The sequence below is a fragment of the Streptomyces sp. W16 genome (assembly GCF_033194735.1).
GTDB lineage: Bacteria > Actinomycetota > Actinomycetes > Streptomycetales > Streptomycetaceae > Streptomyces.
The window spans coordinates 1-45,095 of the sequence record NZ_JAWOAI010000013.1; the positions used below are offsets into that span (position 1 = coordinate 1).

Below are 45,095 nucleotides of genomic sequence, written 5' to 3' on the forward strand. Positions count from 1 at the left end.
CCGCCAGGCCGGCGCCGAGGTCGTGCTGCGCCCCGCCGCCATCGCCGGTGACACGGCGACCTCCGAGGCCGCCGTCCTGCACGCCATGGACGCCCACGAGGCGCTGCACGGCGCGGCCGTCGACGTGGTCCTGCTCGTGCAGTGCACCAGCCCCTTCATCGTCCGCGAGGACGTCGACGGCATCGTCAACGCGATCGTCGTGAACGGCGCCGACACCGCGCACACCGTCGCCCCCTTCCACGGCTTCGTGTGGCGCGACGCGGACGACGAGGCGACGACGGTCGTCGAGCCGACCCGCACGGGTGAGGTCGGGGGCGCCACGAAGGTCACCAACCCGCCCGTCACCAGCGGCGGTTACGGCGTCAACCACGACAAGTCCTTCCGCCCGCGCCGCCAGGACCGCCCCCAGGACTTCCTGGAGACCGGCGCCGTCTACGGCATGGACGCGGCCGGTTTCCGCAAGGTCGGCCACCGCTTCTTCGGCCGCACGGAACTCGTACGGACCGACCCGGCGCGGGTGTTGGAGATCGACGACCCGCACGAGCTGGCCAGGGCAAGGGCGTTGGCGCCGCTCTTCGACGCGGACCGCCCCGGCTCACTCCCGACCGCCGACGACATCGACGCGGTCGTACTCGACTTCGACGGCACCCAGACCGACGACAGGGTGCTGATCGATTCCGACGGACGCGAGTTCGTCTCCGTGCACCGCGGAGACGGCCTCGGCATCGCGGCCCTGCGCAAGACCGGCCTGAAGATGCTGATCCTGTCCTCGGAGCAGAACCCGGTCGTCGCCGCCCGGGCCCGGAAGCTCCAACTCCCGGTCCTGCACGGCATCGACCGGAAGGACCTCGCACTCAAGCAGTGGTGCGAGGAGCAGGGCATCGCGCCGGAGCGCGTGCTCTACGTCGGCAACGACGTCAACGACCTCCCGTGCTTCGCCCTCGTGGGCTGGCCCGTGGCGGTCGCGAGCGCCCACGACGTCGTACGCGGCGCCGCACGCGCGGTCACCACCGTGCCCGGTGGCGACGGCGCTGTCCGAGAGATCGCCAGCTGGATCCTCGGCCCCTCTCTCGATTCCCTCACCAAGTAAGGAAACCCGCTGTCATGAGCAACAACTCCCGTCTGCGCCAGTTCGGTTCGAAGACCGCAGGCCCCGGCCACCCCGTCTACGTCGTCGGCGAGATCGGCATCAACCACAACGGTGAGCTGGAGAACGCCTTCAAGCTGATCGACGCCGCCGCCGAGGCCGGCTGCGACGCCGTCAAGTTCCAGAAGCGCACCCCGGAGATCTGCACCCCGCGCGACCAGTGGGACATCGAGCGCGACACCCCCTGGGGCCGCATGACCTACATCGACTACCGCCACCGTGTGGAGTTCGGCGAGGACGAGTACCGCCAGATCGACGACTACGCCAAGTCGAAGAACATCGACTGGTTCGCCTCTCCGTGGGACACCGAGGCCGTCGCCTTCCTGGAGAAGTTCGACGTGCCGGCCCACAAGGTCGCCTCCGCCTCCCTCACGGACGACGAACTCCTGCGCTCCCTCCGCTCCACGGGCCGCACGGTCATCCTCTCCACCGGCATGTCGACCCCGAAGCAGATCCGCCACGCGGTCGAGGTCCTCGGCTCGGACAACATCCTGATGTGCCACGCCACTTCGACCTACCCGGCGCAGGCCGAGGAGCTCAACCTCCGCGTCATCAACACCCTCCAGGCCGAGTACCCCAACGTCCCGATCGGCTACTCCGGTCACGAGACGGGCCTGCAGACCACCCTCGCCGCGGTCGCGCTCGGCGCCACCTTCGTCGAGCGTCACATCACCCTCGACCGCGCCATGTGGGGCTCGGACCAGGCCGCCTCCGTCGAGCCGCAGGGCCTGACCCGCCTCGTCCGCGACATCCGCACCATCGAGGCCTCCCTCGGCGACGGCGTCAAGAAGGTCTACGAGTCGGAGCTCGGCCCGATGAAGAAGCTGCGCCGCGTCAACGGCGTCGTCGCCGAGGCCGAGATCGCCGCGGCCGCAGGCGAGCCGGTCTCGGTCTGAGTCTGAACCATTAAGCGCCAGCGTCACTTACGGTCACGGGACGGTCGTACGACAATGAGCCCCCACGCCGGCACCGCCGGCCTCACCCCCCACACTCTCGCGTTCGTGGAGAGTCCGGTACAGCTTCTGAACGTGCTGGAGTGGGCGCACCTCCGTGCGCTCCGGGCCGAGGAGGCACCTGGCGGGGGGCTCACCCTCGTGGTCCTGTCGCCGACCGACCCGATGACCCGCGGCCAGTTGCGCCGCATGGCCGACCTCGCCCGCGACGAAGGCCACACCGTGCGCTGGGAGGAGGCGCGGGGCGGACCCGCGGCCCCCTTCCAGACCATCGGCGGCCTCACACGGCTCCTCCGCAAGGCGGACCGGATCGTCATGGGCGACCCGTTCTCGCGGTATGTGCAGCTGCTGCTGACGATCACCAGGGCACGCGACCTGGTGGTGGTCGACGACGGCACGGCCACGATGGAGTTCGTAGCCCAACTGGCCAGCGGCGAACGCCTGGTCCGCTGGCACCGCAAGGGTGGCCGCCCGGGCCCTCGCGACCTGATCTTCGCCCCGGTCTCGTCCTCGGCCCGCCGCCGCCTCACCCCCAGCCCCCGCCGCAAGGTGGAGATCTTCTCCTCGATGCCGATCGAGGAGACCCCGGAGGGCGTCACGATCACGGCGAACGAGTTCGCCTGGACCCGCGCCACCTTCGGCCCGCCCCGCATCACCAAGGGCGCGGACATGGTCGGCACGTCCCTCGTCGAGACGGGCGTGGTGGACGCCGACCGCTATGTGGAGGCGGTCACCGCCCTCGCCAAGACGCACGGCGCGACGCGCTACTTCGCCCACCGCCGCGAAAGCACGGAGAAACTCCACCGGTTGGCGGTCGAGACGGGCCTGGAGATCGTCCGCCCGGACCTCCCCCTGGAACTGATCGCCCGCCGCGGCCCCATCGGCCGTACGATCCTGAGCTTCCCGTCAACCGTGGTCCACACCCTCCCCCTCGCCCTGGTGGGCACGGAGGTCCGGGTCGCGGTCTGCGACATCGACCCCGCCTGGCTGACGGAGAACGCCTCGCCCCGGGCGCAGGGGTTCTTGTCGGGGGTGACGGGGACGGCGAAGGACGTGCACCGGTTGTCGGCGGTGACGGCGGCGTAGGGCGAGGGGCGGGGGTGGCCTGTCAGGCTTGAGCGGTGCAACCAGGAATCGCGCCCACGACCACTCCCACCGCCGGCACCATGTTCGCCGCCCTCTACGGCGAACTGACCCCGCACGCCTGGCACGACCCCGACTCCGAGCACGACGCGTACCAGCTCTTCCACCGACGGTCGCTCGCCATGGGCTGGCTGGAGGACCGGGCGGTCCTGACATCGGGGACGACCGGCGGGAAACGCCCGGTCGGCGGCCCGGGACTCTGGGCCATGAACGACGCCGGCTGGAGCCATCCGGGCGCCGCGCCCGACGCGGGACTCGTCTCCTGGTTCCAGGTCGAGGCCGGTGCGGTGCCGAGTGAACGCCCGCTGCCCGTACAGCCGTTCCTCCGCTGCGCCCAGGACACGACAGCACGGATCGGCACGGTACGGCTCTCCGCGGTCCAGGTGCTGCTGCCGGTACAGGGGATCGGGCCCGCGTCCCGGCCGCCCTACGCCGTCGTGCCGTCGATGCGGACGACCGAGTGGTTCGGCGAGCGCGATCCTGCGGCGAAGACCCCGGTGGACGTCGCCGTCAACAGCGGTCGCGCCCCCACGATCCCGGCCGTGGCACACCAACTCGCCAACGCGTTGGCCGAGTTGGCCCAGGACGTCTTCACATACGGGGCCCACGACGTCACCGAGCGGGCCGACACCCTCCCACCCCTCTTCCACGACACCTTCTGGAACGGCCCGCCCCTGCACGGCATGACGCTCCGCGGGGAACTCGCCGAGTGGTCCTGCGAGGCGGTGGGCTGGCTGACGGAGACCATCGCGGACTGCGCGGCGCGGCTCGGGGTGGGGTCGCCGCTGCTGGTCACGGTCGCGCGAAGCCTGCCGAGGACGTGACCCAGCAGGCGAACGGCACGCTCATCACGTCAACGCCCGTGGTGTTCGTCGCTCAGTCCGCCTCGGGCCCGGTCCCCGGAGTCTCCGGGTCCTCGGCGAACAGGTCCTCCGCCCGCTCGACCGTGCGGGAACGCTCCAACCAGGCGTCCATACGGTCGAGATCGGTGCAGGTGGTGATGCGCTCGCGCACGCTGTCCGGTACGGGGATGCCGCGCGCCTCCAGCACGAACAGAATCCCCTTGGCCTCACCTTCGGCCCTGCCCTCAAGGTAGGCCGTCTCACGGACCGTCCCCCGGCCGGGGAAGTAGCTGACGAACGACATGATTTCCTTCCACTGCATTCCGGCGGGGGTGTTACCCAGGTTGATTTCCAGGAACTCGGCGAAGTACCCGACCGTCTCGGGGAGTTCTTGGAGGACGGGATGCGTTCACCCTTTCGAGTTGTGCGGGGACCACGACGTCACCGAGCGGGGAGAACCCTCCCGCCGATCTTCCTCGACAGCTTCTGGAACGGTCCGCCCCTGCACGGCGTGACGCTGCGCGGGGAACTCGCGGGGTGGTCGCCGCTGCTTGTCACTGTCGCGCGAGACCATTCGAGGGCCTGATGGGTCGGCCTTGTCCGCCGCTGTTGGCGAGAAAGAGGGCCAATGGGCCCGCCGGCAGGAGGAATCGGCCCTGTGACGCTGCGCTGAGCGCATCTGCCATGGACCACCACAACAGCTTGAAGTCCTGTTCTGTGGGCGTGAGTTGCTGGGGACCGCAGGTGATCGACGTGGCTTCGAACAGGTGCACACGGGCCGCCGATCCCAGAGTCATCGCGTACGAGCCGAGCGCGTTCCAGACGTCGGCGCTGACGCCGGCCTCTTCCCGGAGTTCCCGGCGAGCGCACTGTTCGGGCGTCTCGCCGTCCTCTCTGCGCCCGCCTGGAAGGAAGAGGTACTCACCACCGTGCTTGGGGAAGTCCGCGCTCAGAACGGCCACGAGGCCATCCCTGTCGCGGGCCACGATCACGGAAGCATCGCGAGCACGGTTGTGGTTGTGATGGTCGCTCATGGCACGCGAGCGTAGCGAGCGTCACCCCACCCAGCAGGCGAACGGCACGTTCATCACAGTGGGATGCGCGATTCCTCTGCCGTGGAACCCGTCGTCGCCGTACGCGTCTCCGTGGTCGGCGCAGAGGATGATCAGCCAACGCCCTTTCGCTGTAAGGGTGTTGATCAGTCGACTGAGATGGCGATCCACATAGGCGAGAGCTGCCTTCTGGGATGTGACTGTGTCGATGCTCTTGCCGATGTAGTGGCCGTGGGGCACATGTGTGGCCGAGACGTTGACGAACAGGAACAGCGGTTGCCCGTTGTGATGTTCGGCGAGTTCGACGGCGTGGTCGACCTGATGGCGTGTGGAGTCGATCTCGGGCGAGCAGAACTCCGGTCGCCAGTGGTCCTCGTCGAAGAGGTCGGGCAGCACCGACCCCAACGGCGTCTCTCGGGAAAAGTACGTCACACCTCCTACGCACACGGAGTGGTAGCCGTGCCGGCTCAACCCTTCGAGGAGATTGGGCGCGTCGAAGATGAAGGTTCCCTCGGTCACGGCCTTGAAGGCGGGGGGACGGCACTCCCACAGCCGTGGAGGTTGCTCCGGCTGCGGGAGCTTGGGCAGGAAACCGCTGAAGAACGACATGTGTGCCGGGAGGGTGAAGCTTCCGGAGGTGTGGCGTCGTTCCCACTTTCCCTCTGGGATGAGCTGCTCCAGGCAGGGAGTGAGTCCCTCGCCCATGGCGTCACGGGCTACGTCGTAGCGGAGCGAGTCGAGTGTGACGAACAGAATCCCTGTCCCGGACTGGATGATCTCCGCTGCGTTGATCACATTCGGCCCCCGTCTGTGAGGTCGTATCGGCAGGGCACGATCTGTCCCTTGGCCTGATCGTTGACCGGCCTGGGGACTCGATCCTCGGCGATCAGCCTCCGGATCTCCGCCAGGCCGGTGCTCTCGCCGAGCGACGAGCCGTCGTAGCCGAACAACTCGATACGTACGGTCGTGACACCGGCGTCGTCCTCAGCGGACACCCACGCTCCCGGTACGCCACCGAAGCGTTCCAGCATCGCGCGCAGGCGATCTCGTGTCTGGCACCCGAGGGTTCGCACCGTGCATGCGTAGTGTTGGGCGTTGATGGCACCGCGGCACAACCGACTGGCGAACTCGCCGATGACGGGGTGCTCGTTGTGGGCGACCGCGATGAGCTCCGCCTTGTGCGTGACCACCAGGCAGGCGCCTAGCCACCAAGCCACCCCTTCGTGGATCTCGCCGGGAAACGTGCCGACGGCACCTCCGTCCCGGATAACGGTGGTGGTGTCGATGGAATTAAGCATGAGCCTTCTCCACGCGGTCGGCGATCCAGCCGCAGAGGTCCTCGGCGGTCTTGCCGTCGGTGTCGACCCAAACGGCCGTCGGATCGCGATCGGCCACTGCGGTGAAGTTGTCCAGCAGTCGTTCCAGGCGTTCCGGAACGTTGATCAGGTCGATGTCGTCGAGGGTCCGTTCCGGCTTGCCCGCCAGCCGTTCCTTCAATGTCTCCTCGGAACAGCGCAGATAGAACGTGCTGGTGGGACATAACAGGTAGGGAAGGAAGGGTTCCAGGAGTTGGCTGACGTGGTGGACGCCGACTCGGTGTACTGCCGCGTGACAGGCGATCACCGACGACACGTATCGGTCGGCTACGACGGGGCCCATCTGACGGGTCTGCCGGATCGAGTCGGAGGTGTGCAGGACGCCGGAAAGGTAGAACGCGAGCTGGGGCAGCGGACGCAGCCGGGCGTTCGCCGTTTTGGACCAGTCCGTGTGCGGCTTGGGCAGGGTGTGGATACCAGTGGCGCCCAGACGCTTGACGAGGAGCTTCGTCAGCGTGGACTTGCCGATGCCGGAGACTCCTTCCAGAACGATGAACGGACTCACCGCGCCTTCGTAGGAGAAGGGCTGATACGGCAGAGCCAGGTCTGGTACGTGGCTCACAGGGTTCCCTCCGTGAAGGCGGTGACGTGTCCAGCGACGTTGTTCACGATCCGGTCCGGCGCGGGCAGGAGCGGGACGAGGTCCAGACGTAGGTCGTCGCGGAGCAGACAGGGCTGAAGGCCACCGTTGTGGTCCAGGCGTAGGGCCCAGAAGCCCTCGACGCAGTGGGCACGGCGGGGGCAGGTGCCGCACTGGCCGACGTGATGACGCCCCAGGTTGCGGTGAATGACGTCGATCTCGACGCCGTCGACACGGAAGACGCGTCGACCCTGGCCGACCCCCGCGATCTCCGTATGCTCGTCGCCGGTCAGGGTCCGCAGGTAGGAGACCACCGAGTCGGCCGGTACAGCCGAGGCAGCGCGTCCCTCGTTGAAGTCGGTGCTGACCAACTCGATGAACTGGACCGGCATCCGTCGCTCCAGGGCGAAGTCGAGGATGCGCGGGATGTCGTCCTGGTTCTCGCGCAGAAGCAGGGTGTTCAGTTCCACGCGTTCACAGACTTCCCGAGCCGCCTCGATGCCGTCGAATACCAGGTCGATGCCGAAGTGGGTGCCGGCGATGACACGCAGGGTCTCGTCGGAGAAGTAGTGAAGGCTCACCTTGATCTTGTCCAGGCAGGAGCCGGCCAGCCACTTCTGTGCCGTGCGAACCCGTGTGCCGTTGGTGATCAGGGTGTAGCCGGCGTCAGGCCCGCTTGCGGGCAACTGCTCCAGAACGGGGCGGGCGAGCGGGGAGACCAGCGGTTCGCCACCGGTGAAGTACACGCGTTTGAGGCCCGCCTTCATGAGGGCGCCGATGATCCTGACGTAGTCGTCGGGACCGAGCACGCGCGGCCTTGGTTGCAGGGAGCGGTCGACTCGCGTGAGCGGAGGCGGTACATCCCCTTCGTTGTGGCAGAAGAAGCACGCGATGTTGCAGCGGGGGGTGAAGGAGACGCGCAGTTGCCCCCGTAAGGCGGCGAAGTTCTCCAGGGCCGTGTAGTCGACGGCGTCCGGTGCGGTGGGACCGAGCAGTTCGTGCATGCTGGGCTCCAAACGATCATGGGAGTCGGACCCTGTCCGTCCGGGCGGCACAGGGGTGGGTTCCGTGACGGTGTTCGCGGTCGGCATGCTCACGAAGGCCAGCGACGCATCGATCCAGGTGGCGAGGCGCAGGCTGATCCGTCGGCGCGTAGCGGCACCTCGCACCAGGCAACAGTGCCGTCGTCCTCGAAGCCCCAAGCGCCGCCCAGGTCGTCCGCGACGAACGCGTCGACCAGGAACAGGCCGCGGCCACCTTCGTCCATCGGCTCGGCGCGCTGGGGTAACGGAACCGCCGAAGGGGACCAGTCCCGCACTTCCAGCCGGACACTTCCGTCGGAGCGCATCCGACCGCAGAGCCCGAACACCTCGGATCGCCCGTGCTGGATCGCGTTGGCGCACAACTCGGAGACCACGAGCAGAAGGAGAGCGGATCGGTCGTCCGTCATGCCACATCGCTGCTTCAGCCACGCGTTGGTGCTATGGCGTGCTTGCTCAACACGGCATGGCTCTGAGGGTAGGACGACATCGAAGCTCGGGAGACCATCCGCTGACGCATCTCGGGGTGGTCCTGATGGCGCCTTCTTGAGGCTCGCCGATCCGGTAACTCTGGAGGGCATGGGGAAACTCCCTGATCCACGATTGTGCTCGTACGCGTACTCTCAGTGACGGCTGCTATGAGCGTGGCAATCGATTGCGGACGGCTCTACCCCCAAATCGCCCTCGGGTTCTGGCCGCCTGTCGCTGCTTTCCCTCGGATTTCCCTCGGAGCTGCTAAGTACCGTCTGTGCAGGGCAACTTGACTGGGGAACGTTCTACCGTCGTGACAATGACGTGCTAGGCGGATGGAGCAGGAGGCGCTGTGTTGTTCTTCCGGTACGCCCTCGAAGTACGCGGCATTCGTAGTCCGGAGGACGCTCTCCCGCTGTACCGGCAGACAGCCGCGCAGCTCGGCCTGGAAAACGTGGAGCCGGCGCTGAAGACCGTCGAAGGATGGATCTACGAGGGGCGGAAACCTCAGCGGGCTTTCCGGCCGGTGGTGGTCGCGATGCTGGGCTACAGCATCGACGACCTGTGGACCGAGGTACCCGAGGGCACGACGCCGAATTTCGTTCCGCTGACCGGTGCGTCGTCGACTGGCCGCCAAGCCGATGCCGGCCTGGACCTGAGCGAGATGAAAAGGAGCGGCGTGATGGCCGTACAGCGTGCGAAGCAGTTCCTCATGGGCAAAGACCGAGAGGCGGTCGGCGAAGACACGCTCGGCCTGCTGGACGACGAGGTACAGCGCTTGGTCGCTGCATACCCGCGTGAATCCCTGTCGACGATCTGGGACGACCTGCTGGAGACCCAGGACCAGGTCTTCCGGCTCCTGGAGGGAGGCAGGGTCCGGCCGACACAGTTGCGCGACCTGAACGTGAAGGGGGCCGTGTTGTCGTTCCTCGTGGCCAAAGGATTCAACGACATGCAGGTGCCGCACGAGGCGATGACCATGACCCGGGTCGCCGCTTCATGCGCCAGGGACGCCGAACACTCCGGCCTCATCGCCCTCACTGAGGGCCTCAAGTCTTTGATCGCCTACTGGGCGGACAGGCCCGAAGACGCCTACCACTACGCCAGCCAGGGAGTTGAGATCGCTGCGGACCTCCGCGGCACTGTCGGGCTATGGCTCCTCGGACTCCAGGCCCGCGCCGCCGCCGTTCTCGGGGACTCGGAATCCGTACGGGCCGCCAATCAGCGTGCGACCGACCGCCGTGAGCAGGTCGTGCCTGACGAACTCGACCAGTTGGGCGGCTTGTTCACCTACGCCCCTGAGAAACAGCTCTACTACGAGGTGGAGTCGGCGGCACTCCTTCGCCATGGTGACGCTCGGCTCGCCGCGCAAGCCGAGCAGGCGGTGCGGGGCTTCAGTGATCCCACCTCACCGAACTGGGCGTTCGGGGACCTTGCGGGATCGCAGTGCGATCTCGCCATGATCCGCCTCTTCAACGGAGACGTGGACGGCAGCGCCGAAGCCATCCGCCCGGTCCTCGATCTTCCGGCCTCCCACCGGAACAACGGCATCGTCGTTTCCGCACTGAGGGTCCGGCAGGCGTTGATGAGCAGCTCGGCACAGACCGCCGTCGTCGCCCGGGACCTCCGCGCAGAGATCGAGGCGTTCCCGGCGAGTCGACCGGCGCTGCCCCGTGGGTAGAGTCCAGGCCATGTCCCTGGTCGAACACTTGGGCCCGCGTCTGGCCCTCCGTGAACTGTCCGTCGAGGATGTGGACGCGGTGCACGCCATTTACGGGAGCCCAGAGGCGACGCGGCACTTGTCGTTCGAACCGCGAACCCGAGAGCAGGTCGGGCACATCGTGGACCGGTCTGTCGCGTCCGCCCGCGAGACACCGCGCACCGAATACGCACTCGGGATCATCGAGCGCGCCGACAACGCACTGATCGGGTTCGGACGCATCGCCATCGATCCACACCAGCAGCGCGCGGCCACGATGGGTTTCGCGCTGCGCCCGGACGTCTGGGGGGTCGGATACGGCGTCGAGACCGTTCAACTCCTGCTGGGGTTCGGGTTCGAGGACCTCGGACTGCATCGCATCTGGGGAGCACGCTCACCACTGAATGAGGCATCCGCGAAAACCATGGCCGCCGTGGGCATGGTCGAGGAGGGAATCATCCGTGAGCACGTCCTGAAGGCCGGGCGGTGGCGTGATTCCGTGGTGCACGCGATGCTCGATCGAGAGTGGGAAGCGACGCAGGCACATTGATTCCGCCCGGCAGGCCCAACTGCCCCTCTCCGCCGCTTGGTTGCAGTCCTACGTCGAATTCCCGTCAGGCGGACCCCGAAGGCCGGTGAGCGAACACGAACGCCCGCCCCAGCTTCTGCGTCCCCCGTGGCTCCACCCGCACCTGCGCGTCCAGGCTCAGGCCCGCCCCCGTGAGGAACGCGGCGACCTCGGCCGGGGCGCGGAAGTAGTAGTTGAGCGAGATGTCCAGGCCGTAGCGCTCCGTCATGTGGATGTGTTCGCCCTCCGAGGCCTGGAACGCGAGGAGTACGTGGCCGCCGTGCCGTAGGGCGCGGTGGAACTCCGCGAAGACGCCGGGCAGTTCGGTGTCCGGGATGTGGATCGTCGAGTAGAGGGCGATGATGCCGCCCAGTGTCGCGTCCGGTACGTCCAGGGACGTCATCGAGCCGACCTCGAACCGGAGTTGGGGATGTGCCTCGCGGGCCAGGGCCACCATGTGCGGGGAGATGTCGATGCCGAAGGCCGGGAGGCCGAGGGCGTTCAGGCGCGCCGTCACATAGCCGGGGCCGCTGCCCACGTCGGCCACCGGTGCCTCGCCCGCCGCCGCCCGGACGAGACCGGCGAAGGCGGTCAGCAGGCCGTGTTCGATGGGGCCGTCGCCGAGTCCGTCGGGATGTTCCGCGCTGTACGCGGGGGCGATCGCGTCGTAGGAGGAACGGGTGGCCTCTATGAAGTCCGCGGATGCGTCCGCGTGCGAGTCGTCGGTCACGTCGGCGGACCCTAGCAAGGTCGGCGGCCTGGAGATCCACTTCCCGCCAGACCCAGGCGCGGACACGCTGTGTAGCCGTAGCGTCGCGTGGTGGTGAGGATTCCGGGATACGGACGGGGCAGGCTGGAGCCTGATGTGACGTGGTATCCCAGAAGAAGCGGGAAGCATACCCATCCCCGCGAGCGGCTATGCGGCCGGCGGTCAGATTTTCTTCGTCTAACGGGTTGAACTTTTGTTGATCGAGGGTCAGTTGACCACCCGGGCGCCCTACCCTTCAGAGGGTGAAGCAATTGATGTCACCAGAGTCCGAGGAATCCGAGGCGGAGTCCGAGGCCGAATCTGCCGGGAATGTGCTTCCGGGCACCCTGCCGGAGGACCTGCGGGCCGAACTCGTCGCGTTCCGCCGGGACTTGCACATGCATCCCGAGCTGGGCAATCAGGAGTTCCGGACCACCGCCGCGATCAAGGCCCGGCTGGAAGCCGCCGGGCTCGAACCGCGCGTCCTCGCCATCGGCACCGGCCTCGTCTGTGACATCGGGCCGTGCGACAGCGCCGTACCCATGCTCGCGCTGCGCGCCGACATCGACGCCCTGCCGATCCCGGACACGAAGAGTGACTGCGCGTACCGCTCCACCGTGCCCGACCGCGCCCACGCCTGCGGCCACGACGTACACACCACCGTGGTGCTGGGCGCCGGCCTCGTGCTGGCCCGGCTGCACGAGCAGGGCCTGCTGCCCCGGCCGGTGCGGCTGCTCTTCCAGCCCGCCGAGGAGATCCTGCCGGGCGGTGCCGCCGACGCCATCGAGTGCGGGGTGCTGGAGGGGGTCGGGCGGATCATCGCCGTGCACTGCGATCCCAAGGTCGACAGCGGAAGGATCGGGCTGCGGGTGGGGCCCATCACCTCCGCCTGCGACCGGCTTGAAGTCTCCCTCGACGGGCCCGGCGGGCACACCGCCCGGCCGCACCTCACCACCGACCTGGTCACCGCCGCCGCCCGGGTCGCCATCGACGTGCCTGCTGTCGTCGCCCGCCGTATGGACGCGCGGAGCGGGGTCTCCGTGACCTGGGGGCGGATCGAGTCCGGCCACGCCCCCAACGTCATTCCGCAGCACGCCGAGCTGTCGGGCACCGTACGGTGTCTCGATCTCGACGCGTGGCGGCGGGCGCCCGACATCGTGCACGCGGCGATCGACGAGGTCGCCGGGCTGCACCGGGCCAAGACCGTGATCGACTACGTGCGCGGGGTGCCGCCCGTCGTCAACGACGCGCTCGTCACCGAGCTGCTGCGGGACGCCATGGTCGCGCGCCGCGGGCCGCTCTCCGTCGAGGACACCGAGCAGAGCCTGGGCGGCGAGGACTTCTCCTGGTACCTGGAGCACGTGCCGGGTGCCATGGCCCGGCTGGGCGTGCGCACCCCGGGGGAGCGGACCGTACGGGATCTCCACCAGGGCGACTTCGACGCCGACGAGTCCGCGATCACGGTCGGAGTGGAGCTTTTCACCGCCGCGGCGCTGATCGACGCGGCTCTCTGAGCGGGACGGGGTGCGTAGGGGTGCCCGTTCGGTACCCCTACGTCCCCTTGTGTCACCCGGGTGTAACCACCGGCGCGTGAACGTAACGCGGCGGCGGCACGATCCGGTAACGGCAAGGAGAAACCCCGTTCCCCTCCTCGTCTACGCGCGTTACTGTGCGCGGAAATCGCCACCAGAGGCGGCGCGTTGGGGAAGCGGTCCGGTGACGGTGCCGTGAGGACGAAGGAGTGCTTGCTGTGCGTCATACATCTCGGAGGACGAAGTTCTCCCAAGCCGCGGTGGCCGTCACGGTCATCGCCCTCGCGGCTACCGCCTGCGGTAGCTCCAGCAAGGATGCCAACAAGGCCACCGGCAGCTCGTCGTCCTCGACCGGCAAGTACACCGGCAAGGGCATCGGCCTCGCCTACGACGTCGGCGGCAAGGGCGACCAGTCCTTCAACGACGCGGCCTACGCCGGCTTCCAGAAGGCCGAGAAGGAGTTCAAGCTCTCCGGCCGCGACATCGAGCCGCAGGACGGCGAGTCCGACGCGGACAAGGTGCAGCGCCTGGAGCAGCTCGCCCAGGCCGGCTACAACCCGGTGATCGGCGTCGGCTTCGCCTACGCGCCCGCCGTCAAGGAAGCCGCCGCGAAGTACCCGAACATCACGTTCGGCATCATCGACGACGAGCAGGACAAGGCCGCCAACGTGGCCGACCTCGTCTTCCACGAGGAGCAGTCCTCGTACCTGGCGGGCGTTGCCGCGGCCAAGGCGACCAAGAAGAACCACATCGGCTTCATCGGTGGCGTCGACGTCCCGCTGATCCACAAGTTCGAGGCCGGGTTCGACCAGGGCGCCAAGTCCGTCAACCCCAGCATCAAGATCGAGTCGCAGTACCTCACGCAGACCGCGGCCGAGGGCGGCTTCTCCAGCCCCGACAAGGGCAAGGACGCGGCCAGCGGCCAGATCGAGGCGGGCGCGGACGTCATCTACGCCGCCGCCGGTCTCTCCGGCCAGGGCGTCATCTCCGAGGCCTCCGCCAAGGGCGTGTGGGCCATCGGAGTGGACTCCGACCAGTACGAGCAGGCCGCGCTGGCCAAGTACAAGGACTCCATCCTCGGCTCGGCGCTGAAGAACGTCGGCGGCGCCGTCTACGACCTGGTGAAGTCCGTGTACGAGGGCAAGCCCAAGACCGGCGTGATCCGCTACGGCCTCGACAACGACGGTGTCGGCTTCTCCGACACCAACCCGAAGTACAAGGCCATGACCGCCGCCGTGGCCGCGGTGGACAAGGCCAAGCAGGACATCATCGACGGCACGGTCAAGGTCGCCACCACGACCAAGTGAGGACGGCAGCGCCCTCCTGACGCCGAAGCGGGGAGCCCCGGGACCGAAACGGTCCCGGGGCTCCCCGTGTTCTCGGTGTCCGCCATCCGGGTGCTTGGCGTTTGGCAAAGGTTCAAAACGGTCGGATAACGCTCTGGCAAGTTGGGGTTCTCCCTCATGTCTACGCGCGTTACTCTGCGACGGAACCAGCGCCTGGTTGGGGCGCTTGCACGAAGGAGTCTCGTTCCATGCGCCGGGTGTCCCGTATCGCCGTTGCAGGCGTTGCAACCGCAGCTCTTGCCGTCACCGTCTCCGCCTGTGGCAGCTCGTCCAGCTCGTCCGCCAGCAGCAGTAGCAGCAGCGGCTCCTCCAAGGGTATTGGCCTCGCCTACGACGTCGGTGGCAAGGGCGATCAGTCCTTCAACGACGCCGCGTACGCCGGCTTCACCAAGGCCGAGAAGGACTTCGGCGTCAGCGGTCGCGACGTGGAGCCGCAGGACGGCGAGTCCGACGCCGACAAGACGCAGCGTCTGGAGACGCTGGCCCGGGCCGGCTACAACCCGGTCATCGGCGTCGGCTTCGCCTACGCGCCGGCCGTCAAGGAGGCCGCGGCGAAGTTCCCGAACATCAGCTTCGGCATCATCGACGACGAACAGGACAAGGCCGCCAACGTCGCCGACATGGTCTTCCACGAGGAGCAGTCCTCCTACCTGGCCGGCGTCACCGCCGCGCTCACCACGAAGACCAACACCGTCGGCTTCGTCGGCGGCGTGGACGTCCCGCTGATCCACAAGTTTGCGGCGGGCTTCGCCCAAGGTGTCGCCGACACCAAGAAGGGCGTGAAGGTCAAGTCGCAGTACCTGACCCAGACCGCCGAGGAGGGCGGCTTCTCCAGCCCCGACAAGGGCGAGGCCGCCGCCGAGGGCCAGATCGAGGCCGGCGCGGACGTCGTCTACGCCGCCGCGGGCCTCTCCGGCCAGGGCGTCATCAAGGCCGCCGCCGCGCACAAGGTGTGGGCGATCGGTGTCGACTCCGACCAGTACAACCAGAAGGCGCTCGCCGCCTACAAGCCGTACATCCTCACCTCGGCGCTGAAGAACGTCGACGGCGCGGTGTACGACCTCGCCAAGTCCGTCATCAAGGACAAGAAGCCGCTCACCGGTGAGATCCGCGGCTCGCTGAGCAACGGCGGCGTCGGCCTGGCCGACTCCAACCCGACCTTCAAGAACAACGCCACCCTGCAGGCCGCCCTCAAGAAGGCCGAGGCGGGCATCAAGGACGGCTCGATCACGGTCAAGACCTCCTGAACGGACGGTCGTAGGCCAGTCACGACCATGGCCAAAAGAGCGCTGTAATGACAGCGTTACGGCCACGGAACGGGGTGTGGGGAGGATGTCTCCCCGCGCCCCGTTCTCGCGGCAGAATGCTCGGAACGGATCGGATGTCAAACAAAGCCGGTCAGGTCCGGGCACTATTTAAAGCAGGGGCGCTACGCGCGTAGAGAGGCCCCTTTCCACGAGGAGAGTTCGCCATCGACGCGTCCAGCAGCCCTCCGCTCACCGCACAGTCGACCGCGGTCGAGTTGGCCGGGATCACCAAGCGCTTCCCCGGTGTCGTCGCCAACAGCGACATCCGCTTCAGTGTCCGAAAAGGCACCGTGCACGCCCTCGTCGGCGAGAACGGCGCCGGCAAGTCGACCCTGATGAAGATCCTCTACGGCATGCAGAAGCCGGACGAGGGCACCATCGCCGTCGACGGCGAGCAGGTCACCTTCTCGTCGCCCGCCGACGCCATCGCCCGCGGCATCGGCATGGTCCACCAGCACTTCATGCTGGCCGACAACCTCACCGTCCTGGAGAACGTCGTCCTGGGCAGCGAGAAGCTCTACGGCATCGGCGGCGGCGCCCGCAAGAAGATCAAGGAGCTCTCCGACCGCTACGGCCTGAACGTCCGCCCCGACGTCCTCGTCGAGAGCCTCGGTGTCGCCGAGCGCCAGCGCATCGAGATCCTCAAGGTCCTCTACCGCGGCGCCCGCACCCTGATCCTCGACGAGCCCACCGCCGTCCTGGTCCCGCAGGAGGTCGACGCCCTCTTCAACAACCTGCGCGAGCTGAAGTCCGAGGGCCTCGCCGTCATCTTCATCTCGCACAAGCTGGGCGAGGTCCTGTCCGTCGCCGACGAGATCACCGTCATCCGGCGCGGCACCACGGTCGGCACGGCCGTCCCCGCCGAGACGACCTCCCGGCAGCTCGCCGAGATGATGGTCGGCAGCGAACTCCCCACCCCCGAGACGGCCGAGTCGACGGTCACCGACCAGCCCGTCATCGAGGTCGACAACCTCACCGTCTACGCCGCCGGCGGACTGCTCGGCGACGCGGCCGTCGCGGGCGGTGCCGCCAAGCGGGTCCTCGACGACGTCACCTTCACCATCCACGCCGGTGAGGTCATGGGCATCGCCGGCGTCGAGGGCAACGGCCAGACCGAGCTCATCGACGCGCTGATCGGCCTGAAGAACGCCGACTCCGGCACGATCACCTTCCTCGGCGACGACATCACCCCCTGGGCCACCCGCAAGCGCCGCGAACACGGCATCGGCTACATCCCCGAGGACCGCCACCGCCACGGCCTCCTCCTGGAAGCCCCGCTCTGGGAGAACCGCATCCTCGGCCACGTCACCGAGAAGCCCAACGCGAAGGGCGTCTGGCTCGACATCAAGGGCGCCCAGGAGGACACGCGCCGGATCGTCGAGGAGTACGACGTCCGCACCCCCGGCATCGACGTCACCGCCGCCTCCCTGTCCGGCGGCAACCAGCAGAAGCTGATCGTCGGCCGCGAGATGAGCCACAAACCGAAGTTCCTGATCGCCGCCCACCCCACCCGCGGTGTGGACGTCGGCGCGCAGGCCGCGATCTGGGACCAGATCCGCGCCGCCCGCCGCGAGGGCCTCGCCGTACTGCTGATCTCCGCCGACCTGGACGAACTGATCGGCCTGTCGGACACCCTGCGCGTGATCTACGACGGCAGGCTGGTCGCCGACGCCGACCCGGCCACCGTCACACCGGAGGAGCTCGGCTCGGCCATGACCGGCGCCGCGTCCGGTCACCTCGAACACGTCGAAGAGTCCGCAGAAGACGGCGCCGACGACACCGCCCCGGAGGACGAGGCCCGATGAAGAAGTTCGACAAGGAGCGGCTGCTCCTCGCCGTGGCCGGCCCGGTCATGGCGCTTGTCGCGGCGATCCTGCTGACCTCGGTCGTGCTGCTCGCCTCGGGCAAGAACCCGATCGAGCCGTACAACCTGATGCTCCAGCAGATCGGGTACTCGGACGTCCAGGTGCTGATCATCAACCAGGCGTCGATGTACTACATCGCCGCCCTGGCGGTCGCCCTCGGCTTCCGGATGAACCTGTTCAACATCGGTGTCGACGGCCAGTACCGCCTCGGCGCCGTGATGACCGCGGTCGTCGGCGCCCACGTGGGCCTGCCGGCTGTCCTCCAGGTGCCGCTGCTGCTCCTGGTCGCCGTTCTCACCGGCGCCTTCTGGGCCGGGATCGCGGGCGTCCTGAAGGTCACCCGCGGGGTCAGCGAGGTCGTCGCGACGATCATGCTGAACGCGATCGCCACCAGCCTGATCCTCTACCTCACGCAGACCAACACGTGGGGCGTCCAGGTCGGCAACAACATGACGACCGGCATCATGAAGAAGTCCGGCTGGATCCCCGGCATCGACATGGGCGCGGACACCGGCGAGATCTACGGCCTGGTCTTCCTCGCCGTGATCATGGGCGTCCTGTACTGGCTCGTCCTCAACCGCACCCGCTTCGGCTTCGACCTGCGCGCCACCGGCGAGTCCGAGACCGCCGCAGCCGCCTCCGGTGTCGACGCCAAGCGCATGACGCTCACCGCGATGCTGATCTCCGGCGGTGTCGCCGGCCTCGCCGGGCTGCCGCTGCTGCTCGGCGACAGCCACACCTACAGCCTCACCTTCCCCGAGGGCCTCGGCTTCACCGCCATCGGCATCGCCCTGCTGGGCCGCAACAACCCCGGCGGCATCGCGCTGGCCGCCCTCCTGTGGGCCTTCCTCGACAAGGCGTCGCCCGCCCTCGACTACGCGACCCCGGTGGCGTACGAGAAGGAGATCGCGACGATCATGCAGGGCCTGATCGTGTTCGCGGTCGTCATCTCCTACGAGGTCGTCCGCACCTGGGGCCTGCGCCGCCAGCAGAGCCGCGTCGGCGCCGAACTCGCCGCCGCCGCCCGGAACAACTCCGAGAAGAAGGAGGTGGCGGCCCGATGAGTACCGCGACCATCGCCAAGCCGCAGGCGAAGCAGCCCGGCAAGGGCGGACGCCGATTCTCCCTCCCCGTGCTCCTGCTGATCATCGCGGGCGCGCTGATCCTCACCTCGATCGTCCGCCTCATCACCGGCGCCGACGGCATCACCTCCACCGGCCAGATGTCCACGGCCCTGCGCGCCGCCGTACCGATCGGTCTCGCCGGTCTCGGCGGTCTGTGGGCCGAGCGCGCGGGCGTCGTCAACATCGGCCTCGAAGGCATGATGATCCTCGGCACCTGGTTCGGTGCCTGGGCCGGCTACCAGTGGGGTCCCTGGACCGGTGTCGTGTTCGGCATCCTCGGCGGCTGCCTCGGCGCCGTCCTGCACGCCGTCGCCACCGTGACGTTCAACGTCAACCACATCGTCTCCGGTGTCGCCATCAACATCCTGGCGCTCGGCGTCACCCGCTATCTGTCGAAGTTCACCTTCGCCAACACCTCCGAGGGCTCCGCCAAGCAGTCCCCACCGATCGACTCGCTCGGCAACTTCGACATCCCAGGCCTCTCCAGCTGGCTGACCACACTGAACGGGAAGCACTGGTTCCTGATCTCGGACATCGCCGGTCTCGTCGGCGGTCTGGTGACCAACCTGTCGCCGCTCACCGTCATCGCGGTGGCCCTCGTACCGGCCACCTGGTGGGTCCTGTGGCGCACCGCCTTCGGCCTGCGCCTCCGCTCCTGCGGTGAGAACCCGGTGGCCGCTGAGTCCCTCGGCGTCAACGTCTACAAGTACAAGTACCTCGCCGTGATCATCTCCGGCGGCTTCGCCGGCCTCGGCGGCGCCTTCCTGTCGATCGTCGCCTCGAACGTCTACCTCGACGGCCAGACCGGCGGGCGCGGCTACATCGGCCTCGCCTCGATGATCTTCGGCAACTGGATGCCGGGCGGACTCGCCCTCGGCGCGGGCCTGTTCGGCTACACCGACAGCCTCAACCTGCGCGGCGGCGCCACCAACGTCCACGCGCTGATCCTGCTGCTCGGCTTCCTGCTGGTCGCGGGCGTCGGCTACCTGGTCTGGAAGAAGCGGTACGTCCCCGCCGGCATCACCGGCGCGATCGCGGCCCTGATGTTCGTCTGGTACGCCACCACCGACCAGGTCCCGACCCAACTGGTCGGCGCCAGCCCGTACATCGTCACCCTGCTGGTCCTCTCGCTGTCCGCACAGCATCTGCGGATGCCGAAGGCGGACGGCCTGCCGTACCGGAAGGGACAGGGCAAGTGACCTCGCCCGCCACCGAGTTGGCCGTGGACTGGGACGAGCTGCGCGCCGAGGCGCGGGAGGCGATGTCCCACGCCTACGCGCCGTACTCGGGCTACCCGGTAGGGGTCGCCGCCCGGGTCGACGACGGGCGCACGGTCTCCGGCTGCAACGTGGAGAACGCGTCGTACGGCCTCGGCCTGTGCGCCGAGTGCGGGCTCGTGTCCGACCTCCAGCGCACCGGCGGCGGCCGGCTGACGCACTTCACCTGCGTCGACGGCAAGGGCGACATCCTCGTCCCGTGCGGCCGGTGCCGTCAGCTGCTGTACGAGTTCGGCGGTCCCGGTCTGCTGGTGGAGACACCGGCGGGCGTCCTGCCGCTCTCGGAGATGCTCCCGCAGGCCTTCGGGCCGGACCATCTCACCAGGTAACTCCCGTGCGGCCCCGCCGAGTTGGTTCATCCCGCTCGGCGGGGCCGTACATTTTCTGAACGCTCGGAAGGAAAGCCACACCATGGCCATGGACGCCATCTCCGTCATCCGTACCAAGCGGGACCGCGGTGAGCTCAGCGACGAGCAGATCGACTGGGTCATCGACGCGTACACCCGCGGAGAGGTGGCCGACTACCAGATGGCCGCCCTCAACATGGCGATCCTCCTCAACGGCATGAACCGCCGGGAGATCGCCACCTGGACCGCCGCGATGATCGCCTCCGGCGAGCGCATGGACTTCTCCTCCCTCTCCCGCCCGACCGCCGACAAGCACTCCACGGGCGGCGTCGGCGACAAGATCACCCTGCCCCTGGCCCCGCTCGTCGCCGCCTGCGGCGCGGCCGTCCCGCAGCTCTCCGGCCGCGGCCTCGGCCACACCGGCGGCACCCTCGACAAGCTGGAGTCGATCCCCGGCTGGCGCGCGCTGCTCTCCAACGAGGAGATGCTGTCCGTCCTGGAGGGCACCGGCGCCGTCATCTGCGCGGCGGGCGACGGCCTGGCCCCCGCGGACAAGAAGCTGTACGCACTCCGGGACGTCACGGGCACGGTCGAGGCGATCCCGCTGATCGCCTCCTCCATCATGTCGAAGAAGATCGCGGAGGGCACCGGTTCGCTGGTCCTGGATGTGAAGGTCGGCACGGGCGCGTTCATGAAGACGATCGAGGACGCGCGTGAACTGGCGTCCACGATGGTGGGGTTGGGCACCGACCACGGCGTGAAGACGGTCGCGCTGCTGACGGACATGTCGACCCCCCTGGGCCTGACGGCCGGCAACGCCCTCGAAGTCCGGGAATCCGTCGAGGTGTTGGCGGGCGGCGGCCCCTCGGACGTGATCGAGCTGACCATCGCGCTGGCCCGCGAGATGCTCGACGCGGCCGGCATCAAGGACGCCGACCCGGCGAAGGCCCTGGCCGACGGTTCCGCGATGGACGTCTGGCGCCGGATGATCGCGGCACAGGGCGGCGACCCGGACGCGGAACTGCCGGTGGCCCGCGAGCAGCAGGTGGTGACGGCCCCGGCCTCCGGCGTCCTCACCCGCCTCGACGCCTACGACATCGGCATCGCCGCCTGGCGGCTCGGCGCGGGGCGTGCGCGCAAGGAGGACCCGGTGCAGGCGGGCGCGGGAGTGGAGATGCACGCCAAGCCGGGCGACGTGGTGACGGCGGGCCAGCCCCTGCTGACCCTGCACACCGACACTCCGGAGCGCTTCGCGTACGCGCTGGAGGCCGTCGAGGGGTCGTACGACATCGGTGCCGAGGGCACCGCGTTCACGGCTTCGCCGGTGGTGCTGGAGCGCATCGGCTGATCGGGGGGCGGGGGAGAGGAGGAGGGGCCGGGCTTTCAAGTTCCGGCCCCTTCCGCCTACTTGGGGCCCCGGAGGAACTGTTCCAGCGCCGCCCGGACCTCCTGCCGGTGGCCGCCCGCGTCCAGTTCGAGGATCGCGGCCTCCACGACGGCGCTGTTCCACATGGCCGCGCTCGGCTCCACGTGGGCCCAGCCCATGGCGGCGAAATCGGGGCTGCTCAGCTGGATGACCAGCTTGTTCCGGGCCGCGATCGCGCCGAGGATCGCGGGGTCGACCCGGGCCTCCAGCAGCAGGGCCCGTACGCCGCGATGCCGCAGGCACTCGTCGAGATAGGCGTTCGCCACCGCGAGCAGCCTGTCGCGTCCCGGCGGCATCCCCGCGATGGTCCGCTCGATCTCCGCGAACACCCGGTCGTGGAACTCGGTGTGCAGCGCCAGCAGGAACTCCGACCGGTCGCCGAAGTGGTGGAAGAACGTGCCCTTGGCCACGCCCGCCTCGGCGACGACGAGGTTGACGCTCATGTCGGCCAGGCCCGTCCGCTCCGCCAGGGCCAGTCCCGTGGCGATGAGCTGCTTACGGGTCGCCGCCGCGCGCTGCTGCCGTACGCCGGTGCTCATGACGTGCTCCCGGCGGTCGTCACCGATTCGAGGAAGGGCAGCACCAGGTCCAGGAACCCGTCCGGATCGGAGGCGAAGGCCACATGTCCGGTCTGCAGCAGCCGCAGTTCCGAGCCGGGTATCGCCGCCTGTGTCCGGCGCGCGGTGGACAGCGGGAGGACGATGTCCCGTGCTCCCCAGGCCAGCAGCACGGGCACGCCGAGCCGGGACGCGTCGGCCCGCAGGTCGTAGGCCGGATCGGCGAAGCTCCGCCACAGCGCGGCCGAGACCGCGGCGCCCGTCCTGCTGCGTGCCCGGTCCTGGACCCGGCGGGTGAGGGCGTGCAGCCGGTCGCTGTCCGGTTTCATGTACCGGGGGACGAGCCGCGGGAACACGGCCCGGCTGACGGCCGGGACGCCCAGGAGACGGGCCGCGAAGGGGACCTTGAGGAACCCGCCGGAGTTGACCAGGACGAGTCCGGCGGCCCGCTCCGGATGGTCCAGGGCGATCCTGGCCGCGGCGTACCCGCCGACCGAGTTGCCGATGAACACGGCTGGTTCCAGGTCGAGTTCGGCGACGACATCGGCGAGTACGTCGGCCAGCAGCGGCGCGGTCAGCGGCTCGGCCGGCAGCTCGGAACGGCCGTGGCCCGGCCAGTCGACGGCCAGTACGCGATGGCCGGCGGCTGCCAGCGGTCCGGCCACGGCGTCGTAGTCGGTGTGGTCGTGCAGGGTGGCGTGCAGCAACACGACCGGTGGGCCGCTGCCCTGCTCGGCGTAGAACACCTGCCCCGCTCTGGTCCGTGCGAAAGGCATCGCGAATCCCTCCCTCTCGTTGACCGACCAGTCGGTCAACGAGAGGTCAGGCTAACTCCCCGCCCAGGGGAGGACAACCCCCGCTGGGCCCGGTCTTACATCAGATGCCGGGCGTAGAACCGGAACGCGTCCTCCGACTCGAACCACGGAGTGCCCGTGTGCCCGCCCATGTTGGCGTGCAGGGTCTTCTCCTGGGTGCCGAAGGTGTCGAACAGGTCCAGGGCCCGCTGCCGGGGGTTGCCCTCGTCGTCCCACTGCAGCAGGAGCAGCAGCGGAACGGTGACCTGCTTGGCCTCCTCACGCTGGGCGCGGGGCACATAACCCCCGGCGAAGAAGCCGGCGGCCGTGATGCGCGGCTCGCTCACCGCGAGGCGGATGCCTAGGGCCGTCCACCCCGAGTAGCCGACCGGGCCGCCGATGCCGGGCAGTGCGAGGACGGCGTCCAGAGTGGTCAGCCATTCCGGGGCCGCGTTCTCGACCAGCGGGCCGACCAGGGACTCGAAGATCTCGTCGGCCGGCTCACCGGCCCGCATCGCCCGGCCGAGGTCGGCGCGAAGCTGTACGTCGGCTGCGGAACGGGGCCGGTCACCACAGCCGGCGGCGTCGATGGTGACCGCCGCGTAGCCGGCCGCCGCGGTGGCCCGGGCCCGGGCCACCAGCCTGGGCTCTGCCTTGGGCAGGCCGTTGTTGTGGGCGATCAGGATCAGCGGGGCCGGTGCGGTGGAGTCGGGCGTCCACAGGGTGCCGGGGATCTCGCCGAGGGTGAATTCGCGTTCGAGGACGCCGTCGTCGAGGTGCCGCTCGGAAGTGAAATGCATGGTCGTGCCTTTCGGGAGAGCTCAGAACGGCGCTCCCGGACGACCTATCGCCCGACCGTGACCCCGGAGGAGAGCACCCATGTCGTTGATGTGTTCACGGGTACCACCTCCTCGTTCTCTCGCACGGCCACCGGAAAAATAGCAGTGGCCACCGCGGTCCGCCAACGGGTTTTGTTTCGCGGCGGCTTGCGGTCGGCTCACCCGAGCAGCGCCGCGATCACCACCAGCACCGGCACCGACAGAATCGTCGACAGCAGGATCGAGTCCCGGGCCAGTCCCTCGCCCACGCGATAGCGGCTCGCGTACGTGTACAGGTTCTGCGCAGCGGGCAACGCCGATGTCACCACCACGTCGAGCAGCGCCGCCCCGTGCAGGCCGAACACCCCCACCGCCAACGCCCAGGCGATCGCCGGCTGCCCCACCGACTTCAGGGCGACCGACAACAGCACCGGCCACCGCTCGACGCCACGCGCCGGCATCGCACTTCCGCGCAGCGAGATGCCGAAGCCGAGCAGTACGGCCGGTACCGCCATGTTGCCGATCAGGGTGAGCGGATCCATCACCGGGCCCGGGAGGCGCACCCCGGACGCCGCCACCGCGACCCCGGCGAGGGAGCCGAGCGCGATCGGGTTGCGCACGGGGGTGAGCAGCCGTAGCCACAGCGGCCCCTTCTCGGCCTGGCCCGACAGGTCGAGGACCGTGAGCGCGAGAGGGCTGACCACGATGAGCTGGAACAGCATCACCGGTGCCACCAGCGAGGCGTTGCCCAGGACGTACACCGAGATCGGGATGCCGAGGTTGCCGGAGTTGACGTAGCTGGAACAGAGCGCGCCGATCGTCGTACGGCCCACCCCCCAGCCGCGTGCCACCCCCACCGCCACGAACACGCCCGCCACCGCCGCCGTGCTCAGCACTGTCACGAGCAGCCAGCTGGAGAAGACCACCGAGAGGTCGGCCCGCGCGAGGGTGGTGAACAGCAGGGCCGGGGACGCCACATTGAAGGCCAGCTTGGTCAGCACGTCACGGCCGTTCTCGCCGAGAGAACCCCGCAGGCCGAGCAGATAGCCGACGGCGATGACGACGCCGATGACCGCGAACCCGGTCAACACCCCCTGCACGGCGCCTCCTCGGCGGTTTCGGCGCGCGGGAGGGCGTCGGGTATCCAGGGCGGGGCTGATCCGTGCGGCATACAGCAAACCTAGTGCCGCAACAGGCAACGTTCGCCCCGTCGCGACGCCCGGCACGCACTCTCGCCGCACCGGCCGAAAGCCCAAGTACGTCCAGTACGAGGACTTCCGGCCGGCACTCCCCCAGCCTCCGGCCGGGGGGACCCCCAGAGCACGCACCGGACGCCGCTCCTAACGGGCAAACGCTGCCTGCCGCGGCACTAGGCGGTCGCTCCCGATGAGTTACGACCGCCCACCCGGTCTACCGATCGTGGACGCCATGACACCCGCTGTACTCGTGCCGAACCGCCCCGTCACCCGTGACGAGGTGGCGCGGCTGTGCGACGAGGTGCGCCGGTTGCTGGAGGCGACCGGTGCCGGGGTGGTTCCGGTCGAGGTCGAGGCGCTGGGGCCCGGGCCGCCGGGGCTCGGTACCGTCGATCTCCTGGCCCGCCTTGAGCTGACCGCGCGGCGGGCCGGCGGCCGGATCAGGCTTCGCGGGCCCAGCCCCGGACTACGCGCCCTCCTCGATCTGGTCGGGCTCCGCTTCGAGATGGAGGGGCAGGTCGAACAGCGGGAACCAGCGCTTGGTGTCCAGGAAGAAGTGGAACCCGGTGAGCCTGCCGTCTGAGATCTCCAGGACCTGCACCGACCAGGGGCTGAAGCCGCCCGCCTCCGGGTCCGGCTTGTACTGGGCGAAGCCCGGCAGGCCGTTCACCTGCACCGGGATCAAGCGGGAGCCCTCGCAGGCGGCGCCGAGCGTCGTCATGAAGCCCGTGATGTCGTCGTGGCCGGTCAGCCACAGGTCGAACGGCGGCATCGTCATGATGGCGTCCTCGTGCAGCAGCGCCGTCAGGGCCGCCATGTCGTAGCCCTCGAAGGCCGCGACATACCGCTCCAGGAGCTTCTGCTGCTCCTCGTCGAGCGGGTCGGAGACGGCCGCGTCGGCCGCCTTCTCGTCCCGCTCGGCGAGGGTGGCGCGGGCCCGCTGCAGCGCGCTGTTGACCGACGCGACCGAGGTGCCGAGCAGCTCGGCGACCTCGCTGGCCCGCCAGGCCAGCACCTCCCGCAGGATCAGCACCGCCCGCTGCTTGGGCGGCAGTTGCTGCAGGGCGGCCATGAACGCGAGCCGCACCGACTCCTTGGCGACCGCGGCCTCCGCCGGGTCGACGACCGACGGCAGCACACGCGCGTCCGGCATCGGCTCCAGCCAGGTGTTGTCAGGGCGGGGCGACAGCGCGGCCTGGGCGAGCGGAGTGGAGTCGCTGAGGTCGACGGGCCGCGCCCGCTTGTTGCCCGCGGACAGCATGTCCAGGCAGACATTCGTCGCGATCCGGTACAGCCAGGACCGCAGACTGGACCGCCCCTCGAACTTGTCGTAACTCCGCCACGCGCGGACCATCGTGTCCTGCACCGCGTCCTCGGCCTCGAAGGAGGAGCCGAGCATGCGGTAGCAGTACCCGGTCAGCTCGACACGGTGTTTCTCCAGCCTGATATCGAGGTCCGTCGTAGTCACAGCGCTGTCACTCATGGTCTCGCCCACCCACCCCTGTGGCCGTTCTTCCCTTACCCCGAAACGTAGCGCAGGCCACTGACAATGGCCCCCGGAGTGGACAAAAGCCCAGCTCAACAGGGTCAGAGCAGCTGCCTGACGGACATGAGCAGATGCCGGTGAGCGCCGCTGGGCCCCGTGTCCCCGGCCGCGCTCAGCAGCGCCCGCTGCCCCTGCCCGAGCAGTTCGAGCCGCAGGCCCGGTGTCTCGAAGGAGTTCAGCGCGTCCAGGAGATACGCCGGGTTGAAGGCCGTGGTGACCTCCTCGGCACCGCTCAGCCGGGCGGGCAGTCGCTGTGCCGCCACGTCGTCGCCGTATCCGGCCCGCAGCAGGACGCCTTCCCCGGCGGTGAAGTCCAGCCGCACCGGACTGTTCGTCTCCGCCACCACCGCGACCCGCCGCACCGCCTCGGCCAGCGCCTCGCGCTCCACCTCGGCGACCGCCGCCCCCGCCATGTCGAACAGCGCCCCGTACGCGGGCAGCCGCCCCTCCAGCCGTCGTAGGACCGTCTGCGTCCGCCCGCCTTCGAAGCCGAGCAGGCCACCGCCGTCCAGCCCGATCCGCACCGCGCCGCAGCGGGCGAGCGACCGTGTCACGTCGAGCAGCCGCCGCGCGGGCAGGAGCGCCTCCACGGGACCGTCGGCGGCCGTGGACTCCGGCTTCCACTCCAGCCGTCGTACGGCATACCGATAGCGGTCGGAGGCCGACAGGGTCATCATGCCGCCGTCCAGGCGCAGTTGTATCCCGGTGAGCACGGGCAGCGTCTCGTCCCGCCCGGCGGCGACGGCGACCTGCCCCACCGCGGTGGCGAACGCGCCCGCGTCCACGCCCCCGTACGGTGCGGGCGGTACCGGAAGGGCCGGGTACTCCTCGTAGGGCAGCGTCGACAGCCCGAACCGGGTACCGCCCGCCTCCACGGTGAACCGCGTCCCCTCCACCGCGCAGCTCACCGGCCCGTCCGGCAGCACCTTGCAGATGTCGAGCAGCCTGCGCCCGAGGACGAGCACCCGCCCCGTCCCACTTGTCTCCGCGTCCACCTCGACGCGCGACGCGGCCTCGAAGTCGAACCCCGCGACGGTGAGCAGTCCCGCCCCCGTCTCCAGGAGCAGGCCGCCCAGCACCGGCACGGGCGTCCGGGTGGGCAACGCGCGCGCCGCCCACCCCACGGCCTCGGCGAAGACGGCCCGCTCGACCTGGAACTCCATCAAAAATCCCCCTGATCAGTCCGGTTGCCAGTGGTGGCGGACGTTATCCGCCGGCACTGACAACCGGCCCCGACCAGGGGGAAGCCGGCTGTGTCAGGCAGCCGCGGCCAGTTCCCGCCGCCCCATCCGAGCCGCCCGCGACCCGAGCACCGTGATCGTCACGACGCCCAGCACCGCCAGGACGCCCACGCCGACCGTGCCCGCCCAGCCGCCCGCGTGGAACGCGAGCGCGCCGACCGTACTGCCGGTGCTGGAGCCGATGTAGTAGGCGGACTGGTAGAGGGCGGAGGCCTGGGCGCGGCCGGTGGTGGCCGTCTTGCTGACCGCCGAGGAGGCGACCGCGTGCCCGGCGAAGAAGCCCGCCGTGATCAGCACCAGGCCGAGCAGCACCAGGGGGAGTGAGTCGGCGAGAGAGACCAGGAGACCCGTGGCCGTCGTACCGCCTGCCAGGTAGAGGGCGCCTCGGCGCCCGAGCCGGCCGACCAGACGGCCGGCCGTGGACGCGGACACGGTCCCCACCAGATACACCAGGAAGATCGAGCCGACGATGCCCTGGGGGAGGGAGAAGGGGGCCTCGGTGAGGCGGTAGCCGATCACCGTGTAGACGCCGCCGAAGACTGTCATGAACAGGGCGCCGATCGCGTACAGACGGCACAGCAGCGGGTTCGCGAGGTGGTCGCGGACCGTGCGGGCCAGGACGCGCGGGCGCAGCGAGCCCGGCGTGAAGTGCTTCGGGGCGGGGAGGAGAAGACGGAAGGCGACCGCGCAGCCGACCGAGATCAGGCCGATCACCCCTACGGCGACCCGCCAGCCCCACTCCTGCGCGACCCACCCGGTGATGACCCGGCCGCTCATCCCGCCGACGCTGTTGCCCGCCACGAACAGGCCGATCGCCGTGACCAGCGCCTTCGGCCGGACCTCCTCCGCCAGATACGCCGTCGCCGACGCGGGCAGCCCGGCCAGCGCGGCACCTTGGAGGAACCGCAGTGCCACCAGCGCGCCCAGCGACGGCGCGAACGGCACCAGGACCCCGATGCTCACCGCGACCACCAGCGACGCGGTCATGACCGTACGACGTCCGAAACGCTCCGAGAGCGCGCTCATCGGCAGGACGAACACCGCGAGTCCGCCGGTCGCCGCCGCCACCGTCCAGCTCGCCGCGCTCGCCGCCACCCCGAACTCGCCGGAGATCAGCGGCAGCAGGGCCTGCGTGGAGTACAGCAGCGCGAAGGTCGCCACCCCCGCGAGGAAGAGCGCGAAGCTCATCCGGCGATAGCCGGGACCACCCGGCGTCAGCCGTGAGTCGGAGGAAGAGGATGTGGTGGAGGCGGCGGGGACAGGGGTCGTGGCGGCCACGGCGGTGGACGCCCCGGTATCGGCGGGAGACATGCTTCGAAGCTACGTACACTCCCGCTCATCCGTCCAATGCACGGAAACGCCATAATCGTTCCCATGGTGCATCAGTACAGCTCACAGGCTCATCTGTCACCGTCCGGTGACACGGAAGACATCGTCGCGCTGCTCGCGCCCCGCCTCGCGTACTTCGCCGGTGTCGCCCGCACCGAGCACGTCACGCGGGCCGCGCAGGAGATGCAGGTCCCGCAGTCCACTCTGTCGCGGGCCATGGTCCGCCTCGAACAGGACCTGGGCGTCGACCTGTTCGCCCGCAGAGGCCGCACGGTGTCGTTGACGCCCGCCGGCCGCACCTTCCTCATCTCCGTCGAGCGTGCCCTCGCCGAGATCGGGAAGGCCGCCGACGAGGTCCGCGCCGACGCCGACCCCACCACCGGCAAGGTCGCCTTCGGCTTCCTCCACACCCTCGGCTCGGAGACCGTCCCCGAACTCATCCGCGCCTTCCGCGCCGACCATCCCCGCGTCCGCTTCAGCCTCGTCCAGAACTACGGCGAGGCCATGCTGGAGCGGCTGCGCGCGGGCGAGCTGGACCTGTGCCTCCTGACCGCGCCGACCCTCGACGCCCCCGACGTCGTGGCCCACCGCCTCGACGTGCAGAAGCTCCGCCTCGTCGTCCCGGCCGACCACCGCCTGGCCTCGCGAAAGCGGATCCGCCTCGCGGAGGCGGCCGACGAGACCTTCGTGACCCTGGAACCGGGCTATGGCCTCCGCAGCATCACCGACGACGTCTGCGCGGAGGCCGGCTTCCGCCCCAGGATCGCCTTCGAGGGGGAAGAGGCGGAGACCCTACGGGGCCTGGTGGCGGCGGGACTGGGAGTGGCCCTCCTGCCCCCACCGGCCGTACCCCGCCCGGGAGTTGCCGAACTGACGGTCACGGCCCCGAAGGCGGTACGGGAGATCGGCGTGGCCTGGCTGGACGGCCGCCCGGACACACCCCCGGTCGCCGCCTTCAAGAAGTTCCTGCTGTCGAGGAGGGGCAACCTGCTGCCCGGATAGCTCAGCTCTGGTGCCGGACCCGCACGACCAGCTTTCCGGTGGCGCGGTTGTGTTCCATGTCGTCGTGGGCCTGCGGTACTTGCTCCAGGCCGTCGTACACGCGGTCGACAGGGAAGGCGAGTTGGCCGGTGGCGATCGCGTCCAGGATTTCCTGGAAGGTCTCCCGGGGGAGGTCGGAGGCGTCGCCGAAGTAGCCCGCGAGGCGTACGCCCCTCGGCAGGTACTCGTTGGGGGAGAAGTCACGGACGGTCCACTGGTTGGAGAGGCTGCCGCCGAAGCAGGCCGTGCCGTGGACGCGTACCGTGCGCAGGGTGTCGGGGAGGGTCGGGGTGCCGACGAGGTCGAGGGCCGCGTCGACGCCGTCCGGGTACAACTTGCGTACGGCGGGGGCGACTTCGCCCGTGTCGAGCAAGGGATGGTCGACACCGTGCTCCTTCAACTGGGCGAGGCGGTCCGGGCGCCGGGTGGTGGACAGGACTGTCGCACCGCGCCACGTCGCCAGCGCGGCGGCGGCCAGGCCGACCGAGGAGGTGCCGCCGCGGATCAGCACGGTCTGGCCGGGGCGCAGGTCCAGGCCGACGGTCAGGGAGCCGTAGGCGGTCTGCACCATCTCCGGCAGGGCGCCCAGCACTTCCCAGGGCAGGTCGGTGTCGACGGGGATGACCTGGGCCAGCGGCACCGACGTGTACTCGGCGTAGCCGCCGTCGTAGGTGCGCCCCATGTCCCCCATCATCGCGACGACCTTCTGCCCGGGGACCAGCCCGCTGCCGGCCGGGGCCGCGTCGACGGTACCGGCGGCCTCGATACCCGGCACCCGGGGAAAGCTGACGCCTTCGCTCACTCCCAGCCGCAGTTTCAGCTCCGAGCGGTTGAGCCCGAACGCCTCGACCCGGATACGCACCCAGCCGTCCCGCTCGGGCGGGAGGGGAAGCGTGGTCGGTCGCAGGTTGTGCACGGGGCCGGGGGCGGAGAGCTGGACGGCGCGCATGGTGGCCGGCGAGGACGTCATGGGCGTGCCTTCTTCCCGGAGAGAGGGGAGCGTCGGTCGGCGGTCGTCAACGTCCGGCCGCGGCGGCTTCATTCCCGGCTTGCGCTGGACGTCGGTTGGTTGGTTGTTGCGGTACGTGGTGGGGGCGCGGCGGCATTTCCGGACTGGTCCCGGGTCTGGTTGGGTTGGTCGGTGCGCTGTGCGCTGTGCGGTGTGTGGTGCGGTCGAGTTTCCGACTTGCGCTGGACGTCGGCGGGTTGGTCGCTGCGGCATGTGGTGGGGGCGTGGCGGCGTTCCCGGACTGGTCTCGGGTCTGGCCGGGTTGGCCGGCGTGCTGTGCGGTGGCGGTGCGGTCGCGTTTCCGACTCGCCCCGGACACCGGCCGGTTGGTCGCTACGGCACGTGGTGGAGGTGCGACGGCGTTCCCGGACTCGTCTCGGGTCTGGCCGGGTTGGCCGGCGTGCTGTGCGGTGGCGGTGCGGTCGCGTTCCCGACTCGCCCCGGATACCAGCCGGTTGGTCGCTACGGCATGTGGTGGAGGTGCGACGGCGTTCCCGGACTGGTCTCGGGTCTGGCCGGGTTGGCCGGCGTGCTGTGCGGTGGCGGTGCGGTCGCGTTCCCGACTCGCCCCGGACACCGGCCAGTTGGCCGCCGCGCCACGCGGTGGGGGCGCGACCCCGCATCCCCGACTCGCCCTGGAACCCGCCCGGTTGGCCGCCGTGCCCGGCTCACTTGCGCAGGGAACTCCCGAAGCCCGCCGCCAGCGGCATCCGCAGCCCCAGTGGCGGCGGAGCCTGCAGCGCGTCCTCCACCGGCCGTGCGAACGCCCGCCCGAACAACGCCCCCATCACGAAGTCCTCGGTCAGCGCGTGCACTTCCTGCCGGTGCTGGTGCAACGCGTGCCCGTCGGAGTGCACTTCGAACCGGCACACGTCCCGGTTCGCCTTCTTCGCCCGCGACGCCAGCCGGAACGACAGTTCGGGATCGGTCCGTTCGTCGTTCGTGCCGTGCACGATCAGCACCCGCCGCCCCACCAGCTGCTTCACCGGTTCGGGTGGCGCGGCCACATCCTGTTCGGGCAGCCAAGGAGCCAGCGCAACCACGGAGTTGACGGCCTCGTGCCCGGCGGAGCGCAGCGCGGCCCGCCCGCCCATGTCGAACCCGGCGAGACACACCGGCACGTCCCCGTACCGCCGTACGACCTCGTCCACCGCCCACGTGGCGTCGTGCGCGAGATACGCCTCGCTGCCGTTCCAGCCGCGCACGCGGTAGTGGACGACATGCGCGGCCAGCCCCTCGGTGGCGCCCGCCCGGGCCAGCCGGCGCCCCAACGTCCGTACGGAGGCCGCCGCCAGGAGAGGGGACGGCCTGCGGGCGGAGACCTCATCGCCACCGGGGAGCAGCAGGACCACGCCGCTCACCGAGGTCGGTTCGGGACCGAGCGCTCTCCCCAGCCGGGCCGTCCTGACCGGCGTCGCTTGCTGTGCCATGACAGAACAGTGTCAGAAGTGAGCGTGTACGCCATCCTTCCGCGCGGTCACCGTTACGTATCGACGGATTCGTACAACAAGCGATCTACGCGCGTAGGAGTTAGAGTGCGGAAATGACGAGCCAGAGCACCCCGAACACTCCGACGCCGGACCAGATCCGCCGGGCGCCGAAGGTTCTGCTGCACGACCACCTCGACGGCGGCCTCCGCCCGGGGACGATCGTCGAACTCGCCCGCGACGCCGGGTACACCCAACTGCCCGAGACCGACCCGGACAGACTCGGCGCGTGGTTCGCCGAGGCCGCCGACTCCGGTTCCCTGGAACGGTACTTGGAGACCTTCTCGCACACCGTCGCCGTGATGCAGACCCGGGACGCGCTGATCCGGGTCGCCCGCGAGTGCGCCGAGGACCTCGCCGAGGACGGCGTCGTATACGCCGAGGTGCGGTACGCGCCCGAGCAGCACCTCGACGGCGGGCTCAGCCTCGAAGAGGTCGTCGAGGCCGTCAACGAGGGCTTCCGGCAAGGGGAGTCGCTGGCCCGGGAGAACGGCCGGCGGATCCGTGTCGGCGCCCTGCTCACCGCCATGCGGCACGCCGCCCGCTCCCTGGAGATCGCCGAACTCGCCAACCGCTACCGCGACCTGGGCGTCGTCGGCTTCGACATCGCGGGCGCGGAGGCCGGGTTCCCGCCCACCCGGCACCTGGACGCCTTCGAGTACCTCAAGCGCGAGAACAACCACTTCACCATCCACGCCGGTGAGGCCTTCGGGCTGCCGTCGATCTGGCAGGCGCTGCAGTGGTGCGGCGCCGACCGGCTCGGGCACGGGGTGCGCATCATCGACGACATCCAGGTCCAGGACGACGGCTCGGTCAAGCTCGGCCGGCTCGCCTCCTACGTCCGGGACAAGCGCATCCCGCTGGAGCTGTGCCCCAGCTCCAACCTCCAGACCGGCGCCGCCGACTCCTACGCCGAGCACCCCATCGGGCTGCTGCGCCGGCTCCACTTCCGGGCCACGGTCAACACCGACAACCGGCTGATGTCCCACACCAGCATGAGCAGCGAATTCGAGCACCTTGTCGAGGCGTTCGGTTATTCGCTCGACGACATGCAGTGGTTCTCCGTCAATGCTATGAAGTCAGCATTCATTCCTTTCGATGAACGACTGGCCATGATCAATGACGTGATCAAGCCCGGATATGCCGAACTCAAATCCGAGTGGCTGTTCCGCCAGACGGCCTCCACCAGCGGTTCTGTGCCCGAAGAGGGCTGAAGGGGGCTGAGTGGGAGGCTCGGAATGCGGGCGGGTGTTCACAATCCGTCCGCATTTCGATGTTTGCGGCGGGTGCCTTCGCGTGTTTACGGTCTTGGACCGCTCACATCCCCGTCTTCCCATTCAAGGACGCATTCACCATGAAGCAGTCTGCTGTCAAGACCCTCGGTGTCGCCGCCCTCGGTGCCGCCTTCGCCGCCGTAGGCGCGGGTGCCGCGAGCGCGGCTCCGGCGGTCCCGGACGCCACCCAGGCACTGGGCACCGTGACCCACACGCTGCCCGCGGAGAACGTCACCAAGGCGCTGCCGGGTGCCGGCGAGGCGCTGAGCCAGGCGCAGCCCGCGCTCGCCGGTGGTCTGTCCGCCGTGCAGCCGGCCGTGGAGAAGGTCCTCTCCGACGGCCCGACCGCGCCCGTCGCCGGACTGCTGGGCGGCCTCCCGCTGTCGCAGACGGGCCTGCCCACGCACGGCCTGCCGGTCAACGGCCTCCCGCTGGGCTGAGACCCGCTGGGCTGAGACCCGCTGGGCTGAGACCTGTTGGGCCGAGCCCACCCCCGAACGCGCCGATGGGGCGCGCCCCTGGACGAGGGGTGCGCCCCATCGGCGTACGTGCGCCGGGGTCTTACCGGACCTCGGTGGCCTCACCAGGCCTCGGTGCGCACCTTGTCCTCGGACGGGAACAGGATCCACAGCGCGATGTAGAGCACGAACTGCGGGCCGGGCAGCAGGCACGAGAGCAGGAAGATCACCCGCATCGTGGTCGCGGAGGTACCGAAGCGCCGCGCCAGCGCTGCGCACACTCCGCCGATCATGCGGCCTTGGGTGGGGCGGGCAATGGCGGTCATTTTTGGCTCCTTCGCGAGCGGCTGTCCGAGGCCCCCCGTGTGGTTGCCCCATCTGCCTTCAACGGTACGGAGCCGGAGGCCGGCGGGCGTCGCTCTACGGTGCGATGCCGACCCTGGGAATCGTCGGGGTCCGTCCCTGAGTCGCTTCCTCCTGGAGGAGGGGCGCGGGGAGGGGGTTCTCGCCCCTGCGGCGGAGCCAGGCGCGGGCGGCGGGAACGATCGCGACGTGCGCGAGGGCCACACCGACCGTGTTCATGAGCAGCGAGTCGACGTCCACGACCTGGCCGGGCACACCGGTCTGCAGCAGTTCGATGCCCAGGGAGATCAGGGCGCCGGCGGCGACCGTACGGATCAGGGACGCGAGCGGCGAGACATGCAGCCGGCCGCTGACCATCGGGAGCAGCACGCCCAGCGGGGCCAGCAGCGCGAGGCCCTCACCGATCCGCTTCGTCGCCTCCGGCCAGCCCAGCGTCAGATCGGCCCGGATACTGGCCAGCGGGTGCAGGTTCGGCGGCATCACCCAGGGGACGTCCCGCGGGCGCAGCGTGACCCAGGCGACGAGCACGAGGTGTGCGACGAGGAGGACACCTCCTGTCACACGGACGCGAATCGCGGCACTGCCGCCGATGGAGCCTTGACGCTGCACGCCCCACTAGACGCCCCCTCCGGCACGATCGGTTCCGGGTAGGGGCCAAGCACCATGGTGAGGCTTCCGCCACACCCCTCCTTTTCGGCTCGTTCACCTCCGGGGCGCTTTCAGCCGGTGTCGAGAGCACGACCGTGCTCAGCGCTTCGCGCCTCCGCGCGCTCGTACTCTCGACACCGGCGCGCCCCTCCGGCTCACTCGCGCGCTTCAGCCGCCCGTCACCTCGCTGGAAGGCGGTGCGTTGGTGCCGGGGGCGGAGCGGACGTCGTCCGTGCATTCGTAGCGGCGCAGCGGGGTGTCGTCCGGGCCGCCGAGGATGACGGAGCCGTCGCCCTCGGCCGCGGCCGAGTCGGAGAACGTGCAGACGATCTGGGCGAGCGCGTACGACGTCAGGTCGGCCGGTGAACTGCTCAGCCGCAGCGCGTCCTTGGGGTCCTTGGCGCGCGGCCCGCTCACGGACATGCCGCCGCGTACGTCGGTCGTGTACCCGGCGTCCAGCTCACCCGACGACGGCGACTCGGCGAGCTGGTCCAGCAGCCCCTGGGCCACGAACACGCGCCGCCGCACGTCCGCCGTGCCGTCCGGCACCTGCACGGCCCGGTCGACGGCCACCAGCGACGACCCGCACAGCAGGAACACCTGCACAGGCACCCCCCGCGCGGCCTGCGCCGTCATCTCCGGCTCGGTCAGCGTGCACCGCACCCGCGAGGGCGCGGCCCCGAAGTCGGTCGGCACCTCCGTGGCCCGGATCCCACACCCGGCGAGCAACAGCCCGAGCAGCGGGACAGCCACCAACCGCCGCACGGCCACGCCCCGTTGCCCGGCGGGAGTCCTCAACTGTCGTACGGTCATGACACGTTCCCCCTGGAGCCGCCCGAGCCGCCCGCGCCGTCGGGGGTGTCTCCCTCGCTCACGCCGCCCTCGCCCTTGTCGGTCTCCTCCGTCAGTTCGGAGGCGTCCCTCGGCAGCCGCAGGGTGAACACCGCGCCGCCGTCGGGGGAGTTGGCGGCGGTGATGTCGCCGCCGTGGATGTGGGCGTTCTCCAGGGCGATGGAGAGGCCGAGGCCGCTGCCCTCGGAACGGGGGCGGGACGCGCTCGCCTTGTAGAAGCGGTCGAAGACGTGCGGCAGGACGTCCTCAGGAATGCCGGGGCCGTGGTCGCGGACCGCGATGACGAGGTCGTCGTCCTCCAGGCGGACCGACACCCGGACCGGCGAGCCGCCGTGCTTGAGGGCGTTGCCGATGAGGTTGGCGAGGATGACGTCGAGGCGGCGCGGGTCGAGCCGGGAGTGGATGCCGCGCTCGGCGTCCAGGTCCACGGCGTCCAGCCAGGCGCGGGCGTCGATGCAGGCGGTGATCTGGTCGGCGAGGTCGACGTCGTCGAGGACGAGCCGGGCGGTGCCCGCGTCGAAGCGGGTGACCTCCATCAGGTTCTCGACGAGGTCACCGAGCCGCTTGGTCTCGCTGACGACGAGCCGTACGGCGGGCTCGATCATCGGGTCCACACTGCCGGTCTCGGCGTCGAGTTCCTCTTCGAGCACCTCAACCACCGCCGTGATCGCGGTCAATGGGGTGCGCAGCTCGTGCGACATGTCGGCGACGAACCGGCGCGAGGCGTCGTCGCGTGCGGCCATGTCGGCGACCCGTTTCTCCAGCGCCTCGGCCGTCTGGTTGAACGTCCGTGACAGTTCCGCGAGTTCATCGGTACCGGAGACCCGCAGCCGGGTGTCGAGCTTGCCCTCGCCGAGCCGACGCGCGGCGATGCCCAGCCGGTGCACGGGCTTGAGGACGGTCGTCGCGGCGGCCTGCGCGAGCAGCGCGGAACCGATCAGCGCGAGCCCGGTGGCGATACCCAGCGACCAGGCAAGGGAGTTGAGGTCTTTCGCCTCCGGTTCGAGGGACTTGAGCATGTAGCCGGTCGGCCCGCCGCCGATCATCCGGGTACCGGCCACCAGGAACGGCGTGCCGTGCTCGGTGACCCGCTGCCAGTACAGGTGGTACGGCTCCTTGTTGCCGTCGGTCACCGACTGCTGCTTGTTCACCGCCGTGCGCAGCGACTTGGGCACGTCCTCCAGCGAAAAGCCGTTCAGGCCGCCGGAGTTGCCGTAGACCGTCTTGTCGTTCGCGTCCGCGGCGACCAGCAGGACGCTGAAGCGCTGGCTGCTGTTGGCCATCTGGCCCGCGGTGCGCATCAGTTCGTCCTGCGTGGTGGGCATGGGCAGCGCGCTCGCGCGGTTCTGCATCTCCTGCCGGAAGTCGCGCAGCACCGCGTCCTGGGCCCGGGTGAGGACGGCCTCGCGGTTGAGCCAGTAGGCGATGCCGGACGCGGAGACGGCGGCGGTCAGCGCGACCAGGCCGAACACGACCACCAGCCGCAGGCGCAGGCTGGTGAACCGCAGCCGCCACAGGACTCCCTTACGACCCGGGCGCCAGCCGCGGATCCCCCCTGGTGCGTCGGTCACTGAGGCGAGTCCAGGCGGTAACCGACCCCGCGCACGGTACGGATGAGCGTCGGGGACGACGGCACGTCCTCGACCTTGGCCCGCAGCCGCTGGACACAGGCGTCCACCAGCCGCGAGTCACCGAGATAGTCGTGCTCCCACACCAGGCGCAGCAACTGCTGCCGGGACAGGGCCTGTCCGGGCCGCCGGCTCAGCTCCAGGAGCAACCGCAACTCGGTGGGCGTGAGTTGGAGGTCCTCGCCGTTCTTCGTGACGGTCATCGCGGCCCGGTCGATGACCAGCGAACCGAACGAGGCCGCGTCGTTGGCCTCCCGCTCCCCGCGCCGCAGCACGGCCCGGATACGGGCGTCCAGCACCCGCCCCTGCACGGGTTTGACCACGTAGTCGTCGGCACCGGACTCCAGCCCGACGACGATGTCGATGTCGTCGCTGCGCGCGGTGAGCAGAATGATCGGCAGCTGGTCCGTGCGCCGGATGCGCCGGCACACCTCGAAACCGTCGATGCCGGGCAGCATCACATCCAGCACGATCAGGTCCGGCCGCTGCTCACGCAGCAGCTTCAGACCGTCCTCGCCGCTGGCAGCGGTGGCTACCCGGTGTCCCTGGCGCGTCAGCGAGAGCTCCAGGGCCGTCCGGATGGCGTCGTCGTCCTCGATCAGCAACAGGGAAGGCACGGGGCTCATTCTGGCCCATGTGGGGGCGGGGTTTCGACACCTGCACGGGTACGCGCCCGTAGCGCTCCTTTCTGTGACCGGACTGTCCGTTTTCTGAGGGCAGCCGCAGAGGGGGACCCCTGTGACAGGTCTGTGACAGTCGGCGGACACGCCCATGAAGTGACCCCGGCAGGATTTTCGTCACAGGCAAGGAACCACGCCGGAACATCCGAACACCGGGCAAGTCCACTACGGGGGGCGCGAGATGAACACGCTGCACAGCACCAGCAACAACGCAGTCATCACGCGTCTGCACGATGTCACCCGGGGTTCCGAGAAGTCCGGTGCTGTGAGCGGGCGGGGGTGCGCTCGCAGCGCCGGGCGTCAGCACACCGGTTACATGACGGTGGTTGACGCGCACACGGGGGAAGCGCACGGGGGAAGCGGGTACGGGGAGGACACGGGGGAGCGTCGTTCGCTGTCGGAGGCGGAGTTCACCGCCTACGTCCAGGAGCGCCGCGCCTCCCTGTACGCGACCGCCTACCACCTGACCGGCGACCGCTTCGAGGCCGAGGACCTGCTGCAGAGCGCGCTGTTCTCGACGTACAAGGCATGGGACCGGATCAGCGACAAGGCCGCGGTCGGGGGCTACCTCCGCCGCACCATGACGAACCTGCACATCAGCGCGTGGCGCCGCCGCAAGCTGAACGAGTACCCGACCGAGGAACTGCCGGAGACGCCCGGCGACACGGACGCGATGCGCGGCACCGAACTGCGCGCGGTCCTGTGGCAGGCGCTGGCCCGGCTGCCCGAACTCCAGCGCACCATGCTGGTCCTCCGTTACTACGAGGGCCGCACGGACCCGGAGATCGCGGAGATCCTCGACATCAGTGTCGGCACGGTGAAGTCCAGCATCTGGCGGTCGCTCCGCCGCATGCGTGAGGACGAGGTCCTCAGCTTCGGCCGTGACGAGGAGGACGCCTTCGGGGAGCTTGTCGCCTGAGGGTCGGGGGGGAAGTAAGTAACGGGGGAGCACGAAGGGGACCACGGGGGATCGGTACCGGGGGGTGCCGACGGGGTCCTGGGGGGATCACGGGGGAAGTACCACGGGGGAAAAGGAAGAGCGGGACTGGAGGGCCGGGGGGTCCATCCAGTCCCGCTCTTTCTCGTCTACGAGGGGGAGGGCGCCGGAGTCGTGCGTGTCGGCCGCCGGCCGACCGCCGCCGCGGCCAGCCTGCCCAGCGCCTCGTCCTTGTCGCAGGCGTACGCGCCGAGGGTCGTCTGGCGGGCCACGATCGAGCGCTCCAGCCGCATCAGCCGCCAGCCGCGCCGCAACAGGAACGGCACGGACTTACGGCCCTCCCGGAGATCCCGCAGGAAACGGCGCCGGAACGTGCGCATCGGGCCGCGGCTGAGGCACAGCGCGTCGGCGAGGACCCCCAACTCCTGGCAGCGGGTGATGACCTCGGCGGCGAAGATGCCCTCCGCTATGAACAACGGGGTCCGCCCGACGTCGACCGCCTCCGTGCCCGTACGGGCGCTCAGCGAGATGTCGTAGACCGGCACGTCAGTACGACCCGTGCGGCACAGCTCGACGATCGCGGTGACCGCCACGTCCGCGTCCCAGGAGTCGGGGTGGTCCCAGTCGATGTCCGAACTCCCCGCCACCAGTGGCAGCGTCGGGTCGTCGCCCTCCTTGTAGAAGTCGTCGAGCCGCAGCACGGGAAGACCGGAGCGGGCCGAGACGAGGGACTTGCCGGAACCCGAGGGGCCGCACAGCAGCACGACACGGGCCGGTGACGGGGAAAGGATGCTCACGGGACACCAGTTTGACGTATTCCGTACGTCCTGCCGACCCCGCGGGTCGCCATTGGAACGCGCATCACACGTCAACTACCCTTCGTGCTGACCTGATTACCCTGCGCACCAGAAGGTGGCACCAGCAATGGCACGACACACGTCCTCCCCGCACCCGAACGCCCAGCGCGCCCTGGTTGCCCTCGCGACGGCCGGAGTCGCCCTTGGCGCGGGCGCGGCGACGGCCTCCGCGGACACCGCGCCCGTCGTTGACGTGATGCGGACTCGGCCGACCTCGCTCGGCAAGATCGACCCTGCGGCGGGGTTGGGTGCGGTTGCCGGAACGGTGGGTTACGTCACCGGGCCTGTTGCCGGGCTCAAGCCGAACCCCCTCGCGGGGACGGGTGTCGACCCGCTCGACAACGGGGTTGCGACTCAGCTCGCCGACTTCCAGCCGTTGGCCTCGCAGGCGTTGACGGGTCCTGTGGCCGAGGCTCAGTCGATCGGGAGCATGCCGGTGGTGGGGCAGGTGACGGGGCTGCTCCAGGGTTGAGTTGCGGGGGCGGTCGGGGAACTGCGGACTTGTTGCCGGGTGCGCGTCCGTCGTGGCTGGTCGCGCAGTTCCCCGCGCCCCTGGGCGGTGGCCTTCGGCCTGCCTAGTACGAGGAGCCGCCTGCTCCCAGGGAACCCGTGGGATGCCAGACCGTCTTCGTTTCGAGGAAGGCTGTCAGGCGGTCGATGCCCGGAGTCTCCGCGTAATCCACAGGCTGTGGACGGAGAACTCGCTTCAGGTTGTCGGCCGCCGCGATCTCCAGCTCCTTCGCCAGTACGTCGTCCGCGCCCGCGAGGTCGATCGCGTTGACGTCCTGGTGTGCGGCGAGCGGAGTGGCGATCTCCGCCGTCTTGCCGGAGAGGACGTTGACGACACCGCCGGGCAGGTCGGAGGTGGCCAGGACCTCGCCCAACGACAGGGCCGGGAGCGGGGACTTCTCGCTCGCGATCACGATCGCCGTGTTGCCGGTCGCGATGACCGGGGCGACGACCGAGATCAGCCCGAGGAACGACGACTCCTGGGGTGCGAGGACGGTGACGACACCCGTCGGCTCGGGGGAGGAGAGGTTGAAGTACGGGCCCGCTACCGGGTTCGCGCCCCCGACCACCTGCGCGATCTTGTCGGTCCAGCCCGCGTACCAGACCCAGCGGTCGATCGCCGCGTCCACGATCACGGAAGCCTTCGACTTCGACAGGCCCTCCGCGTCCGCGACTTCGCGTACGAACTGGTCCTTGCGACCCTCCAGCATCTCGGCGATGCGGTAGAGGATCTGGCCCCGGTTGTACGCCGTCGCGCCGGACCAGCCGCCGAACGCCTTGCGGGCGGCTACGACCGCGTCGCGGGCGTCCTTGCGGGAGGACTGCGGCGCGTTCGCGAGCCACTTGCCCTTTGAGTCGGTCACCTCGTACACCCGGCCGCTCTCGCTACGGGGGAACTTGCCCCCGACGTACAGCTTGTAGGTCTTGAACACGCTGAGGCGTTCGTTGGTGCGATCAACTGTGCTCATTTATCGCTCGCCCTCCGGGCTCGACGGGGCGAGGTACGCCTCCAGGCCGTGGCGACCGCCCTCGCGGCCGAAGCCCGACTCCTTGTAGCCGCCGAACGGCGAGGTCGGGTCGAACTTGTTGAACGTGTTGGACCAGATGACACCAGCGCGCAGCTTGCTCGCGACCGCGAGGATGCGGGAGCCCTTCTCCGTCCAGATGCCCGCGGAGAGGCCGTACTGCGTGTTGTTGGCCTTGGCGACGGCCTCGTCCGGGGTGCGGAAGGTCAGCACGGACAGCACTGGGCCGAAGATCTCGTCGCGGGCGATGGTGTGCGCCTGGGTGACGTTCGTGAAGAGCGTCGGGGCGAACCAGTAGCCGGAGGACGGGAGTTCGCAGGACGGGGACCAGCGCTCGGCGCCTTCCGCCTCGCCCTGTTCCACGAGTGTGGTGATCCGCGCGAGCTGCTCGGCGGAGTTGATCGCGCCGATGTCCGTGTTCTTGTCGAGCGGGTCGCCGAGGCGGAGCGTGGAGAGGCGCCGCTTCAGGGAGTCCAACAGCTCGTCCTGGATGGACTCCTGGACGAGCAGGCGGCTGCCCGCGCAGCAGACCTGGCCCTGGTTGAAGAAGATGCCGGTGACGATCCCCTCCACGGCCTGGTCGATGGGGGCGTCGTCGAAGACGATGTTCGCGCCCTTGCCGCCGAGTTCGAGGGTGACCTTCTTGGTCGTGCCCGCGACGGTCCGCGCGATCTGCTTGCCGACCGCCGTGGAGCCCGTGAACGCGACCTTGTCGACGTCCGGGTGCGCGACGAGCGCGGCGCCCGAATCGCCGTATCCCGTAAGGATGTTGACGACGCCCTTGGGCAGGCCCGCCTGGCGGCAGATGTCCGCGAAGAACAACGCCGACAGGGGAGTGGTCTCGGCCGGCTTCAGCACCACCGTGTTGCCGGTCGCGAGTGCCGGGGCGATCTTCCACGCCAGCATCAGGAGGGGGAAGTTCCAGGGGATGACCTGGCCCGCCACGCCGAGGGGTTGGGGGTTGGCGCCGAAGCCGGCGTGGTCCAGCTTGTCGGCCCAGCCCGCGTAGTAGAAGAAGTGCGCGGCTACGAGGGGGAGGTCGGCGTCCCTCGTCTCCTTGATGGGCTTGCCGTTGTCCAGGGTCTCCAGGACGGCCAGTTCGCGGCTGCGCTCCTGGATGATGCGGGCGATGCGGAACAGGTACTTGGCGCGCTCGGAGCCGGGCAGCGCCGACCACTTCTCGAAGGCCTTGCGGGCGGCCTTCACCGCGCGGTCGACGTCCGCCTCGCCCGCCTGGGCGATCTCGGCGAGGACCTCTTCGGTGGAGGGGGAGACGGTCTTGAAGACCTTGCCGTCCGCTGCCTCCGTGAACTCGCCGTCGATGAACAGGCCGTAGGAGGGCGCGATATCGACGACGGAGCGGGACTCGGGCGCCGGTGCGTATTCAAAAGTAGCCATGATGGATCAGTCCACCGTCACGTAGTCGGGGCCGGAATAGCGGCCGGTGGCCAGCTTCTGACGCTGCATCAGCAGGTCGTTCAGGAGCGAGGACGCGCCGAAGCGGAACCAGTGGTTGTCCAGCCAGTCCTCGCCCGCCGTCTCGTTGACGATGACCAGGAACTTGACGGCGTCCTTGGAGGTACGGATACCGCCCGCGGGCTTCACGCCGACCTGGATGCCGGTCTGGGCGCGGAAGTCGCGGACCGCCTCCAGCATCAACAGGGTGTTCGCGGGAGTGGCGTTGACGGCGACCTTGCCCGTCGACGTCTTGATGAAGTCCGCGCCGGCCAGCATGCCGAGCCAGCTCGCGCGGCGGATGTTGTCGTACGTCGACAGCTCGCCGGTCTCGAAGATGACCTTCAGGCGAGCCGCCCCGGACGCCTCCTTCACGGCGACGATCTCGTCGTAGACCTTCATGTAGTTGCCCGCGAGGAACGCCCCGCGGTCGATGACCATGTCGATCTCGTCGGCGCCGGCGGCGACCGCGTCGCGCACGTCGGCCAGCTTCACGGCGAGCGCGGCACGGCCGGCCGGGAAGGCGGTGGCGACGGAGGCGACCTTCACGGAGGAACCGGCGACGGCCTCCTTGGCGACGGCCACCATGTCGGGATAGACACAGACGGCCGCGGTCGAGGGGCTCGTCCGGTCGGTCGGGTCGGGGCGGACCGCCTTGGCGCCGAGCGCCCGGACCTTGCCGGGGGTGTCCGCGCCTTCCAGCGTCGTCAGGTCGACCATCGAGATGGCGAGGTCGATGGCGTACGCCTTCGCGGTGGTCTTGATGGAACGGGTCCCGAGCGAGGCGGCGCGCGCCTCCAGGCCGACCGCGTCGACGCCGGGCAGCCCGTGGAGGAAACGGCGCAGCGTGCTGTCGGAAGCCGTTACCTCGCCGAGTGTGTGTGCAGCAGGTGCAGTGGTGGGCATGGTCACCAGACGAGCATATCTACGCGCGTAGCGGCTGTACACCCCGGCAGCTGAGCGCCCTGAAGGGGCGCGGGGCTGTATCGATATGCGGCTCCGCCGCGTGGGCCCGACCAGCCACAGCGCACCCGCACCCGCGAACGCACAGGTCCCCAACGACGAGACGGCGCAGCCCTGAGGCACAATCGGCACCATGACGACCCCGCACCACGAGCCCCCCGCCCCGCAGCCCCCGGACCGCATCTACAGGTCGTCCATGGGCATCGTAGGCGGCGTACTGCTGCTCGCCATCGGGCTCTGGCTCGGCGTCGACGCGCTCGTACGGGGAAACGGCCGCACGCCGTGGCTGGCACTCGCGGGACTGATCCTCGTGGTGCCGCTGGTGGTGGCCTTCACGTTCCGCCCGGCGGTGTACGCCAACGAGGACCGGCTGCGCGTGCGCAACCCCTTCCGGGTTGTCGTCGTGCCGTGGGGCGAGGTGGCCGCGCTGCGGTCCGGGCTCTCGAACGAGGTCCTCGCCAAGTCCGGCACCAAGTTCCAACTGTGGGCGATCCCGGTCTCGTTGCGCAGCCGCAAGCGGGCGGCGCGACGCGAGGCACGGTCCAAGGCGGAGGCGGGCGGCCAGGCCGGCCGGGGCGGCAGGG

General features: G+C 69.6%; 47 protein-coding genes. 21 read left to right on the forward strand and 26 right to left on the reverse strand.

Annotated features, from left to right (window positions below):
• From R6V09_RS03145 to R6V09_RS03160, 4 genes are all read left to right on the forward strand, one after another.
• A partial coding sequence (locus tag R6V09_RS03145; RefSeq protein WP_317879779.1) for an N-acylneuraminate cytidylyltransferase occupies positions 1-1,090 on the forward strand: 1,090 nt, incomplete at its 5' end.
• A gap of 14 nt (positions 1,091-1,104) precedes the next feature.
• Positions 1,105-2,043: an N-acetylneuraminate synthase family protein gene (locus tag R6V09_RS03150; protein WP_317879780.1), complete on the forward strand. Its 939-nt coding sequence runs from the start codon at positions 1,105-1,107 to the stop codon at positions 2,041-2,043.
• A gap of 54 nt (positions 2,044-2,097) precedes the next feature.
• Positions 2,098-3,186, forward strand: a complete 1,089-nt coding sequence (locus tag R6V09_RS03155) for a hypothetical protein (protein WP_317879781.1) — start codon at positions 2,098-2,100, stop codon at positions 3,184-3,186.
• 35 nt (positions 3,187-3,221) lie between these two features.
• The gene (locus R6V09_RS03160) at positions 3,222-4,067 is read left to right on the forward strand and encodes a hypothetical protein (protein ID WP_317879782.1); all 846 of its coding nucleotides are present in this window, start codon (positions 3,222-3,224) and stop codon (positions 4,065-4,067) included.
• A 52-nt stretch (positions 4,068-4,119) separates the two neighbouring features.
• On the opposite strand, the gene R6V09_RS03165 is transcribed toward R6V09_RS03160, so the two are convergent.
• From R6V09_RS03165 to R6V09_RS03195, 7 genes are all read right to left on the reverse strand, one after another.
• Positions 4,120-4,389: a hypothetical protein gene (locus R6V09_RS03165; RefSeq protein WP_317879783.1), complete on the reverse strand. Its 270-nt coding sequence runs from the start codon at positions 4,387-4,389 to the stop codon at positions 4,120-4,122.
• 250 nt (positions 4,390-4,639) lie between these two features.
• The gene (locus R6V09_RS03170; RefSeq protein WP_317879784.1) at positions 4,640-5,119 is read right to left on the reverse strand and encodes an NUDIX hydrolase; all 480 of its coding nucleotides are present in this window, start codon (positions 5,117-5,119) and stop codon (positions 4,640-4,642) included.
• Between the two features lie 21 nt (positions 5,120-5,140).
• Positions 5,141-5,932: an STM4013/SEN3800 family hydrolase gene (locus R6V09_RS03175; RefSeq protein WP_317879785.1), complete on the reverse strand. Its 792-nt coding sequence runs from the start codon at positions 5,930-5,932 to the stop codon at positions 5,141-5,143.
• Positions 5,929-6,435, reverse strand: a complete 507-nt coding sequence (locus tag R6V09_RS03180) for a hypothetical protein (RefSeq protein WP_317879786.1) — start codon at positions 6,433-6,435, stop codon at positions 5,929-5,931. Before R6V09_RS03180 ends, R6V09_RS03175 begins: the two co-directional genes overlap by 4 nt.
• The gene (locus tag R6V09_RS03185; protein WP_317879787.1) at positions 6,428-7,075 is read right to left on the reverse strand and encodes an AAA family ATPase; all 648 of its coding nucleotides are present in this window, start codon (positions 7,073-7,075) and stop codon (positions 6,428-6,430) included. Before R6V09_RS03185 ends, R6V09_RS03180 begins: the two co-directional genes overlap by 8 nt.
• Positions 7,072-8,097 (reverse strand): radical SAM protein, encoded by a 1,026-nt coding sequence (locus R6V09_RS03190; protein WP_317879788.1) that lies wholly within the window; start codon positions 8,095-8,097, stop codon positions 7,072-7,074. Before R6V09_RS03190 ends, R6V09_RS03185 begins: the two co-directional genes overlap by 4 nt.
• 89 nt (positions 8,098-8,186) lie before the next feature.
• Complete coding sequence (locus R6V09_RS03195; RefSeq protein ID WP_317879789.1) at positions 8,187-8,714, reverse strand: ATP-binding protein; 528 nt, start codon at positions 8,712-8,714, stop codon at positions 8,187-8,189.
• Between the two features lie 242 nt (positions 8,715-8,956).
• Here R6V09_RS03195 and R6V09_RS03200 point away from each other — a divergent pair, with 242 nt between their 5' ends.
• Both R6V09_RS03200 and R6V09_RS03205 read left to right on the forward strand, forming a co-directional pair.
• Positions 8,957-10,285: a hypothetical protein gene (locus R6V09_RS03200; RefSeq protein ID WP_317879790.1), complete on the forward strand. Its 1,329-nt coding sequence runs from the start codon at positions 8,957-8,959 to the stop codon at positions 10,283-10,285.
• A gap of 10 nt (positions 10,286-10,295) precedes the next feature.
• Positions 10,296-10,853, forward strand: coding sequence for a GNAT family N-acetyltransferase (locus R6V09_RS03205; RefSeq protein WP_317879791.1), 558 nt, complete (start codon positions 10,296-10,298; stop codon positions 10,851-10,853).
• A 64-nt stretch (positions 10,854-10,917) separates the two neighbouring features.
• Here R6V09_RS03205 and R6V09_RS03210 read toward each other — a convergent pair whose 3' ends face one another.
• The gene (locus R6V09_RS03210; RefSeq protein ID WP_317879792.1) at positions 10,918-11,601 is read right to left on the reverse strand and encodes a class I SAM-dependent DNA methyltransferase; all 684 of its coding nucleotides are present in this window, start codon (positions 11,599-11,601) and stop codon (positions 10,918-10,920) included.
• Positions 11,602-11,894: 293 nt separating this feature from the next.
• Here R6V09_RS03210 and R6V09_RS03215 point away from each other — a divergent pair, with 293 nt between their 5' ends.
• The 8 genes from R6V09_RS03215 to R6V09_RS03250 all read left to right on the forward strand — a co-directional run bounded on the left by R6V09_RS03215 (position 11,895) and on the right by R6V09_RS03250 (position 21,765).
• Entirely contained in the window at positions 11,895-13,133 is a 1,239-nt protein-coding gene (locus tag R6V09_RS03215) for an amidohydrolase (RefSeq protein ID WP_317879793.1), read from the forward strand.
• A gap of 278 nt (positions 13,134-13,411) precedes the next feature.
• Positions 13,412-14,458 (forward strand): BMP family lipoprotein, encoded by a 1,047-nt coding sequence (locus tag R6V09_RS03220; protein WP_317879819.1) that lies wholly within the window; start codon positions 13,412-13,414, stop codon positions 14,456-14,458.
• Between the two features lie 227 nt (positions 14,459-14,685).
• On the forward strand, positions 14,686-15,744 hold the full coding sequence (locus tag R6V09_RS03225) for a BMP family lipoprotein (RefSeq protein ID WP_317879794.1): 1,059 nt from the start codon (positions 14,686-14,688) through the stop codon (positions 15,742-15,744).
• A 224-nt stretch (positions 15,745-15,968) separates the two neighbouring features.
• Entirely contained in the window at positions 15,969-17,609 is a 1,641-nt protein-coding gene (locus tag R6V09_RS03230) for an ABC transporter ATP-binding protein (protein WP_442809960.1), read from the forward strand.
• Positions 17,606-18,733 carry an ABC transporter permease gene (locus R6V09_RS03235; RefSeq protein ID WP_317879796.1) on the forward strand — a complete coding sequence of 376 codons (1,128 nt, stop codon included), beginning with the start codon at positions 17,606-17,608 and terminating at the stop codon, positions 18,731-18,733. The genes R6V09_RS03230 and R6V09_RS03235 overlap by 4 nt, the downstream gene beginning before the upstream one ends.
• Positions 18,730-19,992 carry an ABC transporter permease gene (locus R6V09_RS03240; RefSeq protein WP_317879797.1) on the forward strand — a complete coding sequence of 421 codons (1,263 nt, stop codon included), beginning with the start codon at positions 18,730-18,732 and terminating at the stop codon, positions 19,990-19,992. The genes R6V09_RS03235 and R6V09_RS03240 overlap by 4 nt, the downstream gene beginning before the upstream one ends.
• Positions 19,989-20,399 (forward strand): cytidine deaminase, encoded by a 411-nt coding sequence (locus R6V09_RS03245; RefSeq protein ID WP_043677202.1) that lies wholly within the window; start codon positions 19,989-19,991, stop codon positions 20,397-20,399. Before R6V09_RS03240 ends, R6V09_RS03245 begins: the two co-directional genes overlap by 4 nt.
• 82 nt (positions 20,400-20,481) lie before the next feature.
• Positions 20,482-21,765: a thymidine phosphorylase gene (locus R6V09_RS03250; protein ID WP_317879798.1), complete on the forward strand. Its 1,284-nt coding sequence runs from the start codon at positions 20,482-20,484 to the stop codon at positions 21,763-21,765.
• 56 nt (positions 21,766-21,821) lie between these two features.
• Here the strand turns inward: R6V09_RS03250 and R6V09_RS03255 are convergent, their stop codons facing one another.
• The 4 genes from R6V09_RS03255 to R6V09_RS03270 form a co-directional block, all read right to left on the reverse strand.
• A complete protein-coding gene (locus R6V09_RS03255) occupies positions 21,822-22,382 on the reverse strand; it encodes a TetR/AcrR family transcriptional regulator (protein ID WP_317879799.1) in 561 nt (186 codons plus the stop codon).
• Complete coding sequence (locus tag R6V09_RS03260) at positions 22,379-23,176, reverse strand: alpha/beta fold hydrolase (RefSeq protein WP_317879800.1); 798 nt, start codon at positions 23,174-23,176, stop codon at positions 22,379-22,381. The genes R6V09_RS03255 and R6V09_RS03260 overlap by 4 nt, the downstream gene beginning before the upstream one ends.
• A gap of 95 nt (positions 23,177-23,271) precedes the next feature.
• Entirely contained in the window at positions 23,272-23,994 is a 723-nt protein-coding gene (locus tag R6V09_RS03265; protein ID WP_317879801.1) for an alpha/beta hydrolase, read from the reverse strand.
• 197 nt (positions 23,995-24,191) lie between these two features.
• Positions 24,192-25,112, reverse strand: coding sequence for an AEC family transporter (locus R6V09_RS03270; RefSeq protein WP_317879802.1), 921 nt, complete (start codon positions 25,110-25,112; stop codon positions 24,192-24,194).
• 286 nt (positions 25,113-25,398) lie between these two features.
• Between R6V09_RS03270 and R6V09_RS03275 the strand changes: the two genes are divergently transcribed.
• Entirely contained in the window at positions 25,399-25,791 is a 393-nt protein-coding gene (locus R6V09_RS03275) for an STAS domain-containing protein (RefSeq protein ID WP_317879803.1), read from the forward strand.
• On the opposite strand, the gene R6V09_RS03280 is transcribed toward R6V09_RS03275, so the two are convergent.
• From R6V09_RS03280 to R6V09_RS03290, 3 genes are all read right to left on the reverse strand, one after another.
• Positions 25,675-26,691, reverse strand: coding sequence for a sigma-70 family RNA polymerase sigma factor (locus R6V09_RS03280; protein WP_317879804.1), 1,017 nt, complete (start codon positions 26,689-26,691; stop codon positions 25,675-25,677). The two genes, R6V09_RS03275 and R6V09_RS03280, sit on opposite strands and share 117 nt — an antisense overlap.
• A 104-nt stretch (positions 26,692-26,795) precedes the next feature.
• Positions 26,796-27,917: a DNA polymerase III subunit beta gene (dnaN, locus tag R6V09_RS03285; RefSeq protein ID WP_317879805.1), complete on the reverse strand. Its 1,122-nt coding sequence runs from the start codon at positions 27,915-27,917 to the stop codon at positions 26,796-26,798.
• A 93-nt stretch (positions 27,918-28,010) separates the two neighbouring features.
• Entirely contained in the window at positions 28,011-29,306 is a 1,296-nt protein-coding gene (locus R6V09_RS03290; protein ID WP_317879806.1) for an MFS transporter, read from the reverse strand.
• Between the two features lie 63 nt (positions 29,307-29,369).
• On the opposite strand from R6V09_RS03290, the gene R6V09_RS03295 reads away from it, so the two are divergent.
• Entirely contained in the window at positions 29,370-30,326 is a 957-nt protein-coding gene (locus R6V09_RS03295) for a LysR family transcriptional regulator (RefSeq protein WP_317879807.1), read from the forward strand.
• Position 30,327: 1 nt separating this feature from the next.
• Here the strand turns inward: R6V09_RS03295 and R6V09_RS03300 are convergent, their stop codons facing one another.
• Together R6V09_RS03300 and R6V09_RS03305 are read right to left on the reverse strand one after the other, a co-directional pair.
• Entirely contained in the window at positions 30,328-31,335 is a 1,008-nt protein-coding gene (locus R6V09_RS03300; RefSeq protein WP_317879808.1) for a zinc-binding dehydrogenase, read from the reverse strand.
• A 707-nt stretch (positions 31,336-32,042) separates the two neighbouring features.
• A complete protein-coding gene (locus tag R6V09_RS03305) occupies positions 32,043-32,804 on the reverse strand; it encodes a dienelactone hydrolase family protein (protein ID WP_317879809.1) in 762 nt (253 codons plus the stop codon).
• Positions 32,805-32,917: 113 nt separating this feature from the next.
• Between R6V09_RS03305 and R6V09_RS03310 the strand changes: the two genes are divergently transcribed.
• Together R6V09_RS03310 and R6V09_RS03315 are read left to right on the forward strand one after the other, a co-directional pair.
• The gene (locus R6V09_RS03310; protein WP_317879810.1) at positions 32,918-34,075 is read left to right on the forward strand and encodes an adenosine deaminase; all 1,158 of its coding nucleotides are present in this window, start codon (positions 32,918-32,920) and stop codon (positions 34,073-34,075) included.
• A 140-nt stretch (positions 34,076-34,215) separates the two neighbouring features.
• Positions 34,216-34,575, forward strand: a complete 360-nt coding sequence (locus R6V09_RS03315) for an ATP-binding protein (protein ID WP_317879811.1) — start codon at positions 34,216-34,218, stop codon at positions 34,573-34,575.
• Positions 34,576-34,715: 140 nt separating this feature from the next.
• On the opposite strand, the gene R6V09_RS03320 is transcribed toward R6V09_RS03315, so the two are convergent.
• The 5 genes from R6V09_RS03320 to afsQ1 all read right to left on the reverse strand — a co-directional run bounded on the left by R6V09_RS03320 (position 34,716) and on the right by afsQ1 (position 38,701).
• On the reverse strand, positions 34,716-34,919 hold the full coding sequence (locus tag R6V09_RS03320; protein ID WP_262056304.1) for a PspC domain-containing protein: 204 nt from the start codon (positions 34,917-34,919) through the stop codon (positions 34,716-34,718).
• Positions 34,920-35,013: 94 nt separating this feature from the next.
• The gene (locus tag R6V09_RS03325; RefSeq protein ID WP_317879812.1) at positions 35,014-35,565 is read right to left on the reverse strand and encodes a VanZ family protein; all 552 of its coding nucleotides are present in this window, start codon (positions 35,563-35,565) and stop codon (positions 35,014-35,016) included.
• Between the two features lie 207 nt (positions 35,566-35,772).
• Entirely contained in the window at positions 35,773-36,417 is a 645-nt protein-coding gene (locus R6V09_RS03330; RefSeq protein ID WP_317879813.1) for a hypothetical protein, read from the reverse strand.
• Positions 36,414-38,027 (reverse strand): ATP-binding protein, encoded by a 1,614-nt coding sequence (locus R6V09_RS03335; protein ID WP_442809958.1) that lies wholly within the window; start codon positions 38,025-38,027, stop codon positions 36,414-36,416. Before R6V09_RS03335 ends, R6V09_RS03330 begins: the two co-directional genes overlap by 4 nt.
• Positions 38,024-38,701: a two-component system response regulator AfsQ1 gene (afsQ1, locus tag R6V09_RS03340; RefSeq protein WP_019066936.1), complete on the reverse strand. Its 678-nt coding sequence runs from the start codon at positions 38,699-38,701 to the stop codon at positions 38,024-38,026. The genes R6V09_RS03335 and afsQ1 overlap by 4 nt, the downstream gene beginning before the upstream one ends.
• A 244-nt stretch (positions 38,702-38,945) precedes the next feature.
• Between afsQ1 and R6V09_RS03345 the strand changes: the two genes are divergently transcribed.
• Positions 38,946-39,683, forward strand: a complete 738-nt coding sequence (locus tag R6V09_RS03345; protein ID WP_317879814.1) for a SigE family RNA polymerase sigma factor — start codon at positions 38,946-38,948, stop codon at positions 39,681-39,683.
• A 167-nt stretch (positions 39,684-39,850) separates the two neighbouring features.
• Here the strand turns inward: R6V09_RS03345 and R6V09_RS03350 are convergent, their stop codons facing one another.
• Positions 39,851-40,498 (reverse strand): uridine kinase family protein, encoded by a 648-nt coding sequence (locus R6V09_RS03350; protein ID WP_317879815.1) that lies wholly within the window; start codon positions 40,496-40,498, stop codon positions 39,851-39,853.
• 127 nt (positions 40,499-40,625) lie between these two features.
• Here R6V09_RS03350 and R6V09_RS03355 point away from each other — a divergent pair, with 127 nt between their 5' ends.
• Positions 40,626-41,030, forward strand: coding sequence for a hypothetical protein (locus R6V09_RS03355; RefSeq protein WP_317879816.1), 405 nt, complete (start codon positions 40,626-40,628; stop codon positions 41,028-41,030).
• Between the two features lie 103 nt (positions 41,031-41,133).
• Here R6V09_RS03355 and R6V09_RS03360 read toward each other — a convergent pair whose 3' ends face one another.
• Genes R6V09_RS03360 through deoC form a run of 3 tightly spaced genes read right to left on the reverse strand, consistent with a single transcriptional unit; the run spans position 41,134 to position 44,454 of the window.
• Positions 41,134-42,036 (reverse strand): aldehyde dehydrogenase family protein, encoded by a 903-nt coding sequence (locus R6V09_RS03360; RefSeq protein ID WP_317879817.1) that lies wholly within the window; start codon positions 42,034-42,036, stop codon positions 41,134-41,136.
• Positions 42,037-43,491, reverse strand: coding sequence for an aldehyde dehydrogenase family protein (locus R6V09_RS03365; RefSeq protein ID WP_442809959.1), 1,455 nt, complete (start codon positions 43,489-43,491; stop codon positions 42,037-42,039).
• A 6-nt stretch (positions 43,492-43,497) separates the two neighbouring features.
• On the reverse strand, positions 43,498-44,454 hold the full coding sequence (gene deoC, locus R6V09_RS03370; protein ID WP_317879822.1) for a deoxyribose-phosphate aldolase: 957 nt from the start codon (positions 44,452-44,454) through the stop codon (positions 43,498-43,500).
• Between the two features lie 190 nt (positions 44,455-44,644).
• On the opposite strand from deoC, the gene R6V09_RS03375 reads away from it, so the two are divergent.
• Positions 44,645-45,095: PH domain-containing protein (locus tag R6V09_RS03375; protein WP_317879818.1), on the forward strand; the 451-nt coding region annotated here is incomplete at its 3' end.

Excerpts from the sequence above, each read along its gene's own strand:
- R6V09_RS03355 (WP_317879816.1), top strand. The coding sequence starts at position 40,626 with ATGGCACGACACACGTCCTCCCCGCACCCGAACGCCCAGCGCGCCCTG.
- R6V09_RS03295 (WP_317879807.1), top strand. The coding sequence starts at position 29,370 with ATGGTGCATCAGTACAGCTCACAGGCTCATCTGTCACCGTCCGGTGAC.
- R6V09_RS03150 (WP_317879780.1), top strand. The coding sequence starts at position 1,105 with ATGAGCAACAACTCCCGTCTGCGCCAGTTCGGTTCGAAGACCGCAGGC.
- R6V09_RS03280 (WP_317879804.1), bottom strand. The coding sequence starts at position 26,691 with ATGAGTGACAGCGCTGTGACTACGACGGACCTCGATATCAGGCTGGAG.
- R6V09_RS03155 (WP_317879781.1), top strand. The coding sequence starts at position 2,098 with ATGAGCCCCCACGCCGGCACCGCCGGCCTCACCCCCCACACTCTCGCG.
- R6V09_RS03195 (WP_317879789.1), bottom strand. The coding sequence starts at position 8,714 with ATGCCCTCCAGAGTTACCGGATCGGCGAGCCTCAAGAAGGCGCCATCA.
- R6V09_RS03265 (WP_317879801.1), bottom strand. The coding sequence starts at position 23,994 with ATGCATTTCACTTCCGAGCGGCACCTCGACGACGGCGTCCTCGAACGC.
- R6V09_RS03170 (WP_317879784.1), bottom strand. The coding sequence starts at position 5,119 with ATGAGCGACCATCACAACCACAACCGTGCTCGCGATGCTTCCGTGATC.
- R6V09_RS03300 (WP_317879808.1), bottom strand. The coding sequence starts at position 31,335 with ATGACGTCCTCGCCGGCCACCATGCGCGCCGTCCAGCTCTCCGCCCCC.
- R6V09_RS03275 (WP_317879803.1), top strand. The coding sequence starts at position 25,399 with ATGAGTTACGACCGCCCACCCGGTCTACCGATCGTGGACGCCATGACA.
- R6V09_RS03260 (WP_317879800.1), bottom strand. The coding sequence starts at position 23,176 with ATGCCTTTCGCACGGACCAGAGCGGGGCAGGTGTTCTACGCCGAGCAG.
- R6V09_RS03330 (WP_317879813.1), bottom strand. The coding sequence starts at position 36,417 with ATGACCGTACGACAGTTGAGGACTCCCGCCGGGCAACGGGGCGTGGCC.
- R6V09_RS03310 (WP_317879810.1), top strand. The coding sequence starts at position 32,918 with ATGACGAGCCAGAGCACCCCGAACACTCCGACGCCGGACCAGATCCGC.
- R6V09_RS03360 (WP_317879817.1), bottom strand. The coding sequence starts at position 42,036 with ATGAGCACAGTTGATCGCACCAACGAACGCCTCAGCGTGTTCAAGACC.
- R6V09_RS03345 (WP_317879814.1), top strand. The coding sequence starts at position 38,946 with ATGAACACGCTGCACAGCACCAGCAACAACGCAGTCATCACGCGTCTG.
- R6V09_RS03225 (WP_317879794.1), top strand. The coding sequence starts at position 14,686 with ATGCGCCGGGTGTCCCGTATCGCCGTTGCAGGCGTTGCAACCGCAGCT.
- R6V09_RS03290 (WP_317879806.1), bottom strand. The coding sequence starts at position 29,306 with ATGTCTCCCGCCGATACCGGGGCGTCCACCGCCGTGGCCGCCACGACC.
- deoC (WP_317879822.1), bottom strand. The coding sequence starts at position 44,454 with ATGCCCACCACTGCACCTGCTGCACACACACTCGGCGAGGTAACGGCT.
- R6V09_RS03305 (WP_317879809.1), bottom strand. The coding sequence starts at position 32,804 with ATGGCACAGCAAGCGACGCCGGTCAGGACGGCCCGGCTGGGGAGAGCG.
- R6V09_RS03165 (WP_317879783.1), bottom strand. The coding sequence starts at position 4,389 with ATGTCGTTCGTCAGCTACTTCCCCGGCCGGGGGACGGTCCGTGAGACG.
- R6V09_RS03190 (WP_317879788.1), bottom strand. The coding sequence starts at position 8,097 with ATGCACGAACTGCTCGGTCCCACCGCACCGGACGCCGTCGACTACACG.
- R6V09_RS03320 (WP_262056304.1), bottom strand. The coding sequence starts at position 34,919 with ATGACCGCCATTGCCCGCCCCACCCAAGGCCGCATGATCGGCGGAGTG.
- R6V09_RS03205 (WP_317879791.1), top strand. The coding sequence starts at position 10,296 with ATGTCCCTGGTCGAACACTTGGGCCCGCGTCTGGCCCTCCGTGAACTG.
- R6V09_RS03180 (WP_317879786.1), bottom strand. The coding sequence starts at position 6,435 with ATGCTTAATTCCATCGACACCACCACCGTTATCCGGGACGGAGGTGCC.
- R6V09_RS03235 (WP_317879796.1), top strand. The coding sequence starts at position 17,606 with ATGAAGAAGTTCGACAAGGAGCGGCTGCTCCTCGCCGTGGCCGGCCCG.
- R6V09_RS03255 (WP_317879799.1), bottom strand. The coding sequence starts at position 22,382 with ATGAGCACCGGCGTACGGCAGCAGCGCGCGGCGGCGACCCGTAAGCAG.
- R6V09_RS03365 (WP_442809959.1), bottom strand. The coding sequence starts at position 43,491 with ATGGCTACTTTTGAATACGCACCGGCGCCCGAGTCCCGCTCCGTCGTC.
- R6V09_RS03215 (WP_317879793.1), top strand. The coding sequence starts at position 11,895 with ATGTCACCAGAGTCCGAGGAATCCGAGGCGGAGTCCGAGGCCGAATCT.
- dnaN (WP_317879805.1), bottom strand. The coding sequence starts at position 27,917 with ATGGAGTTCCAGGTCGAGCGGGCCGTCTTCGCCGAGGCCGTGGGGTGG.
- R6V09_RS03315 (WP_317879811.1), top strand. The coding sequence starts at position 34,216 with ATGAAGCAGTCTGCTGTCAAGACCCTCGGTGTCGCCGCCCTCGGTGCC.
- R6V09_RS03250 (WP_317879798.1), top strand. The coding sequence starts at position 20,482 with ATGGCCATGGACGCCATCTCCGTCATCCGTACCAAGCGGGACCGCGGT.
- R6V09_RS03240 (WP_317879797.1), top strand. The coding sequence starts at position 18,730 with ATGAGTACCGCGACCATCGCCAAGCCGCAGGCGAAGCAGCCCGGCAAG.